At 55.1% G+C, this 52,264-nt stretch carries 34 protein-coding genes, 1 tRNA gene and 1 pseudogene; 11 read left to right on the top strand and 25 right to left on the bottom strand.

Features of this window, described 5'->3' with window-relative positions:
* The 10 genes and pseudogenes from GX466_08120 to GX466_08075 form a co-directional block, all read right to left on the bottom strand.
* The coding region (locus GX466_08120; protein ID NLH94160.1) for a phenylacetate--CoA ligase at nucleotides 1-245 on the bottom strand (245 nt) is incomplete at its 3' end.
* 11 nt (nucleotides 246-256) lie between these two features.
* Nucleotides 257-1,156: a CoA ester lyase gene (locus GX466_08115; GenBank protein ID NLH94159.1), complete on the bottom strand. Its 900-nt coding sequence runs from the start codon at nucleotides 1,154-1,156 to the stop codon at nucleotides 257-259.
* A gap of 1 nt (nucleotide 1,157) precedes the next feature.
* Nucleotides 1,158-1,619, bottom strand: coding sequence for a MaoC family dehydratase (locus tag GX466_08110; protein ID NLH94158.1), 462 nt, complete (start codon nucleotides 1,617-1,619; stop codon nucleotides 1,158-1,160).
* Nucleotides 1,616-2,485, bottom strand: coding sequence for a glucose-1-phosphate thymidylyltransferase RfbA (rfbA, locus tag GX466_08105; GenBank protein NLH94157.1), 870 nt, complete (start codon nucleotides 2,483-2,485; stop codon nucleotides 1,616-1,618). Before rfbA ends, GX466_08110 begins: the two co-directional genes overlap by 4 nt.
* A 107-nt stretch (nucleotides 2,486-2,592) precedes the next feature.
* Nucleotides 2,593-4,056 carry a hypothetical protein gene (locus tag GX466_08100; GenBank protein ID NLH94156.1) on the bottom strand — a complete coding sequence of 488 codons (1,464 nt, stop codon included), beginning with the start codon at nucleotides 4,054-4,056 and terminating at the stop codon, nucleotides 2,593-2,595.
* A gap of 228 nt (nucleotides 4,057-4,284) precedes the next feature.
* Nucleotides 4,285-5,667, bottom strand: coding sequence for a Glu-tRNA(Gln) amidotransferase subunit GatD (gene gatD, locus GX466_08095; protein NLH94155.1), 1,383 nt, complete (start codon nucleotides 5,665-5,667; stop codon nucleotides 4,285-4,287).
* 45 nt (nucleotides 5,668-5,712) lie between these two features.
* Nucleotides 5,713-6,078, bottom strand: a pseudogene (locus tag GX466_08090) (GxxExxY protein).
* Between the two features lie 43 nt (nucleotides 6,079-6,121).
* On the bottom strand, nucleotides 6,122-8,176 hold the full coding sequence (gene gatE, locus GX466_08085) for a Glu-tRNA(Gln) amidotransferase subunit GatE (protein NLH94154.1): 2,055 nt from the start codon (nucleotides 8,174-8,176) through the stop codon (nucleotides 6,122-6,124).
* Nucleotides 8,177-8,483: 307 nt separating this feature from the next.
* Nucleotides 8,484-10,406 (bottom strand): RNB domain-containing ribonuclease, encoded by a 1,923-nt coding sequence (locus GX466_08080; protein NLH94153.1) that lies wholly within the window; start codon nucleotides 10,404-10,406, stop codon nucleotides 8,484-8,486.
* A 15-nt stretch (nucleotides 10,407-10,421) separates the two neighbouring features.
* Nucleotides 10,422-10,497, bottom strand: a tRNA-Arg gene (locus GX466_08075).
* Between the two features lie 113 nt (nucleotides 10,498-10,610).
* Here GX466_08075 and GX466_08070 point away from each other — a divergent pair.
* Nucleotides 10,611-11,591, top strand: coding sequence for an aspartate-semialdehyde dehydrogenase (locus GX466_08070; protein ID NLH94152.1), 981 nt, complete (start codon nucleotides 10,611-10,613; stop codon nucleotides 11,589-11,591).
* Entirely contained in the window at nucleotides 11,588-12,691 is a 1,104-nt protein-coding gene (locus GX466_08065) for an amidohydrolase (protein NLH94151.1), read from the top strand. The genes GX466_08070 and GX466_08065 overlap by 4 nt, the downstream gene beginning before the upstream one ends.
* 395 nt (nucleotides 12,692-13,086) lie before the next feature.
* On the opposite strand, the gene GX466_08060 is transcribed toward GX466_08065, so the two are convergent.
* The 9 genes from GX466_08060 to GX466_08020 form a co-directional block, all read right to left on the bottom strand.
* Nucleotides 13,087-15,564: a hypothetical protein gene (locus GX466_08060; protein ID NLH94150.1), complete on the bottom strand. Its 2,478-nt coding sequence runs from the start codon at nucleotides 15,562-15,564 to the stop codon at nucleotides 13,087-13,089.
* Nucleotides 15,561-16,598, bottom strand: coding sequence for an undecaprenyl/decaprenyl-phosphate alpha-N-acetylglucosaminyl 1-phosphate transferase (locus tag GX466_08055; GenBank protein ID NLH94149.1), 1,038 nt, complete (start codon nucleotides 16,596-16,598; stop codon nucleotides 15,561-15,563). Before GX466_08055 ends, GX466_08060 begins: the two co-directional genes overlap by 4 nt.
* On the bottom strand, nucleotides 16,595-17,728 hold the full coding sequence (locus tag GX466_08050) for a glycosyltransferase family 4 protein (protein ID NLH94148.1): 1,134 nt from the start codon (nucleotides 17,726-17,728) through the stop codon (nucleotides 16,595-16,597). The genes GX466_08055 and GX466_08050 overlap by 4 nt, the downstream gene beginning before the upstream one ends.
* A complete protein-coding gene (locus GX466_08045) occupies nucleotides 17,725-19,392 on the bottom strand; it encodes a hypothetical protein (protein NLH94147.1) in 1,668 nt (555 codons plus the stop codon). The genes GX466_08050 and GX466_08045 overlap by 4 nt, the downstream gene beginning before the upstream one ends.
* A 382-nt stretch (nucleotides 19,393-19,774) precedes the next feature.
* Nucleotides 19,775-25,234, bottom strand: a complete 5,460-nt coding sequence (locus GX466_08040; GenBank protein ID NLH94146.1) for a T9SS type A sorting domain-containing protein — start codon at nucleotides 25,232-25,234, stop codon at nucleotides 19,775-19,777.
* A 64-nt stretch (nucleotides 25,235-25,298) separates the two neighbouring features.
* The gene (gene glnA / locus GX466_08035) at nucleotides 25,299-26,720 is read right to left on the bottom strand and encodes a type I glutamate--ammonia ligase (protein ID NLH94145.1); all 1,422 of its coding nucleotides are present in this window, start codon (nucleotides 26,718-26,720) and stop codon (nucleotides 25,299-25,301) included.
* A 31-nt stretch (nucleotides 26,721-26,751) separates the two neighbouring features.
* Entirely contained in the window at nucleotides 26,752-27,399 is a 648-nt protein-coding gene (locus tag GX466_08030) for a site-2 protease family protein (GenBank protein ID NLH94144.1), read from the bottom strand.
* Between the two features lies 1 nt (nucleotide 27,400).
* Entirely contained in the window at nucleotides 27,401-28,585 is a 1,185-nt protein-coding gene (locus GX466_08025; GenBank protein ID NLH94143.1) for a tyrosine--tRNA ligase, read from the bottom strand.
* 1,020 nt (nucleotides 28,586-29,605) lie between these two features.
* Nucleotides 29,606-30,955: a T9SS type A sorting domain-containing protein gene (locus GX466_08020; protein ID NLH94142.1), complete on the bottom strand. Its 1,350-nt coding sequence runs from the start codon at nucleotides 30,953-30,955 to the stop codon at nucleotides 29,606-29,608.
* A 350-nt stretch (nucleotides 30,956-31,305) separates the two neighbouring features.
* Between GX466_08020 and hutH the strand changes: the two genes are divergently transcribed.
* The 5 genes from hutH to GX466_07995 are packed head-to-tail and all read left to right on the top strand — an operon-like array spanning nucleotide 31,306 to nucleotide 38,150.
* Complete coding sequence (gene hutH, locus GX466_08015) at nucleotides 31,306-32,835, top strand: histidine ammonia-lyase (protein NLH94141.1); 1,530 nt, start codon at nucleotides 31,306-31,308, stop codon at nucleotides 32,833-32,835.
* Between the two features lie 31 nt (nucleotides 32,836-32,866).
* Nucleotides 32,867-35,452, top strand: coding sequence for a tetratricopeptide repeat protein (locus GX466_08010; protein NLH94140.1), 2,586 nt, complete (start codon nucleotides 32,867-32,869; stop codon nucleotides 35,450-35,452).
* Entirely contained in the window at nucleotides 35,436-36,089 is a 654-nt protein-coding gene (locus GX466_08005; protein NLH94139.1) for a hypothetical protein, read from the top strand. The genes GX466_08010 and GX466_08005 overlap by 17 nt, the downstream gene beginning before the upstream one ends.
* Nucleotides 36,090-36,093: 4 nt before the next feature.
* Complete coding sequence (truA, locus tag GX466_08000; protein NLH94138.1) at nucleotides 36,094-36,885, top strand: tRNA pseudouridine(38-40) synthase TruA; 792 nt, start codon at nucleotides 36,094-36,096, stop codon at nucleotides 36,883-36,885.
* A 2-nt stretch (nucleotides 36,886-36,887) separates the two neighbouring features.
* Nucleotides 36,888-38,150 carry a histidine--tRNA ligase gene (locus tag GX466_07995; GenBank protein NLH94137.1) on the top strand — a complete coding sequence of 421 codons (1,263 nt, stop codon included), beginning with the start codon at nucleotides 36,888-36,890 and terminating at the stop codon, nucleotides 38,148-38,150.
* Nucleotides 38,151-38,496: 346 nt separating this feature from the next.
* On the opposite strand, the gene GX466_07990 is transcribed toward GX466_07995, so the two are convergent.
* The 6 genes from GX466_07990 to GX466_07965 form a co-directional block, all read right to left on the bottom strand.
* A complete protein-coding gene (locus tag GX466_07990) occupies nucleotides 38,497-39,192 on the bottom strand; it encodes a CDP-alcohol phosphatidyltransferase (GenBank protein ID NLH94136.1) in 696 nt (231 codons plus the stop codon).
* Entirely contained in the window at nucleotides 39,189-39,671 is a 483-nt protein-coding gene (locus GX466_07985) for a GtrA family protein (protein NLH94135.1), read from the bottom strand. The genes GX466_07990 and GX466_07985 overlap by 4 nt, the downstream gene beginning before the upstream one ends.
* A 212-nt stretch (nucleotides 39,672-39,883) precedes the next feature.
* A complete protein-coding gene (locus GX466_07980) occupies nucleotides 39,884-41,236 on the bottom strand; it encodes a phosphomannomutase/phosphoglucomutase (protein NLH94134.1) in 1,353 nt (450 codons plus the stop codon).
* The gene (gene rdgB, locus GX466_07975) at nucleotides 41,229-41,843 is read right to left on the bottom strand and encodes an RdgB/HAM1 family non-canonical purine NTP pyrophosphatase (GenBank protein ID NLH94133.1); all 615 of its coding nucleotides are present in this window, start codon (nucleotides 41,841-41,843) and stop codon (nucleotides 41,229-41,231) included. Before rdgB ends, GX466_07980 begins: the two co-directional genes overlap by 8 nt.
* Before the next feature lie 4 nt (nucleotides 41,844-41,847).
* Nucleotides 41,848-42,369 (bottom strand): DUF1232 domain-containing protein, encoded by a 522-nt coding sequence (locus GX466_07970; protein NLH94132.1) that lies wholly within the window; start codon nucleotides 42,367-42,369, stop codon nucleotides 41,848-41,850.
* A 146-nt stretch (nucleotides 42,370-42,515) separates the two neighbouring features.
* On the bottom strand, nucleotides 42,516-45,236 hold the full coding sequence (locus GX466_07965; protein ID NLH94131.1) for a pyruvate, phosphate dikinase: 2,721 nt from the start codon (nucleotides 45,234-45,236) through the stop codon (nucleotides 42,516-42,518).
* Between the two features lie 403 nt (nucleotides 45,237-45,639).
* Between GX466_07965 and GX466_07960 the strand changes: the two genes are divergently transcribed.
* Genes GX466_07960 through GX466_07945 form a run of 4 tightly spaced genes read left to right on the top strand, consistent with a single transcriptional unit; the run spans nucleotide 45,640 to nucleotide 51,837 of the window.
* Nucleotides 45,640-48,261, top strand: a complete 2,622-nt coding sequence (locus GX466_07960; GenBank protein NLH94130.1) for a helix-hairpin-helix domain-containing protein — start codon at nucleotides 45,640-45,642, stop codon at nucleotides 48,259-48,261.
* A gap of 12 nt (nucleotides 48,262-48,273) precedes the next feature.
* Complete coding sequence (locus GX466_07955; protein ID NLH94129.1) at nucleotides 48,274-49,692, top strand: hypothetical protein; 1,419 nt, start codon at nucleotides 48,274-48,276, stop codon at nucleotides 49,690-49,692.
* A 4-nt stretch (nucleotides 49,693-49,696) separates the two neighbouring features.
* Nucleotides 49,697-51,355: a bifunctional metallophosphatase/5'-nucleotidase gene (locus tag GX466_07950; protein ID NLH94128.1), complete on the top strand. Its 1,659-nt coding sequence runs from the start codon at nucleotides 49,697-49,699 to the stop codon at nucleotides 51,353-51,355.
* Nucleotides 51,352-51,837 carry an NAD(P)H-dependent oxidoreductase gene (locus GX466_07945; GenBank protein NLH94127.1) on the top strand — a complete coding sequence of 162 codons (486 nt, stop codon included), beginning with the start codon at nucleotides 51,352-51,354 and terminating at the stop codon, nucleotides 51,835-51,837. Before GX466_07950 ends, GX466_07945 begins: the two co-directional genes overlap by 4 nt.
* The last annotated feature ends 427 nt before the right edge of the window (nucleotides 51,838-52,264 follow it).

Below are 52,264 nucleotides of genomic sequence, written 5' to 3'. Positions count from 1 at the left end.
TCCTTATCCAGCAAGGGGATCTTTTGCAGGTCTTCGATCCCCCTGAAGGTGGAAGTATCCAGCCCAATTTCGCGGAACAGCTCGCGATAGTACGGCACATATTTTCCGGCATAGACGACAATCTCTTTCAGCTTGGCATTCTGGTAGTCAAGTACCTGCTGGCGGTTCCAATGCTGACTCTTTTGATAAAACAGATACCGGCGGAGTATTTCCGGGGCTTGCGTAATGTGGTTTGGCAGCTTCATCGTTTTTCCATCTAGTGGCCAAGCTTTTTGCGCCTGGCCTCAATCAAATCATGCCGGTTAAGCACTTTCTTGGCAGCGATCACCATGGGCGGACCGATGAACTTTCCGTTTTTGACCGCCACCCCTTTCCCCTCTGCCTGGGATTCATCATAGAGGCGCAGCATGTCCACGGCATCGTCATATTCCTGTTGAGTGGGTGAAAAGTACTTATGCACCAGAGGCAACTCCTTGGGATGCAGCACCAGCATGCCCTCAAAGCCGAGGTTTTTGGCCAGGATGAGGTTTTGTTCCAGGTCTTCCAGATCGTGCACGTTGATGTGCACTGTATCAATGGGAATCACTTTATTAGCCCTGGCTGCCAAGGCAATCAGGGCCCGGGGCGTGAAAATGCTCTGCCCTTCAAGGTCATGGATTCCCTCCAGGTCGCTAACAAAATCTTCACAGCCGAAGGCTATGGCCACCACCCTTTTTGATGCTCGGCAAATGTCTTGGGCGTTTACAACCGCACCGGCAGTTTCTATCAAAGGGATGATTTTGAATGTTCCCACCGGGATTTTCTTTTCGTATTCAATGGTCTCCAGCAATTTATCGAAGAAATAAACGTCCTCGCCGGTGCGGGATTTCGGGTACATGAAGCCGTGGATGCCATCAATCGTCAGGGCTTGCACGTCTTTAAGCAGATGGCCGCTTTCGCGGTCGTTCACCCGGGGAAAAACGTAGTAATTCTTTAGCCGGCCGGAGCTTACCCATTCGAAAATGGTCTTGCGGGCAATGGGTTTGTTGGCTTCCGGCTGCACGGAATCCTCAAGGTCCAGCAGCAGCACGTCGGCTTCGCTCCTGGCGGCGCTAGTGAGCAACTTTTCATTGTGCCCGGGCACGAACATCAGGCTGCGCATGATGATATCTGTCATCTCAAGCTCCTTTTTTGGCGATCAGGACGTGGCGGCGGAACCTCAGCACCGGCTTGCCGTCCTGGTTGAAGGCTGTGGTTTCCACATAGATGATGCCGCGGTCGGGTTTTGAGGACGAAGGCCTGGCTTCCAGGACTTCTGTTTGGGCATAGATCGTGTCGTTGACAAACACCGGACCCAAATGATCCACCTTTTCGTATTCCAGGTTGGCAATCGCCTTGCCGCTGATATCCGGAACCGTCATCCCCACCACAATGCTAAAGACCAAAGTGCCCACAACCAAGATCTGCCCGTGTTGGCTCTTTTCAGCGAAGTCCCGGTTCGTGTGCAGGGGATGGTGGTTCATGGTCAGCAGGCTGAACAGGTTGTTGTCGCTTTCAAAAATCGTTTTACTGGCAGAATGTCTGATGATATCGCCAGCTTTGAAGTCCTCGAAATAATGGCCGATGGGGCTGGGTATCATTTCTCCTCCTCCAAAAGACGGATCAGGTATTCACCGTATCCGCTTTTTCTGATGGGCTCAGCCAGGCAACGTAACTGCGTTTTGTCTATGTAGCCCATTCTATATGCGATCTCTTCTATGCAACTGATCTTGAAGCCCTGGCGCTCTTCGATTATCTCCACGAACTGGGATGCCTGAAGCAATGACTCAAAAGTACCGGTGTCCAGCCAGGCTGTGCCGCGGCCAAACACTATAACTTCCAGCCTGCCTTGTTCCAGGTATGCCCTGTTCACATCCGTGATCTCATACTCGCCGCGGGCTGAAGGCTTGAGCTGAGCAGCTATTTCCAGCACGCTGTTGTCGTAGAAATAAAGTCCCGGCACCGCGTAATTGGATTTTGGCTGCTTTGGTTTTTCCTCCAGGCTGATGGCCCGGCGCTGTTCGTTGAATTCCACCACTCCGTATCTCTCTGGGTCACTTACAGGATACGCAGTAATGATCGCTCCCTGGGGATCAACGCATTTGCTAAGCCTGGATTGAAGGTCCGCGCCATAGAATATGTTGTCGCCCAAGATCAGGCAGACGTTGTCCTCGCCAACAAAATCGGCTCCGATAACAAAAGCTTGGGCCAGGCCGTTCGGCACCTTCTGAACTTTGTATTCAAAGCTCATCCCCAGTTGAGAGCCATCGCCCAAAAGCTTTTGAAATCCTGCCTGGTCTTCCGGAGTGGTGATGATCAGTACTTCCCTGATGCCAGCCAGCATCAGGGTGGAAAGGGGATAGTAGATCATCGGTTTGTCGTAAACCGGCATCAGCTGCTTGCTGATTGCAATCGTGAGAGGATGTAAGCGGGTGCCGGATCCTCCGGCAAGGATAATCCCTTTCATTTCAGACTCCTTTTCATACTAAACATCAATCGAATCATACATATCATTTTAAAACCTCTATATGTGAACTTGTCGTTGTCCATCAAATGATACTCATAACTTAATCACTAATTGAGTTGTATACCGCAATTGGCAACAGGCTGGTTCCTTTTGGGCAAGTATATCACTCTTTGATAGACTGGAGCATAGTCGAGGTTGTCAAATATTATCGCATCTATATCGGTGGCTTTCCAGTAGCTCAAGGTGGCGTCAAAATCTTTGGATTGAGTCATTAGGGGTAATACCTTGATCGCGTATCCCGTGCGCTGATAGAAGTTGTTGTTATTAATTGTTGGTTGGGTAACCCCTCCGTACCACGCACCGGATAAATCTATACTCACCGGATTCTCAAAGAAATTGTTGAACTGGATGGGGATTTGGGTTCCAGCGCAAATGATGGCGGTTTCATTCTGGTCAAAATTGTTGTTCTCGATTATGTGGTAAAAAGTACTAAACGAATAAATGGCATTGCTGTTGGAGATGAAGTAGTTGTTTTTGATCCTGATTGCCTGACCCTGGGTGCGCAAGCCATTCAAGCAGTTGTAAATGACGTTGTTCTCCAAGACGTGGTTGATTGTCGGGCTGTTTACCCCTTGGTCATAAAAAACGGCTTTGGAAGCCATGCTGTCAAACGAACAATTGAGAATGTTTGTCCGGGGTGCCCCGGCATAGATTCCATCATCGGAGAGCCGGAAATAGCTGTTCGAAACCGTGCAGTCATTGCCCAACAAAGATATTCCGGTAGTTGCGCCCCAACAAAACATGTTATGAAGGGACTGATTGTTAGAATATATCCTGATTGTGTTCCACCGGTAATACTCGTCTGATCGCGACCCGGTATCCAGAGGAGAAAAATGGGTATAACCGGAATCTATATCTGATGTGATCTCACCGAAAATGCTGATCTGCACATTTCGGGCAAGATTTATCCGCGAGTTGCCCAAGAAGGAGCAACTTCCGACTATGGAAACATCGTTCAGGGCTTTGTAGGTATGGTCTTGCTTGAATGTTATGGGCGAATCAATATAAGAGCCCAACGTAACCAGCGGGTACATCGTGAAATTCACAACGCTGGTTTCATAATTCTTTGCAACGTTGATACGGTATCTGAATACAGTCCCCCAGCCATCTTTGCTGCCAATCAGGTTATATGATCCGTAGGGAACTTCTTTGAAGACATAGTTACCTGCCGCGTCTGTCGTTGTAGAAAATACTGGTTCTGCGGCGGTAGGGTCGAAAGCAAGCTTCTGATCCAAGGTCACGCCAATTCCTGGATAAGCCCCGTTGAGCCTGACTAAGGTAGTGTCCAAGCCTGCGGTTTGATACAATGAAATCGTAACACCAGTGAAATCAATCGGATCAAGACCGGAATCGGCTGTGTCGTTCTCCAAAATTACTGAGCCCGAAATGGAACCTGTGTTTGGCTTGGTGCACGATTTACAGCTGGTCAGTCCCAACAAGGCAATCAACACCGTGATCAAAAACAGCCATTTTCTGTTCTTGCCAGTACATTCTGAGCTATAGGTTTTCATATCCACCTCGTAATTAACTGCGAATTGTTTGCTTAGGTGGCAATCATCCCTCTAAGCATTGGTCGAGCCATATAGACCTGCATGGTTCTGACTGGATTCTTGATCACAGTACCGATCCGCCTGCGAGCCAACAATGTTAGTAGCTTCCATGGCTTCTTTGAGATTCGGATTCATCAAAAACATCACCCTGTATAACTTGGAGTTTCCCATGCTCCATGAAACTGTGAGCTACTTGTGATAGTTCCTGATGAACTCCTCCACCTCCGGCAGCCCGCCCTGGAAGACGAGGTAGCCGTTGTATGGTTCGCCGGGGGTGATGTCTCCGGCGATGGGGGTCAGCATCAGTTCGCGCACTTTATCCGGGTTAGTGGACTGTCCCAAAGCCCAGCCCAGTTTGATGTAGGCGACTTCCGGCAACAGGTTTTCGCCCGGAACGATGCCCATGCTCATCAGGTCGCGGCCAGTATCGTAAACGAACATGTGCACAAAGCCCCAGAGGGTCTGCACGGTCATGTAGATATGCACGCCTTTGGCCACGGCGCGCTTGATGGCGGGATAGACGGGTTTGTTGACATGCCCCAGCCCGGTGCCGGCAATCACGATGCCCTTGTAGCCGTTATCGGTGAGGGCATCGATGATGTCCGGATGCATGTTTGGATAGTAATAGACGATGGACACCCGCTCTTCGAAAAAGGGCAGCACTTTTACTTTGTTGTCTGAGCGGCGCTTGTTGTAATCCCTTTTGATGGGGATTACGGCTTCCCTGGTCACGCGGGCAATGGGAACGTCGCCGATGGTGCGGAAGGTGCTGCGGTAGGAGGAGTGCATCTTGCGCACCCGGGTGCCCTGATGCAGTAAGCCGTATTCATCACTGGTGGGACCGAACATGCAGACCATCACCTCAGCTATGTCGGAATGCCCGGCAGTGAAGGCAGCGTGCATCAAATTCAGCGCAGCGTCGGAGGAGGGACGGTCGCTTGAGCGCTGGGAGCCCACCATCACCACGGGAATGGGCAGGTCTTGCAGCATATAGGAAAGCGCCGCCGCTGTGTGGTGCATGGTGTCGGTGCCGTGGCCGATGATGATGCCCTGGGTACCTTTCTCCACCTCCTTGCCTATGGAGACGGCCAGTTTCTTGTACTGTTCCGGACCCATGTTTTCAGAAAAGACGGCGAACAGCTTTTCAGTATCCAGATTGCAGATTTCCGCCAGTTCCGGAACCGCGCCATAGAGTTCGCCGGGCGAGAAAGCCGGAATCACTGCCCCGGTGCGATAATCGAGCCGGGAGGCAATGGTACCGCCAGTGCCGAGCAGCTTCACTTTGGGCAATCCCGGCGTGAAAGGAAACTCTTTTTCTGGAATCTTGTAATGCGCTTCTTTGTAGCCGGTCTCCTGCATGCCCAGAATGGTGTCCACATCGATGCCGACGTTGTATCCGGTGGCGAGTTTGATCACGATGTGGCTGTCGTCGTCATTCTCGCTGCGGGGCAGGATGATACCCTGGAAGGTGCCGCGGGTGGTCTCCACTGTGGTGTCGCCCCAAACTCTGGCTTGAAAGCTTTTCAGCACCTCGAGGGCGCGGCCTTTGTAGCCTTTGAATAAATCAAGCATCTATATATCTGTCCACAAGTTACACGAATTCACACAAATAAGTAATTACAATAAAATGCGTTCATGGGTCAGGCCTGTGACGCCAAAGTTAACTAAAAGCCCCAATTTCAGATGAGAAGCTTTAAGATAATTGAGAATTTGCGCCATATGTTCTTTGTTGATGTGGCTTAATGTCTTCAGCTCAACGATAATGCTCTTGTCAACTTTTTATGTTCGAGATAGAGCAAGCCCTTTGTAGAATACAACATATTCTTTTTCGCGTTCAAAAGGGATATTCCGATGCTTGAACTCAATTGCCAGAGCTTCTTGATAAACTGGTTCCAGAAAACCGCAACCCAAGGTTCTGTGAACTTCCCTACACGCGCCCAATATCTTGTAACACTCATCTTTATAAAGTATGTCCAGCTCCATATCGATCACGCTCAGCTCTTATGTTTATTAACATAAATTCGTGTCAATTCGTGCAATTCGTGGACAATTCTTTTTGGATGGCCAGATATAGCTCAGACAGGGGAATGTTACCCAAAGCCATTTTGCGGAGCCGGCCCATTATCCAGTGCTGGATAGCATCCGGCTTTTTCAGACCGCGCGTTTTTGCACGTGGCCACATGGCTTTGAGTAGCGGAATCTGTTCCAGGATTCCCGCTGCCGGGATTTCCTTGTAGCCAAGAACCTCCAGCACCGATGAAAATTGCATGTTCGGGTGCTCATACAGGACTTTCAGCATCTCGGGCAGGATATCCGGCTGCAGCTTGCGTTTTTTAACAAAGATCAGCAGGTCCTCCACCCTTTGGTGGTCGAAGGGCAGGGGATCGCGGCCTTGCATTCCTTTCAGCAGGTGCGCATAGAGCAGCCCCAAGCGCTTGGGCTCGATACCGTGCCTGGTGGAAAGCTCTTCCAGCACCGGCATCAGGTTGTTGCGCAGCAAATAGGTGTAAGCGTCGGCGGGAATGCCCCAGTCCGCCAGCTGCTGCAGCCTTGTCGAAAGATCCACAGGAAGGCCCTGTCGTGCGGATTCGATCATTTCTTCGTGGACCGGGATCGGCGCGGAATCTGTATCCGGATACATCCTGTCCGCGCCAGGCAGCACACGTTCAAAGAGCGTGATTCCGTCCGGCAGGGATTTGCGGGTCTCGTTGGGCACGCCGACAAATGCAAGCTGGCAACGTTCCTCAATGGTCTCCAGGGCAGTTTTGATATCTTCGTCCGGTGCCCAAAAAAGGAGTTGCGCGTCATTGTCCGATGCTTTCAGTTCGGCGCGGAGTCTGGACCAGTCTTTTGAATCCAGAGAAGCCTGGACTACGGGTTCTTCAGAAATCCGGTTCTCTTTTTTGCCCGAATCACTGCCCGTGCCTCGCCCTAATCCAGCTATCTCTTCAGAGTGGAACATGTTAGGCCGTTCCAGGCAGGCGATCACTTTCAGGCGGTCAGAGATCTCATCTGCGAAACAGCGTCCGGGTTGGTTAAAGAAGCTGAGGATGCCGGCAAAATGGGGCAGATTGACCGCGATCAGCTTCCAGCCAACGCTTCCGGACTTTTTAAGCAGAGGGATGTGGCGCCAGTCGGCCGGGTCCAGAAAAGTATGAGTCAGCTTCCATTTCGCCGGGTCGGCCACCCGTTTCAGCAGTTCCTCGCGGACAAGTAGCAGCGATTTCTGACGGAAAGCCTCGTTGTGCGTGAGTTTAGGGATCCAGGAGATGTGGGCCACACCCTTGATCTCGACCCTGGTGCCGCCCTCAATTGAAACATTCACATCTTCGCGGGCCGCGCCTATCCCGGTGCGCACAAGACCTGAGCTGCGGGCGATAAAGCGGATGTTCTGAGCCGCCTCAGCCGCTTCCCAGGGCGTTTCCATATCCGGATAGGTGACAGTTTCGATCAGCGGCATGCCAAGGCGGTCGGCAAAATAAACCCGGGTATGGCGAAAATCGGACACTTCGCGGCAACTATCTTCCTCCACGGAAAACTGGATCACTTTGATGGTTTTGTTGGAGATGGGAAATTCTCCCTCGATGCCGAGGATGGTAGTGCGCTGAAATCCAGTGGGGATACTGCCGTCAAGATACTGCTTGCGGGTGATGTGGAGTTCGCCTACGATCTTCATTTTCAGCAGCAGGGCGATCTTCATTGCCTGCTTAAGAGCCTGCCGGTTCAGCGGAAAAGGAGGGGTGTCGTCAACTTCGTAGGTGCAGGCGCTGTCGTTGTTGATGCGGTAGATTATCTTTTTCCGCGTCTTGAATTCCATCAGGGCGGTGCCGTCATACTCGCCCAATTCAGACAAAGTGGGCCTCATATGACGCACGATTTCGGCGTCAAAATCATCAAAATCGTGATACTTGCCTGCGGGGCAGCGGCAGAAGAGTTTCTGGGAGGTGTTCAGTTGCTGGTGAACTTCCAGACCGCAACGGAAACCAAGCTTCCGCCAGGTCGCTTGCACGGCGTCCGGAAGGCTGACCCAGCCGGTGTTTGCCCGGCTAAGCAGCCAATTTCGTTGGTGAGGGTTGTCCAATTAAGGTCCCTAATATGTAATGTGAGACGTCACTTTCCAGAGGTGTGCCTTTTTTGTCCAGCATTATTTCACACCCTTAACCAAGGCTGCAAAAAGCCTCAGGAAGCCGTTTTCCGCCAGCTTGAACCTAAGCCGCCAAGTCCCATTGAATTAGGCTCAATGAAAGGCTTGTATGATTTGGAACAAAGCAGATTATCAGGTTTCTCAGACTCTATATGTCTGAATGGGGTTGAACTTCATCACAAGGCTCCTGGAATCCAGGCCGGAAAGGTTTTATAATCGATTGAGACACCAGCCCCCGAGCTGCTCAGAGTATAATGTCTCCACGAACCAACAACTCCTTCATATCCACACTTGCCACCACCAGCTTAACCGACGCCCGCAGCGGCAAATCCTCCTCGCAACACAGCTCCAGCCGTTTTTCCCAGCGGCTGAGCTCCATCAGCCAGCCTTGTTTCACCCGGCGCAGCGGCACCGCATCAAGCGGCTCGCCAAGGTGTTTTTGCTCCAGCCAGCGCAGCAGCCAGTAGCGTTCGCTGCGATGGGCGACAGCCCGTAGCAGTTGCAGGCGTTTTTCGATGCTGAAGATCAGTTCCTCAAGGTCCTGGCGCGAAAAGCATTGCCCATTTCCCGCCAGCAGCGCTGAAAACTGAGCCTGGTTCACTATGTCAGTGAAGCGCCGGATGGGTGAAGTGGCGTGCAGATAAGCCTGGACGCCCACTCCGGGGTGGAATTTTGCCTCGGTGGAGAGATAGGCCTGGATACCGTAATTATCTGTATCATTGTCGTCTTCGGACCACTGGGTAACATTACGGTAGATCAAAGGCAGGCCACTTTGGCAGGCGCGCTCAGCCATCAGGCGGTTGTAGAGGATCATCAGCTCTTCGACTACGAACCGTGACAGGCTGAGATTATCCTCCCGCTGCATTACAACATCACCGCCAATAACCTTTAGATTCCAGCTGTAGCGAGGCTTACGTTCCTCGCTCTCCCCCACCCTGGCGTCGCGAAGTTTGCGGCAGAGTTCCAACAGCGGTGAGCGTTCCTGGCAGCGCAGCATATTGTCAAAGTTTTCATAGCTCAAATTCTTCTTTACCCGCAGCCAGCCGCGACGCCAGGAGCAGTCAACTACTCGTGCCTCACGGTCAAGCTCCACCCGCAGCGAAAGCACCGGCCTAGCCTCGCTTTCAAGCAGGCTGAAAGCACCGCCGGAAAGCTCCACAGGCAGCAGGGGAACGGTTTGAGAGGGCAGATAAAGCGAAGCCACGCGGTCTTGGGCTGCGCGCCAAAGCTCACCATGCAAAGGAATGCAAGCCGCCACGTCGCTGATGTGAATGCCCAAACTCCAGCCGGAAGCGGTTTCCTGCCAGTCGATGGCGTCGTCCAGATCACCGGAGTCCTCCGCGTCGATCGTGAAAGCTTCAAAACCCTCCGGTTCGGTTTGTTCCGGAGTTGCCGCCCCGGAAGCCAGTCCGGATGAGAAAGAAATAGGAATCCCGCTGGCTGCGGCAACTGGATCAGTGTCCGGTGTAATATCGCCCAAAGCCAGGCGCAAAGCGTGGACCGACCTTTCCAGGTTCCGTCCGCCAGCTCGTAGTATTCTGGCCAGGTCTTTCGGCTCTCCGGAGATAAGCAGTGCTCGAGATTCAGCAGCGAGCTGCCTCTCATCCTCAGCTCCAGTCCCAAACTCAGGTGCTTTTTTGTGCTGCATTCCAGATTCTGCAGTTTCTAGCCGTTCCAGAAAGTCAGCCACCGCGTCCAGATACCTTGTGCGGGCCGCCTCCTTCTCTTTTTTTTCCAGAAAAGCCGCGGTCTCTTCCTCGTCGCGTGCTCGCCACACACCTTTTTTCATCAGGTAGAGGTCATCACGCAGGCGAAGATGCTTGAAAAGGGCAAAACGGCAGAAATCGGAAAGGCAGCCGACAGCCTCGGAAGCCTGATCAAAGCTGAAGGGAGCCGGCAAACGGGCAAGTTGGGCCGGAACGCCTTCACTTTCCAGAAAACCCAGGGATTGTTCCATCATATCGATAAAAGTGGAAAGTGTGCGTGTTTCAGCAGGCAGGAAAGTATCCAAGGAAGCCAGCGCGATACGATCGGTTGGAAGCAGATACTCGGCGCCTTCAGTATCCAGAACCCGCAGGCGGTTGCCTTCCGCGGAGCCCACAATGCCCAGGCAGAGCTCGGCCTGATGGTAAAAAAAGACGATGGTACCCGCTGCGTAAGTGGCCATAAAATCCTTTATAAATGGCGCCCCAAGGATGATTCGAACATCCGACCAACGGTTTAGGAAACCGCTGCTCTATCCCCTGAGCTACTGGGGCGCGAATTCAGAGGTTAAATTTCAGGGAGGCCTGATTTTGTCAAGTTTTGCATTGACAAAAGCCCGGCCTCTGCGGAAAAGGGTTTTCAGATTTATCGCGATTGAGGACTTAGCATGAAATTAGCTGTTGTTGGCGCCACCGGAGAAGTGGGCCGCATGATGGTCACCTGTCTGGAGGAATTCGCCGTGCCGGTGGAATCCCTCACCTTGTTCGCCTCCGCTCGTTCTGCCGGAAGCACTCTCTACTACGCCGATACGGCTCTCTCTGTGCGTGAACTCACTTCAGCCATAATGCGCGAACCCTTTGATTACGTTCTCTTTTCCGCCGGAGCAGGTGTAGCCCGCGAATTCGCTCCCCTGGCGGCGGCAAGCGGTGCCGTGGTGATCGACAACTCCTCCGGGTTTCGCCAGGAAAAGGATGTCCCGCTGGTGGTGCCGGAAATCAACGGAAATCTTTTGAAAGGGTATCAGGGCATCGTGGCCAATCCAAACTGCACCACCATCCAGATGGTGCTGCCTCTGGCGGTGCTGGACCGGCTCTTCGGATTGCGCAAAGTTGTCGTTAGCACCTACCAGTCCGTATCCGGAAGCGGCCACAAGGGCGTTGCCACCCTCGAGTCACAGCGCGCCGGTGGATCAGAAAACGGCATCTACCCTAACCTCATCGACCTCAACGTGATCCCCCAGGTCGGCTCTTTTGCCGACAATGGCTACTCCCAGGAAGAGGAAAAGATCCATTTTGAAACCCGCAAGATACTAAACAACTGGAACCTGGAAGTCAGCGCCACCACCGTTCGCGTACCCGTGATCTATGGTCACTGCGAAAGCATCTACGCGGAATTCGCTTCTGAGGTCGATCTCTCCTTGGCCGCCAGGGAACTGGAAAAAGCAGAGTCCATCGCCTTTGAAGAAAACACCTATGTCACCCCGCGCGATCTGGGTAACTCTAACGACAGCCACATCTGCCGTCTGCGCCGCGGAACCGGCCCAAACTCCCTCTGCTTTTGGAATGTGGGGCACAACGTCCGTCTCGGTGCCGCCGCCAACGCCGTGCGCATCTTGCTCAAACACGCCCAACTGGCAGGCAGGATATGAGCTTCAACCTTGCCGCCATCCGCCGCGAACTGCACCGGACTCCAGAACTGGCTTTCCGGGAAGAAAAGACCAAACTCTTGATCCTGTCTTGGTTGAGGCAGATTTCTGGCATCAAAATCCACGAATTTTCAACCAATAACGGCATTCTGGTGGAATACAGCCACGGCGAAGGCCCTTACAGGCTGTTTCGCGCGGACATGGATGCCCTGCCGGTCTCTGAAAGCACCGGCTGCCCGTTTTCCTCCCAAAACCCCGGACTGATGCATGCCTGCGGCCACGATGTCCACATGACGGTGCTGCTGGGCCTGATCGAGCGGATGGCTGAACAAAACGTCCGGCGCAATCTGCTCTTTCTCTTTCAGCCGGCTGAAGAGGGTGAAGGCGGCGCGCAGAGCGTGATCGCCGAGGGCCTGATCCAGCGGTACAACGTGGAGGCCGCCTTCGCGCTGCACGTTGCCAGCGGATTGCCGGTGGGAACGGTCTCCAGCCGCCCCGGCGTATTCTTCGGCGTGCCCCAGGAATTCGATGTTCAGTTCTTTGGCAAAACCGCCCACGCTGCCTTTCCCGAAAAAGGGATCAACGCCCTGGACACCGGCCGCAACTTCCTGAGCCTGATGGAGAGAGACGTCTCCGACCTGGCCAAACAGCACCGGGTGATCTTCCATGTGGGAAAAGTTTCGGCCGGAACAATTCGCAACGTGGTGCCGAACCATTGTAAACTGGAGGGCACACATCGCAGCCTGGACAAGGAAGTGAGCCTGCGAATAAACGAACTCATCAGCAACAACGCTTCCCTGGCCACAAAGATGTATGGCGCTGAGTATCGGGTTGATTTTCTGGTCACTTACGATCCTGTGGTCAACTCCGCCGATTTGGTGGAAGAGTTGAAACAGGCCTGCGCGGAAACCGGAACGAAGTTCCAGGAAGCTGAGACGTCGCTCACCGGCGAGGATTTCGGTTTCTTCACCAGCCTCTACCCCGGCTTGCTCTTCTGGCTGGGCTCCGGATGTGCGGAACCTTTGCATTCCGACAAGTTTTTACCCGACGAAGCCTGCCTCGCCACCGGCGTTGATATTTTTGCCGCTTTAGCCCACCGCTAAAACATTTGGCTTTCTATCAATCCAAGTTGGTAATCCACCAGACTTGAAAGGGAGCCATAACTGTTTACCCACAGTGATGTCCTGCCTGTCTCACCCTTAGCGCCCGATTCCATCCCTCTCTCATGCCTCCCGCATAATTCTCGCATCAAATGCGGGTATCATGCGGGAGACGAATCCGGAATCCTATAGAAGGCCTTAACGGCCAGTAAGCTTCGCTAGGATAAACGCTGGCATCGGGCGCAGCATCGACGTCAGTAAAGGAAGAGCGCTTCTACGTATTCTCCTGTCGTCCATGCTCACTGCGTTCGCTGTACGCCAGGCTCCCGGTTTGAAAAAGAGCCTGAAATCATTGTCGTTTTACGCAGATCCAGGCTCGTGGTTCACATTGTGATAACTCACCTCAGCAGCGCGATCTTACCCGTCCTCCGGTTGCCTTTGGCGTCGCTAACCACCACGAAATATATGCCGTTCGCGCAGGCTTTGCCTTCGGCGTTGGCACCGTTCCACTCAAAGCGGGCGAATTTGTTTTCCTCCAGGATGCGCACCAGGGTTCCGGCGGAATCAAAGATACGGCACTGGTTGAGGCCGCGGGGCATGGTTTCCGTGGGATCGTTGCGTATGATCACAGAGCCGCGCTCGGCGGGACGGAAGGGATTGGGATAGATCACCAGGTTTTCCAGCCTGACTTCCGGTTTCTCGGAATAGCCGATTTTGAGGGTGTTCAGGCCGTCCGGGGTGCCGATCAGCAGGATTCCTTCCACGGGGTTGTAGCCGAGGGCTGTGATGTAGTTCGAAAGCAGGGGCGAGTTTTTCTGGAAATAATTGGTGAAGCGTTCCGTTTCCGGATCGTACATGCTGATGCCGTGCTCGAGGCTGCCGATCCAGACGCGGTTGAAGGGATCAAGGTAAATGGCGGTGGGAGTGGTGCGCACCGAGCCATAAAGCCTTTCCTCATCGACGTAGTAGAGGATTTCGTTTTCCCAGGCGCGGCTCTTTTTATTGAATTTGAAACGTTTGATCGAGGTGTCCCATTTATACCAGTCTTCCTCGTCCCACATGAACAGGCCTGAGCTGGCCGCGATCCAGTGCTGGATGCCCTCGTAAGGGCTGTTAACGCTTACAATGCCGTAAACTTCGCAATTGTTTAAATCCGGCGGATCGGGGATAAGCCAGTGCGGGCCATCGGTCTCGGGGATGGAATCATGGTTCCAGATCACCAGCCCCCGGTCGTTGTAGGTGCCGATAAAGTATTGGCTGCCACTATGATAGCAGTAGATGGAGCGTTGATGGGCGCTGTTCGGGATGATAAACTCGGCGATGAGGTTGTCATCCGGGTCCAGCACGCTGAAGCCGTCGTTATAGCAAGCCACGAACATGTTGCCGTGCCGGTCCTGGGATATATGCAGGTCCGTGTTGCCAAGCAGGCGCGCCGAACCGGGGATGGCACCGCCGTAACTGCCGAGTTCCGGGTCCCAAATATGGATTCCGTCGCGGTCCAGAAATTTCCAGGTTCCGCTTGCCTCGTCAAAGATGGAAACGCCGTATCTCCAACCTTCAGGGCTGGTGTCGTTCACGTCGTAGGTGCCAAACCATTTGCGGTTGTGGCTGTCCACAGCGCAGCAATAGATGTTGTCCGTGTGGATGGGACTGTTGGAAATGTTGAATGTTTGCCAGACGCCATCCTGATATTTGCTGGCGCCCAGGGTGCTTTTACGGATGGGTGTGGCGCTTAACCCGCCACTGCAGAACCAGGCGGCATGGTTGGCGTCGGTGGCGATGTTGGTGATTTTGGGAAAACCGATGGAATTGGGCAGGGTCTGATGCCAGGCAAGAGATTCGGGGAAAACGCCTTCCCGCTGCGAAAAAACGCCATTCCCCCAGCTGCAGAGATAGACCATGTCTTCGTAGGTGACTATCCTGCAGATGCTTTTGGTGCCCAAATAATTCTGTGCTTCAGTCCAGTGGTGCACGCCGCCGTTGCTGTCGATCCGGGTGAGCAGGACCTCGGTGTTTCTGGAGTAGCTGAGGAAATCCTCGTTCCAACTGCCATAGGACACCCACAGGGCACCCCGGCCGTCCAAAGCGGCGCTGGATATCTGTTCCAGGATCAATCCATCAGAATTGCTGTAGGTTTTCCAGGTGCCTGTCCAGGGGTCATCGGACCGCGTGTAAACTGCCAATTGGCCTGCCACGGTGAGATGTCCCGGCCGAACGGACAGTTTGCCCCTGATGCTGCCGCCGCCTGGATAATCGCCAAAACTGTGCCAGGCGGAATCCACGTCCAGGGAATCCAGATGCACGAAATTCAACCCATCCGCGCTGCTGATGTAGAGATAGTTGGTGGAGCCCAACTCCATGGCCTCGATGGAGTTGGATAGTAAGCCCGGCGTGGTTTGCGTGGTGTATTGGTGCAGCATCAGGGGAAAATTCACACCTTCCAGATAGTAATAGGAAGCCAGGCCGGCTTTGGTGGCCACCAGGATGTTGGCGCCGTGTTCCACGATCTTAACCACGTTGTTGGAAAGCAGGCCCAGAGAGGTGTTCAGTTGTTGGACGCCTTGGGGCATGATGATCGTGATGCCGCTGGCGGCGGTTCCCAGCCAGAGGCTCTGGTTAAAGGCAATGTATTCCAGGGTGCGCACGTCATTGGAGGCCAGTCCGTCCGCGGTGGTTAGGATTTCCTGCCCCGCGGGGATTTCTCCGTTCCCACCCCAGGAATGGACTACGCCGCCCCAGGTGGCAAAATAGGTGTCATATTCATATAACGGAACAAAATCGTAAACATGGCTGAGGTTGGTGATGGTTTGCCAGTTGGTGGCACTCAACGTCAGGCAAAGAGGCGCGAGCAGCGCAAGTAAAAGGATTCGTTTCATTTTTTTCTCCCATGCCGCATAAGGACGTAGGCCAAGATCACACCCAATACCAGCAAACCGAACAGTACCGAGAAGAGGATGCGCTTGGTGGAAAAGGAAAAGCCGATGGCGATGAGGCCAAAGAGCAGGGTGACAACATAAGCGGTGAGCGCGATGGCTTTTTGGGAAAGGCCCAGCCCCAGCATGGCATGATGCAGGTGGGCTTTGTCGGCTATGAAAATGTTGCCCAGGCGCAGACGGCGGAAAACAGCCAAGGCGGTGTCGATCAGAGGTATCGCCAGCACAGACAGCGGGATGATCAGCGTCATTGAGGTGATGCCTTTGTATTGCTGGGTCCCGGCGGTGGATATAGCGGCGATCACGAGGCCGTTGAACAGCGAGCCGGTATCGCCCAGAAAGATCTTGGCGGGATGGAAATTGAAGCGCAGGAAAGCCAGGTTTCCCGCCAGCAGAAAGGCTGAGAGCGCTGTGACCAAAAGGTTGTGTTCCTTCACGCCCACGCTCAGCAGCACAGCGCAAACGATCACGCAAATACCGCTGGCCAGGCCGTCGATGCCATCAATGAGGTTCACAGCGTTCATCACCACCAGATACCAGAGCAGGGTGACGGGGAAAGAAGCCCAGTATAAAACGATTTCCGCGCCAAAAGGATTGGTAAGAGAAACCACGCGGAAGCCAATGGCGTACATCACCACGCCGATCATCGTCTGGAATAATAGTTTCAGTCCGGCGCGGCTGTCGTGGTGGTCGTCCATAACGCCCAGAATCAGCGCTATCGCCTCCACCCCAGCCAGTTGCAGCATCATCCTGCCTGAGAGGTCCGGCAGCAAGGTCAATCCCAACACCAACTGCGCCAACATCATGGGCAGGGCAAAAGACAGCCCCCCTGCCTCGGGGATGGCCTGGGTGTGGATCTTGCGTTCGTTGGGCAGGGCAAGGATGCCGAAACGCTTGGAGAGCCTGATGTTTAGCGGCACCAGCAGATGCGTGAGCAGAAAAATCCCCAGGCTGAGAAAGACGGTGAGCAGCGTCATTTCCTGACCCCCGCGCCTTCCCGGTAAAGCTTCAGATAGCCGGCCACCATCTTTTCGTAAGAGCATATCCCGCTGATGGTTTGGGCCGCCGTTCGCCCTTTCTGGAAGGCATCGGCGCGGTCGCGGGAAACTTCCACAAGGCAGTTGATCAAAGCGGTCTGGTCATCCAGCGGGACCAGCCAGCCGCAATCCGGGCCAACCAATTCGCGGATGGAGGGAATATCCGAACCCAGGATGGGCAGGCCCGCGTGCATGGCTTCGATGATGCTGAAAGGCTGTGCCTCCCATCTGGAATAGAGAAGGAAGGCATCGAAAAGGGGCAGCCATTTGCCGATGTCTGCTTCCCAACCGGGAAGCAGAACCCGCGAATTGAGACCGTGCGAGCTCACAATCTGGCGGCAAAGCTGCAGGTATTCGCCATCGCCCAGCAGGATGAAGCGCAGACCGGGTTCCCGGGCGCAGGCCTGGCAAGCGGCCCCGGTGATGTTCACCACGTTCTTCTGGGTGGTGAAACGGAGGGTGGAGCCGATCACGAAATCCTGTTTGTCGGGATCAAACTTCCGGTCGGCGGCGACCTGGGCCAGTTTTTCCGCCTGGACGGGTGGCAGGGCGTTGTTGATTGTAAGGGCCTTCTCTTCAGGCAAAAGTCCCAGCGACAGGCAGTTTTCGCGGTCGGAGTGATTCACGAAAACCACTTTGTGCCCCAGCGAATTACCCACTTTTTCCAGTTGCCGGAAAAAGTATTGCTGGAAGGCGGGTTGGTTCTCCTGAAAGGCAGTGCCGTGTTCGGTGTGCAGGATTAGCGGGACATGGCAGAGTCTGGCCGCCAAACGTCCCAGCAGACCTGGTTTGGAGGCATTGGTGTGCACGATGTCGAAGCGGTGGCGACCCAGCAGAAGCAGCAATTCCGCCAGGGCGGTGGCGTCCAGAGGCGAGATGGGATGCCGCAGGAAGCGCAATGGAATGTGTTTGTAGCCCCTTTGGCGCACGGCATCGACCAGATCCCCGCCGGGGGCGCTTGCCACGTAAATCTCAAATTCGTCACGTGGCAAGCCGTCCAGAAGGTGCAGGCTGAAATTCTGAACACCTGAGAGCAGCGGCAGCAATTGCAGATGGAGCAGTTTGGTCACGGTTCCCGGTTCAGCCTAATAACCGCGATCGCCTCAGCCGGAACGCCGGTGAAGTAAACCATATTTCCTTCCACCCGGGCCGGCAGGCCGTCCACTTCGCGGATTTTGTCCTCGTTCAGCACCTGCAGGGCAAAATGTTCCATTTCATCCGGGAAATAGATGCTGATTTCATAATCGCTCTCTTCGATGGTCACCCGGTTGCGTTTGTCCCACCAGGCGGTGAGTTCTGCCGGAGTTGGGACCCAAACGCGGCCGGCCTTGAGAAGTGCCAGCGCGTAGGCGTAAAGCTTTTTCACATAGGGGATGTCGGCATAGGAGGCGAGGCTCAGGTCGAGGCCAAAAACGCCGCGGGTGCGGAGGGCGGCCTGGAAATACTTTTTAAGCAGATGCTTGGCCTGCTCGAGCTGCAGGGTTTTGTAGCGCCCCACGCGCAGATGGGCGTCGTGATAGACGGTGGGAAGCTCCCACCAGTTGGTTTTGAGGCCGCCGATCCAGGGCTGGTAAGGAACGCTGATCCCGCTCACGAAGCCAGGAGTGTCCCTGCGGGCAGTGCTTTGGCTGTGGGAGGGGCCCAGTTTGTTGTGCAGATCGCGCATGACGTCGCTGGAGCGGTAATGGAGCTGGCGGATGCCGATCTGGTCCTTGCGCAGTTGGTGCAGCATGATCTGCTTGCGGGAAACGAATTCGTCGCGGGTGGGTTTGTCCGGAGCGAGCAGCAAGCCGACGTCATGTCCTGTGCGGGTAAGCTGCTGAATCTCTTCCTGGAGGTCGGCGTCATCCAGGTTGTAATTGATGTATTCGTTCTTTTCCGGGGCTATGTAGAATACGCTGCGGAACCCGGCATCCTCCTCCAACTGGCGGTATTCCGCGAAATTCCAGTAGAGTTCCACATTGGTGAAGAGAAAGCGGAATTTGCTGCCGATGCTGTGCAAAAGCTGGCGCCAACTGAGGGAAAAAAGCATCGCGAGGTCGCTGCCCACGGAGAGGAACAATTCCGAGTAGTTCCATTTCTGCAGGTCGTCAACGCTGTGCGAAAGCAGGGCCGCGCCTTCCTGGGCTTGCGGCCAGTATTGCTTTTGAACAATGTGGATGCCCTTGGCGCGGGTGTGTTCCTTGATCATGCTGTCGATCAGCCAGAGCAGGTTGTCCACGTAGGGTGTGTCGCGATGGGGATTGAACTGGCTGGCCTCATCCGGAAAGCAGCCATCCGCGTCTCGGGTGGGATCGATCTGCGCTTCCAGGCCGGCCAGATGGAAGAAAAGGTTGCCCACAAGGTCGAAATTGATTTTGCCGGCGTGGACTTCGCTTTCCGAATAGTTTTCAGCGGGATAGGAAAAGCTGCGGGCACTGATCACCGGGGTCTGCGAGAGCAGCTTGATGGTTTTCAGGCTGCGGCGGAGTTTTTCCGGATTCATGTTTTTGGGATCGAAGAGGTCGGGCTCGCTCTGGATGAAGATGGTGATGAAATGGCGCGCTATCCCCTTCAGTTCTTCCACCGTGGGATCGGTGTAACCGTAGATGAAGAGGATGTCGTTGTCCTTCAGCTGGCCCGTGTCCGAAATGAAGCAATATCCGTATCCCAGGGTCTGAAATATGAAGCTGAAGGCGTACTTTATCTCGTGCTGATACCTCGCCAGCTTGTAATCTATGAAGATCGAGATCATGCGTAGCTTACCGCCAATTTCTTTTTAAAGCCAGAGATTCCTTTTTTTACTATGTGTCAAGCAAAATCGTCCGTTGCCACTTTTTTCGCATGAACTTGCCTCAGTTTTGTGCGCTTTGGCCACCACACTTGAAGCTGCTGATTTGTGGAATCAGGACGCAGGTTGAAAGGCAAAGACAGCAAAAAGGAAGGAACCGCATTCCTCGTTAGCCCCCGATACCAAGTTCCTAGTCTGCCTCCCGCATGATCCCCACATGAGATGCAGCCATCTTGAGGGAGGTTTGGGGTAGGCGAACAATAATCCCCTAAGAAAAACCCCGGCACCTGCCGGGGTTTTGATTCTTGTCCGCCGCCACGATTGGCAAAGACGGGATAACGTTTGCTTATTTGATCATCAGCATCTTGCGGGTGGAAACATAGTCTCCAGCCTCAAGCCGGTAGAAATAAACGCCTGAGGAAACGCTGCGGCCGGAGGAATCCAGTCCGTTCCAGATGACCCGGTGCTGTCCGGAGGCCATGTCTCCGTCCACAAGTTCCTTCACCAGCTGGCCTTTGACGTTGTACACGCTGAGTCTGGCTTTGCCCGGCCGCGCGAGGTCGAAGGAGATGGTGGTGCTGGGATTGAAGGGATTGGGGTAGTTGGAATTGAGGCGCGTAACCAGTTGCGGCGCGTTTTCGTCGCTGTTTTCCACCACATAGGGAAACTCGAAGGCAAGGGTGTCTGAGGGGCAGCCTTCAATGTTGAGGTAAACCGCGATGATCAGATACGCGTAATCTCCATCCAACGAGATCACGTCGGTGTAGCCAAGCCCGGTGGTTTGCTGGATCAGCTCGAAAGGACCGGTGTTGAACTTTTTGTACACGCGGTAATTCATCACCGGCAGAACGGGGTCTATGGGCGGTTCCCAGCTTAGCACAACTTCACCGGTGAGGTTGTCAACGTCGAAGGCGGCATTGGCTGGCTGGGGCAGGTTGATGAGGGTGAAATCGACTTGGTGCACCGGATCAGCGGGAGTGATCATAATGTTGTCGGCGCTCGCGGTTTGGTGGTAAGGCAAAGTGGCGTTCACGTCGAAAGTGCCGTTGGGCAGATACAGCCTGTAGGAACCGTCGGCAGCCGGATGGGTGGCAAAATGGTTGTTTGCCATCACCAGAGCTTCCGGGGCAGGGGTTGCCGAAGCGGGGATCACAGTGCCGTGCAGGTATCCCGTCTTCTGGTTCACGCCGCTGAGCTCGAAATCGTCTATGAACCAGCCGATGCTGCTTGTGCCGCCGTCGGAGCCCATGCGGAAACGGAAGCGGACCTGCTGACCGGCATACTGGCTGAGATCGAAAACAATCTGCTGCCAATTGGCTGCTGTTCCGGAAAAACCGGGTTCACCACCCAAGCCGGAAAGGCTCGTGTGCGTGTAACCGTTCAGCGGGGTGATCAAGTTCCAGGTCAGGCCATCGTTTGTGGAAATGCCAACGTTGCCGCCGTCATAGTAGTTCTCGAAACTGTAATAATGCTGCAAAGTGAGGGTCGCGCCATCATCCAGGGCATAGAGGGGCGTTACCAGAACGTAGTTCACCAGATCAGGATAGTTGCCGCTGAGTCCTGTTGACCACAGTTTGGTTCCGGAATACGGGGTTATCTGGGATGGGGTGCCCCAGGCCCAGCCTGTTTCGGAAATGAAACCGCCGGTGTTGGTCTCAAAATCGTTGAAGATGTTGGGCATGTTGTAGGGAACCATCAGATTCGAGTTAAGCGGTAAGCCATTCGAAATGGAGACATTGAACTGGAAGAGGATGTATTGCCCAAGTGAGGCAGTGTTCACAAACTGCAGCTCAAACACGAACTGCATCACGGCATTGGGCTCGATGAGCGGCAGGAAGATGATCGGATCGGCAATGACCACATCAGAACTGGATGTGGACAGCGTGGCCTGAATATCCCTGGATTGAACGGCCGCGTTGTTGTTGACGTTTACCACCAGTTTAACCGTTTCCAGCGGATCGATGATGCCGTTGAAATTGGTGTCGGCATCGTTGATCAGGAAGGATTCGAAAACCATCACGGAGGCGTCCACCCGCAGGCTGAAATTCCTCTCCCAAACTACTTCCCCACAGCTAACGGCAAGCGTGAAATTGACCACCGTGGCGTTGGGGCAATCCGGCGAAACCGTGAACACGAAAGGAGCTCGGTTGACCCCGAAGCCATCGCCAACGAGGGGGAAATATTCCGCCGCGGCGTGTGTGATGATTACGTGTTCGCAGGTGGTGGACAGGGTTGCCACCACATCTTCCGCTGTGAGGCTGCCGATGTTTTGCAGCTGCACACCCAGTCTGACGGTTTCGCCAGGCTCGCAGATACCGTTGCCGTTATCGTCGTCAACAAAGGTCTGGCTCAGCAGCAGATGCGGTTCGTAGTGATAGATGGGGACGTTCGTGATGTAGATGGCACGCCCGTTGCCCAAAGGGGACGCGGCTGTGGGATAGTTGTTCCCAAAGGAGTATTCCAGGCCAACCATGCCGGTGTGGTCTTCGATGCCGATGGTGCAATAGCAGCCGTGGCGGCCGGTGTTGGTGGAGGAATCCACGTTGTTGAAAGTGTGATACTGAATCTTGATGGGGCCGTCGCCCAAAGCAGTGGCATACACGCTTTGGTCGTAAAGGATCACCTGGAATGTTTCCACGCTGTTGCCGTTGGCCCCGTTTTTCATATTGTACCATTCGATCACGAAGTAGCGTTCGTCATGGTTGTACCAGGTATAGACCCCTCCCCCGGCGTGTGTGGCCAGGTCATCCCAGAATGGCGCAATCATGGGGTTGGGCCCCATGGCGCCGGGCAGGCGGTAGTTTCTGAATTCGGCATTCTCGGTTACGCCCATGGCAATGAAACCGTTGGAACAAACCGTTATCTGATCATACACGATGCCGTAAAACTGGAAGGGGAAAGGCAAATTCACCACCTCAAGGGCGTCGGCGCCAACCTGGTCTCCTTCGTCTCCGCTGGCGTAAGCGTCGGAAATTGCCAGAAGGGTGCCCACGCCACCCTCAGCAGGAGCGATGCCGATCCAATCGTACACGGGACAGTTTTCGTAAGTAATGTCCGTATCGTCATAGATCACATAGCCGTAGGAATCCGGCCCCAAAGGATCATGCACATCGACTTCTCCGACTGTAAGGGTGAAATCCAGCCACTGCTCAAAGCCGGCGTCGTTGTAAAGTTTCAACCGCATCGGGATCAGCATGCCCGGCAGCAGCATGGGCCGGCCGTAGATCTCGAACATATCTGTGGAGGGCGTAACCTGCACGTTTTGAATCAGGTCACCATACCAGGCGGTGTTATCGGTAACCGACAAAAGATCGTTGAGGCTGAAGAGCTTGCCCCAGATGTCGGTTACGCCTGTGGCTGTGGTGTTGCTTACAGTTACCGTGAAGCCCGCCGTCTCGCCTGGATCGAGAACCTGGTTGCCGCCATTGGTAACCAGGCTGGTGTTGTACATTATCCGGGCATTGTGGATGGGTATGAATTCCGAAATGTCATAGCTTTGGTTTTGGGAATCCGTAAGCAGCACGTGGATCCGGATCATGGCGCCGTCGGGGGCTCCCGGCGCGATCTGCAGAACCACGGGACTGGCGTTGAAGCCAAGCCCGCTGCCCGCGATCTCGCCATAGGTAACCAGCGAATCTACAAATGTTACCCAGGGACTGTTGGTGTGGACCTGCCCGCTTAGCCCTGAGATGGGGTTGGCGGAGGTGTTGGTAAGCCCAAAGAGGATCTCCAGTGTTTCACCGCCGTGGGCCAAACCGTCGTTGTTGCCAGAGGAAGCGCCGCTATTGTCATCGTCTATCACAATGCTGGCCGGCACCAGGGTGCCGCTGTTGTCCACGGTCAGAGTCTGCTGCAGGGGCTTGAAATCGTGCTTGGAAACGGTGAGCACACAATTGTTGGGGGTCATCGACTGCGGCAGGGTAAGGATAATGTTGCCCTCTGTGTCCGTATAGCCTCTGCTGATGATCGAGCTATTCTGGGTAAGGGTTACGGCTGCTCCCTCCACCGGAAGGTTGGTTCCGTCCAGCACATTCACATCCATCAGGCTGAGGCCCAGGGGAATGCTGGGAATGACCGTAACGTTGAAGTGACCTGGGATGCCGGTCCATGTTTCCATAGTGGGGTCACCCATCAGATTGCACCAGTGGGTGAAATTGGTCACGTTGCTCGGAGAAGCCACCCCGTAAGTTTGTGACATATAGAGTTTACCATTCAGCAGGGCTTCGCCGATTGTGCGCATCCCGTATTGGAAGATACCGCCGAAAATCCCTCCGTGCAGCACATTGTTAAAGTTGGTATGGGTGCTGGAGGTGCTCATCCCGATTCCGGTTACGGCGCCTTTGGGAACGGCCGGAGTGCCGTAACGGATAAACTGTTCCATTTCGGAAGTGCCGTTCCAATAGTTGTTCGAGCCGCAGGTGATGTTGATCGCGTGTAGCAGCCGGTAGGCGTTGAAAAGTGCCGATTCAGCGGGCGGTGAGAAGTCGATGTACCCGCGGTAGCTGTAAAAACCAACGCCCTGGTTGATGGCAGCGTTGATTTCGGAGGTTGAGGGTGAGCCGTTGTAGATTTCAGTGAAAGTGTAGTCCGGGTTAACAAACAGCGCTCTTTCCTTGATGTATTTGCTGATGTACATGGTGGATATGCCGGAGGGGGCGTTGTCCCCCACCAATAGCATCCGGTTCAGCCAGTCCGCCGTGTTCAGGTTGACGTCGCGCTCATAAAGGTAAATCTTGGCCAGCAGGTTATGCAGTTGGGAGAGGTTTTCCACCGAGATGCGGCCGATAAAGCAGTCGCCGAGGATGTCGTTGCCAGCCAGATGGGTGTAGGGATAATCCCCGCCGCCATTGCTGACCATGTAAGCCGGGATGGTATAGCTGCCGGAGGTATCGCCCAGCAGGATCACAAAGTCAGGCCTGGTGGCGGGGTTGTTGTAAGCGTTCTGAATGTAGTTCTTGATGGTGGTGGTGGTGGTGCCGGCCTCGTTGGATGCCGTGCTGGCTACATCGACGTCCGCGCCCTTCTGCTTCTTCCAGAGCACATACTCGTTCAGGGCCGTAACGAAGGCCGGGTCGGAGTTGTTGCCGTAGATAATCAGATAACGGGGCGGAACATTGCTGTACATAAGGTTTCGGTAATCGTCAAAGTTGAGGATCATCGATTCATAGATCTTGGCAAAGGATGGTGAAACCGAGGTCAGCTCGCCTTCCAGTTCATTGAGCCCCGGGGCGTTGGTATAACTGATCCGCAGATCGATCTGCTGGTTCACGGTCAGGGTCTTGGTTTGGGGATCGTAGCTGAAGGGATTCACCACCACATTCACAAGGCGGAAATCGCGCAGGATCATGGGATCGCTCCACTGCACGGTGCTGGTGGGATAAGAGGAACCCCCGGTGTAGAAGGCGGAATCGATCACAAAGGATTTGGGAGCTTCCTCATTCAAGCCCTGCTGCACCGGATACGCCAGAAACTGCTGTATCTGGCTCTGCTCCTGGCTTAGAACTCTAACTTCAACTCCGCCACGGCGGGGAATGGCCAGGTTCATGCTGAGTGTGGGCAATTCGGGCAGGCCGTCTTCCAGGGTGCTTCCGGAACCGGGAAGCCTGATCCGCTGGTAGTTCACGCCGCCGCCCTCAGTTTGTTCAATTTCAAACTCGGGCAAAGTGAACCGGATATCGGTATGGGTCGCGGCTTTATCCATTATGGCAAAGGCCTGGCCGGATTGTATGGGGGTCTGGTCGCTGGCTGCGGCAAACGCGAAGCTCACGGCAAGCCCTGCCAGCAGCAGGAGCAGGAAGTGTTTCATTAACTTACCTCATTAGGTGTGAATATGGTTTGCCTATGGATCAAGCAATATGTGTTCCAAAGCCTTAGAGATTGTAATACAGCAGCATTTCATGGGGATGAACCCTGCTCATAACCGCATGGTGTTCAGCCATTTTATGCTTGATGTGCGATTCGATCAGCTCTTCGTTGAAAACGTTGCCTTGCAGCAGGAAGTCGTGGTCCTTTTCCAGGCTTTCCATGGCCTCGGCCAGATTCGCGGGGATGGGGAGCAGTTTCGCTTTCTGCTTTTCGCTCCAGGCAAATACGTTGTCGTCGTAGGGCCCCAGTTTGTGCTTGGCGGGGTCGATCTTGTTGATGATGCCGTCCAGGCCCGCCAGCAGCAGGGCGCTCATGGCGAAGTAAGGGTTGCAGGTGGCGTCGCCGGTGCGAAATTCGAAACGCTTGGTATCCGGTGTGTTGGTATATTTGGGAATGCGGATGGCCGCGCTGCGGTTGGCCAGGCCGTAGAAGAGCTTCACCGGCGCTTCAAAGCCAGGCAGCAAGCGCTTGAAGCTGTTGGTGCTGGGATTGGTGAAGGCCACCAGCGCGCGCCCGTGCTTCAGGATGCCGCCGATGAACCAGATCGCTTCATCGGAGAGGTCCGCGTAGCCGCCTTTTTTGTAGAATATGTTCTTGCCGTTCTTGTGCAGCATCATGTGAAAGTGCATGCCGTTTCCGGCCTGGTTGTAAACGGGCTTGGGCATAAAGGTTGCCGTGAGGCCGTATTCCAGAGCGGTGCGGCGGATGATGTCCTTCATCACCATGGTGTCGTCGCAGATCTTGGGGAATTCCAGCAGTTCGGTCTCGATTTCCTGCTGAGAGCTAAGCCCCACCTCGTGGTGGTGGTAGCGCACCTTGATCCCCTGCTCCTCCATGCGGTCCACCATTTCCTGGCGGATTTCGTAGTAGCGGTCGAAAGGCGTATCCATGTGATAGCCTTTGCGTCCTTGCTGGGCCACTGCGTCATCGTCTTCAAAGTCGAAGGGCAGGGCGTCCTTGCATTCCGCGGAGGTTACGGTGTAGCCGCTGGAAAATTCGTCGCTGTTGTATTCCACGGTGTCGAAAAGGTGGAATTCCAGCTCCGGAATCCAAGTGCTGTGGTCCGCGATGCCGGTGGATTTCAGGTATTCATGCGCCCTCAGGGCTACGCTGCGGGGGTCCTTTTTCACGCCGATGCGGGTTTCAGCGTCGCAGATTGAGCAGATGAAGCGCAGGGTGGGGGTCTCGAAGAAAGGATCGATGTGCGCTGTGTCCGTATCCGGCATCAGCACCATGTCTCCCGATTCCACGGAGGTCATTCCCGGGATGGAGGAGCCATCGAAGGGCACTCCGAGCCGCAAAACCTCATCCAGCCCGCGGGCCGGAAAGGTGATGTGATACCAGCGTCCGTCCAGGCCGGTGTATTTCAGGTCGATGGCTTTGATGCCGTGCTTTTTGATGAGTTCGAGGATTTTGGTCTTTTCCATGTTTGTGTTCCTTATGTATGTATTTTAATAATCAGACAACGCCCAGCAGGCCCATCACCAGGTTGATGGGGGGCAGGATTAGCCTTCCGATGATGTTCAGCCCCAAAAGCTGGGATACTATCAGGATGCCGAAAAGCACGTACATGCCTGTCCTTTCCTGGGCCATCCAGCGCCAGTAGGAGTCGTCGGGCAGCAACATGCCCAAAACCTTGCTCCCGTCAAGCGGAGGGATGGGGATGAGGTTGAAAAAAGCCAGCAGCAGGTTGAAAAACACCACCATCTGAAAGATATGGGAAAGCAACTGGTTGCCGGGGCTCAGATGGTAAAGCAGGGCGAAAACTATCGCGATAAGGATGTTTGAAACAGGTCCTGCCATCGCCGAAAGCCCAATCCCCTGTTTCATGTTTCTGTAGTTGTAAGGGTTCAGCGGCACGGGCTTGGCGTAGCCCCAGATCACGCCGACAGTGTAATACATTATCAGGGGAAGGATTACAGTGCCGAACCAATCGATATGCTTGAAGGGATTCAGGCTCAGCCGGCCGGCCCGTTTGGCCGTGTCGTCGCCCAGCCAGTAGGATACCACGGCGTGGCTGACTTCATGGATGATGATGGAGTAAAAAACGATCAGGATAACGATGCCGTTCAGAACGGTGCGTATCAATCCAATTGACGGGGTCATATCAGGCCTTCCTGAGCCGCATAAACTTGCGTTTGCCGGCCCGCAGCACCATGCCGTCGGCGACGGTGATTTCGGCGTCGGTCGAATCGGCTTTGACACCGTCGATGCTCACCCCGCCGCCCAGGATGAGGCGTTTGGCCTCGCCTCCGCTGGCGCATAAGCCGCTGTCGGTGAGCAGCTTGACCAGGCGGACCACGGGCTCGCCAACTTCAAACTCCGGCATCTCCTCCGGAAGCTCGCGTTTGGAAAAGAGCCGTTCAAAGTTTTCCTGAGCGCTCAGCGCGGCTTCCTCCCCGTGGTAAAAACCGACTATCTCGCGCGCCAGCCTTTTCTTCAGCAACATGGGATTGCTTCCCCTGGCCAGTTCGCCGGTCACCTCGGCCAGCGTTTCCTCGTCGGCGTTCGCGGCATACTTGAAATAGTTCAGGATGAGGCTGTCCGGAATGGACATCACCTTTCCGTATTTATCATCGGGACTGTCAAATACCGCGATGTAGTTATTCAGGGATTTGCCCATCTTGTTCACGCCGTCGGTGCCGGTGAGGATGGGTGAGAGCACCGCCACCTGCTGCTCCTGGCCAAAGTGGCGCTGCATGTCGCGTCCGCAGAGGATGTTGAATTTCTGCTCGGTGGCGCCCAGCTCGACGTCGCTGTTGATGGCCACGGAGTCGTAGCCCTGCAGGACGGGATACATGATTTCGTGCATGCCCAGGGCCAGGCCGGCTTCAAACCTCGTCCTGAAAGTATCGTGGGCCATGAACTGGGCCAGCGTGAATTTTCCCATCATTTTCAGGATTTCCGCCATGCCCATGGAGCTGAACCATTCGCTCTGCCAGCGGACTTCCGTCTGTTCGGGCTTTAGGACGGTGTAAAGCTGCTCCATGTATTTTTCGCTGTTGGCCAGGATTTCCTCGTGCGTGAGCGGCGGCCTCGATTCGTCGCGGCCGGTGGGGTCGCCGATCTGGGCTGTGAAATCGCCGATGATGATCACCCCTGTGTGGCCAAGGTCCTGAAAATCACGCATCTTGCGGATCGGCACCAGATGCCCCAGATGGACGTCGTAACCGGTGGGGTCGATCCCGAATTTGATCCGCAACGGCTGGCCGGTCTTATCGCTTTTTTCGAGTTTGGCCAGCAGGTCTTCCAGCGGAATGATCTCATCCACTGCTCTTTTTATCACTTTCAGTTCTTGTTCAAAACGCATTTCTTTCCTTATGTTTATACGCAAATTGTGCCTTTGGGACCAGAAAAGACAGGGGGTGTATTTGTCAAGCCTTTCCGCCGGGATGCCCATGATGGCTTGTTTCCCGGCCATGGACCGCGAAGAGGGAAGCTTCCGCAGTTTGTTGCCCAGGCAATTTCTCAGCCATTTCGGATACATCGCAGTGCTTATACTTTGCTGTAGCCGATGCCCGTTCCTCGCTCGACTCCAGCCATCCATCCCCGGCGTACAGCAAACGCGGTGAGCATGGACGACAGGATGTATTGTAAGAATCATTCATTGCCTCAGTCGATGCTGCAAACCATCAGAAAACCCTGATGAAAGCAGCGGGCTTCGCCGTTTACCCCATCCCACTCACATCCCGTTCACTTCCCGCTGAGTTCCCGCCTTTCAAACGGGAAGTCAACGGGAAGTAAGTGAGAGGCTAATTGGATAGGGCAAAGGAGGAGTCAGGCTGGAATTGATAGTGGGCGGGAAAACAGGGGTTTGTCCAGGATTTTCGCGGATATGAACACGGATGTAACAGAGTGATTTTCATACGGATTAGCGGATCGGACGGATTAACGGATTGAATTGGGGGACTTGTTTTAGCGGGTGGGAAATAACGGCCGTGATTCCGAATAATTCACAAGCCCAAAAACCCTGTGTGAATTATTAACGCGCTGGCTGGCAATGAGATAGATCGAATAATTCACAAATATAGCTCTCTATTACATACGGCTCTAACCTGATGACCGGAGGGAGAGGCAATGCAGGATAATTATATATAAGAGATATAGATAGAATATATATGATATATTATAGTTTTATATTTTATTATATTATATAAATACATCTATCCCCTTACCAGCATACCCTGCCCCTCATGCCGTTTTCCGGGTATATAAGAGAGGGATATTTGTGAATTATTCGGGTTAACATGTTGGGGAACAATGAGATAATAATTCACACAGGGTTTTTGGGCTTGTGAATTATTAAGGCTCCTTATTTGAACATCACCAGCCTGGCAGCGGCGATTCTGCGTTTCCCCTGTTCCAGGCTGATCAGGTAAATGCCATTGGGCATACGGTCCAGAGCTTCGTTTGGAAGCTCAAAGCTTTGCTCCCGGTGACGCCCATCGATCTTGCCGGAATACACCTTTTGCCCCTTGATATTGATTATGCTGTATCCCAAATCGCCCACCAGGTCACTTTTAACTGAAACCATTACACTGTTGGCTGCGGGTTGCGGATAACAGATGATGGATGCTGTTGGGGCAGGCGCGACAGGGTCGTTATTGGCTACTACATTGCCATCAGGATCAGTTTTTACTAGGACAAGAGTACCATGATGCATGCAAAACAGGATGCTGCCATCGGGCATAACCAAAAGGTTCTTTGAGCCTGTCCCAAAATATATCGCTCCCAAAGTGTCATACGATCTACTCCATTGAATCACTCCATTAGGACTGTAGCTGTGGAGAATCGGACCTGTGCTTGGTCTGCCACCGGTATATACAATGTTGCCGTTGGGAAGAATGTCGATTGCACCATGTAGGTCAGTATCAAAGCCAGGAGTATTAGCAGCTACCAGGTCCAGTGTATGCTCGATAATATCTACTTTCCAAAGCTTATATAAACCAAGCAAATAAATGCTGCCATCTTCAGATACAGTACAGTCATAGAACCCGGTATTGTTTATTGAGTCATAGTAAGTCCAGAGAGTATCCCCTACTGCATTGATTTCCGTAAAAACTCTACTCGAAAGAGAAATCCATCCATCTCCAAAAGGCTCAACTGAACGCGCTTGACCCATTGCCCAAAAAGGATCGCTCTGCCAGATCACATTGAACTGGAAATCGGTTTTAAGTACCACAGCTTGGCCATTGACTTTACCCGCAAAGACCAAGCCATCTTCAACATATTGCATGTCGTATAAGGATACCGTATAATTATGATAGTAGCCCAGCCAATTTAATTCGTTGTCGAAGATATATAGGGTAGAATATCCTGATTGAGTGCGAAGGCAATAGTATCTGTCTATACCATTGGAGACTATACTGTTAAATGCGAAGTTTCCTCCCCCCGTTCTTCTCCAAACAATTTCGCCATATTCGTCGAGTTTCCAGAATACATTGTCAGCGTATGCCGGTATATCTCCATATGCAAACTCAACATATCCTTGGAGTAAATATCCTCCATCAATTGCAGGGATAACATTACAAACTTCTGAACTCGCACTATCATAGAGACCCGAACAAAGATCATCAAAGAGATAGTAGCGTATCCATGTCTGACCTGTTAGCAGACCAATAGACATAAGTAACAGCAACGTAAACCACAAACGTTTTTTCATCGATCCTCCCCATTGATACAGGGCTTTACGCGCGTTCTTCTTTAATGAACTCAAGCTAAATGCGTATCGCGAGCCTTTTGTTCAACTATGACCGTTCATCCTAACTGGTTGTATTTTAAATGAATCGCTATCCTGTGTCAAGAACTATTTTCCCCGGCATTCCCTGATGGATTCCCAAAAAACGATTCCAAAAAGTTGCAGGGGAAGCGTCAGACCGGGAGTTTGTGAAGCATGGCAGGCTGACTGGCACAAGGGGTTTGACAAAAAAGGGGCGGAAAAAAACTTTGTGCAAACATCGGTTGGCGGAGGCCAACAGCCAAAGTGCCGCCAGCCGTCAAAAGAGGACCCCAATGCAGACAATAGCAATCGACGGAAACAGCCTGAGCCTGGAACAGGTTGAGGCAATAGCAACAAAGCGGACGCCCATAGCATTAACCGACGCCTGCCTGGCCAAAGTGAAGAAATGCCGCGAATACGTGGACAAGGTTATCGCGAGGGGAGATGTGGTTTACGGGCTCACCACCGGTTTCGGCAAATTCAGCACGGTCACCGTGCCCCCGGAACACACAGCGGAACTTCAAGTTAACCTGATCCGCAGCCATGCCACCAGTGTTGGCCCGGTTTATTCCATTGCCCAGACGCGCGCCATCATGCTGCTGCGCGTGAACGTTTTGGCCAAGGGGCATTCCGGCATCCGCGTGCAAACTTTGCAAACCCTGGTGGAAATGCTCAACCGGGGCGTTCATCCGTTGATCCCGATGCGGGGTTCAGTTGGAGCCAGCGGCGACCTTTCACCCCTTTCCCATCTGGCTTTGCCGCTCATCGGGGAAGGCGAGGCGGAATTCCAGGGCCAGATAATGAGCGGAGCGGAGGCCATGCGCAAAGCCGGACTGGAACCTGTGAAACTGGCTGCCAAAGAGGGACTCGCGCTTAACAACGGCACCCAGGTGATGGCCGCTTTGGGAGTCTTGAACCTGCTGGAGGCCGAGAGGTTGTGCAAATATGCCGACCTCAGCGCCGCTGCCAGCATTGACGCTTTGCGGGGCACGCCGCGGGCTTTTGATCCGCTGGTCCATGCTTTGCGCCCCCACCCCGGCCAGGCAGACAGCGCGGCCAATCTGCGCAACCTGCTGGCCAACAGCCCCTTGCGCGCTTCACACAAGAACTGCGGCAACGTTCAGGATGCCTACAGCCTGCGCTGCACGCCACAGGTGCATGGCGCCACGCGTGACGCTTTGGCCTACGCGCGCGGGGTTTTGACCGTCGAGATCAATTCCGCCACCGACAATCCGCTGATTTTCCCCGACGAAGAGAAGGTGATATCCGGAGGCAACTTCCACGGCCAACCTCTTGCCCTGGCTCTGGATACGCTGGCCATCGCGATCGCCGAACTGGCCTCCATCGCGGAGCGGAGGGTGGAACAAATGCTCAATCCCGCCCTCAACCGTGGGCTGAATGCTTTTCTGGCCAAGCGTCCGGGTATCGATTCCGGCTTCATGATAGTGCAGCTTACCGCCGCCTCGCTGGTCTCGGAAAACAAGGTTCTGGCCCATCCCGCCTGCGTTGACAGCATCCCCACCTCCGCGAACCAGGAAGACCACGTGTCCATGGGCTCCATTTCCGCCAACAAGCTGACGCAGGTGGTGGAGAACGTGCGCGGCGTTCTGGCCATCGAGCTCATGATCGCCTGCCAGGCCCTTGATATGAGGGGCATTTCCAGTTCGCCGGTGCTGGAGCGGGTGAAGGCCCTGCTGCGCCAAAGCGTGCCCCGGCTTGAGGAAGACCGGATCGCTTATCCGGACGTCAACTCGGCGATAGATTTGCTGGCGTCGGGAGCCGTCCTGAGCGAAGTGGCCGCCGCGGGTGTAGATTTGTATTGACAAATAATCGCCACCGCGCCCGGATGCGATTATGAGAAAAATAGTTCCGCTGCTCTTGCTGGCCCTTGCTTTGGCCTCCTGCATCCAGGTGAACACGCTTTACAACGCGCGCAAGTATTTCGCCGCCGCCCAGGCCAGGCCTCTGAACGCCAACGGCCGGCCCAACAACCAGGCCGTGGAGGAATACACCAAAACGATCCAGAAATGCGGCATCATTCTCAGCAACCCAACCCGGGACAGCCGGACCGACGATGCCCTCTACCTGATGGCCAGGGCCCTCTACTATAAAGGCAACAGCTCGTTCCAGGCCAAGGACCAGTTCGAATCCCTGATCAAAGGTTTTCCTGAAAGCCCCTTCTTCGGCGAGGCGCATATCTATCTGGCAAAGGTTTTGCGCGACATCAACCGCATGGACGACGCGGTTAAGGTATTGCAGGAATTCATCCTGGACCCCCGACACAAGAAACTGCACCCCCGCGCCTTGCTGACCCTGGCAGACTTCAACATCGCCGACAAGGATTATCTGGAAGCCCAGTACTGGCTTGGCAGGATCATCACGGACTATCCCAAATCCAGCGAATACCGCGAGGCTTTCTTCATCTATGGCCAAAACTACTTCATCCAGAAAGACTACCGGGCAGCGCTGGAGGAATTTCAAAAGATAGCCAGAGACCGCCGCATCCCCCAGCCGATGAAGCTGGAAGCGCGTTACTACGTGGCTTTGAACCAGTTTATGCTCGGCGAGCATGAGCAAAGCGACAAGACCCTGCGCAAACTGCTCAAAGACGAACTCCGGCCGGAGAAGGTTTCCCAGGCCAGGGTGCTGCAAGCCAGGCTGATGCTGGCCCGCGGCGAAGGGGAAAAAGGCCTGGCGGAGATAGAGGATATCATGAAGGTCTATCCCCGCACGCAGAGTTCAGCCGAGGCGCAATACCATTTGGGCGAATATTATTTCTACGAGCTGCGTGACCTGGACAAAGCCGGCACGGCCTACAATAAGGTGCGAACTGAATTCTCCAACTCGGAACTAGCCGAACCCGGGCAGCAAAAAGCCACGGCGGTCACTCAGCTCAAAACCAAGCCGGGCTTCGATCCCACCAACAACCTGCAGCAGTTTGTGGACTACCACATCACCGCCGCGGAAAACTACTTCAGCGTTTTCTCCCTGCCGGATTCCGCGCTGCTGATGTATCAGCGGATAATCGATTCCAGGGACAGCCTGCAAACCCTGCGGGACAGCCTGGCAGTGAAACTGGATGCCAAACAAAGCCTTGCTGACTCTTTGGGACAGGCTTTGGCAGCCTTGCCGGAACCGGTTCTGCCGGACAGGACGGAGGTCGAGGCTGACAGTTTGACAGTCGTTGCCGATGCCCCAATGGTTGCTGACAGCCTGTCGATTCCCGGTCTGGAGATGGAACTGAATGTCAGCGCCGACAGCCTGGGCACCGCGGATACTATGACCTTTGCTGAAACGGAGGCTGACAGCCTGAGGATAGAGGAGTTCGAGCCCGGCCGGGAAGCATTGCCTGACAGCCTGGGCCTTCCGGATATGGATCCGGAATTGTATGCTGAAGCGGACAGCCTGGGCTTGCCGGAACTCGATCTGGAGGTGCCTGCTGAAGCCGACAGCCTGGCAGAAATTGACGAACCGGAAAAGGCTCCCGACCAGGAGGAACAGCGCAGGCAGCTTCAGCAGCGGTTATCGGCAGCGGAAACGGATTTGAACCAGACCCGGGACCGCTTGGAAGCTATGGATGCCCTTTTTGTCCGTTACGACAGGGAACTGACACCCATGGCCCTCTTTTCCCAGGCCAACATCCACAGCAGAACCGGCCCCGACCGTCCGAGCATGGAAGAAATATACTCAGATATGCTAACCCGCTTTCCCAACAATAAATACACCAACGCCATGGATGACCTGCTGGCCGGCGAAACGGTGCGCCTCATCGATCCCGACGAGGAAGCCCAGGAGCTTCTTCTGGACAGGGCTTTCGGCATGGCTGAATCTGAGCCGGACTCCATGCTGGTGATCCTGAACGAACTGGCCGCCTCGGATTACCTGCCGATCAGCCTGAAGGCCAACTACCGCCTGGGCTGGTTCCACACTTTCGAAGTGCCGGACACCACTGCCGCCAAACCCTATCTGGACAAAGTGTTGGAGCTTGAGCGCACCGGGGAATACGGCTCCATGACCTCCCGTTTTTACGATGGCAGGAATTTCAAGCTGCGAAGCGGTGACGAACTGCCGGATTCCCTGGCAGTGGCGGACAGCCTGCAGGCTCTGGCTGATTCGACGGCGGTTGCCGATTCGCTGAAACCGGCGGACGGGCAGGAGCAGGAGCCGGAACCGCAAGCCGAGCCGGAGATAAAGCCCCAGGAGGATTCTCCGGACCTGGATAAGGAAGAATCCCCGGATTCGGATGAAGCGGAGGGCGGAGAAGTGAAGCCGGAAACCTTGCCGGAGGAGTCCACACCCGAAAAACCCAAGCCGGAAGAGCCTTTGCCGGACCAGCCGGCCCCGGATGGGGAATCGCCGGAGGAACCGCCCCAGGATGATGGCCAGCCCGGGGATGACGGCGGTTCCCAGACCCTGACACCGGATGGGCCCGCAGAGTAACAACCAGGCTTCTGCCCTCAGCGGGCAAAACCTCTGGCTGTGGCTGCTGATCCTGGTGCTGGCCCTGTTTGCCGCTCTGGACGCGTCCTGGCGGCAGCTTGGCATGCTGATGGCCCTCTACTGCCTATTCATGCTGCTCGACCTTTCCCTCTATCCCAAGCTCCTCCGGGGACTGCGCCTCACCCTGCCTTTTCTGGCGGCCTATTGGGTCTTTGGCACCATCTTCAAAGCTGAATTTCCCGATATGCTGCTCTTCAGCCTGAAGCTGATCTTCTTCATCGAGGCCACCGTCTATTGTTTCGGCAACCTGCATCTCAGCCTGGTTCTGCGCGACACCTCATGGCTGCGCAAGCGCAAGTGGGGCATGAGGTTGCTGCGCTTCATCCTGGCCACTGCTCTCTACATCAGGGCCTATACAAGGCATTTCGACCGGCACAAGCTCAAAGGGCATAGCAGCATCGGCACGGTTCTGGACAGCATGATCGCCGCCGCGACCAGGGTTTACCGGGATTCGGATGTGATCGAGGCTCATTTGGCCTGGTTGCTGAAAGCCCCTGTGGCCGAATCCGGCAGGCCCGCGTCCAACCTCATCGCCCTCAGCCTGATGACCCTGATGGTGCTTATCAGTTCGGTGTGAGAATATGGCCCGCTTTTTGATGCGCCTGATGTATGACGGGACCGGCTTCCGCGGCTGGCAGGTCCAGTGCGCGGGACGCAGCATCCAGGGTGACCTCATCTCCGCTTTTCACCAGATCGGAGTTCGCCATCCCGGAGTCACCGGAGCGGGCCGCACTGACGCTGGTGTCCATGCCCTAGCCCATTTCGCCCATTTCGACTACCGCGGCAAAATGAGCCCGCGCCAGCTCATGCTTGCCCTGAACAACAAACTTGGGCAGGACTTGATGATAACAGGCATCTGGGCGGTGGCGGATGATTTTCACGCCCGCTACCAGGCCATGGCCCGCAGCTACGTCTATCTGCTGGCCCGGCTGCAAACCCCGCTGAACCGCCTGCACACGGGTTTCATGCCCCGCCGCGACATCGGGGTGCCCAGCCTTTCCCGGCTGGCAGAAGTGCTGATCGGCTCCCACGACTTTTCCTCTCTCAGCCGCGACAATCCTTTGGTGCCCAACCACATCTGTGACATCCAAAGGCTTGAAATCTCCGAGGAGCGGGGCATTATCCGCTTTGACCTCACCGCGGACAGATTCTTGCACAACATGGTGCGCCGCATCGTTGGCACCCTGGTCAATCTGGATCACGGCGGCCTGGGCCCCGACGTTCTGCAAGCCATCCTGGACGAGGCCAACCCGCGCCAGAAACTGGTTACAACCGCTCCCGCCCAGGGTTTGTACCTCACCGGCGTGCGCTATCCGAATTTACAGCTTGACGAATCCGCGCCCACTGACGAATTGCTTTATTTCTTGAGGTGATCATGCAATATAAGAGACCCCGTGGAACCTACGACATTCTGCCGGAGCAAAGCTATAAGTGGCACAAAGTTACCGCCGCTTTTAGAGAGCTTGCCGCCGCCTTTGGCTATGAGGAGATAAGCACTCCTGCCTTCGAGCAGGCCGCGCTGTTCGAACGCTCATCCGGAGAGAGTTCCGACGTTGTTAGAAAAGAAATGTACCGCTTTACGGACCAGAAAGGCCGCGAGTTCGCGCTGCGTCCTGAAGGAACCGCTCCGGTGGCCAGGGCTTACCTGGAAAACCGCCTGGACATCGGCTCCGCGGCGCGCAAGCTGTATTACATCGGACCCATGTTCCGTTACGACCGCCCCCAGGCAGGGCGTTACCGCCAGCACCAGCAATACGGCGTCGAGTTCATCGGCAGCAATCATCCCTATTATGACGCTGAAGTGATCTCCATCCTCTGGCTCTACCTCAGCGGCATGGGCCTCACCAACCTGCGGCTGGAACTGAACAGCGTGGGCTGTGCCGACTGCTCCAGAGAATATGACAAAGCGCTGCAGGCATACTTCCGTCCCCATTTGGCGGAACTCTGTCCGGACTGCCAGGTGCGGATAGACCTCAAACCCCGCCGCTTGCTGGATTGCAAGGTGATGACCTGCAAAGAGATAGCCAAGGACGCACCTTCCCAACTGGACTATCTGGACGAGCCCTGCAGGGTCCACTTCGCCGACACCCAGAACCATTTGGAACTGATGAAGATACCATTTACCATCAATCCCCGCATCGTTCGCGGTCTGGATTATTACACCAACACTGCCTTCGAGATCGTTTCAATGGGCCTGGGCGCGCAGAATTCCCTGGCCGGGGGCGGACGCTACAATGGCCTGCTGGAACAAATCGGCGGCAAAAGCATACCCGCCATCGGTTTCGCCGGTGGCTTCGAACGCCTGCTGCTGGCTCTGGAAGAGGAAAACGTGTCCTTGGGAAAAGCTCCTGTTCCCGATGTTTTTGTGATTCCGATGGGTGCCGCGGCATTCGAGTTCATTTTGCTTTATCTGAATGAGTTACGCAAGGCTGGCGTTTTTGCCGAGCTGGATCCAGACAAGCATTCCTTCAAAGCGCAACTGAAAGCCGCCGACAACCGCCAGGCGCGCTATGCCCTGATCGTCGGCGAAACCGAACTCGCCCAAAAAAGCGCCGTTCTCAAGGACCTGAACAGCGGCGAGCAAAAAGAATATCCCCTAGAGCCGCTCTCCGAGCTCATCGACGCCATCCGGCGCTGACCCCCTTTTCCGCAAAACCGGTTTATTAGGCTCTATATCTAATCGGGCAGATAATGCCCTGGAACGGCCTGACGTCCAGCAAACTCAGTGTGCATGGACGACAGGAATATTTGCTGCCGTCGATGCTCGTTCCTCGCTCGACGCCAGCATTTAGCATGGGAGAAGCGATATGGTCTGGCCGTTAAGGCCCTTCCCTGTGGCCCGGATGCGCCTCCCGCATTATGCCCGCATTCGATGCGAGGATCGGGCGGGAGGCATTAAAGAGGGATAGAATCGGGCGTTAAGGACGCGGATGGCAGGATACAATGGCGGTGAAGCCCAGAATCTTTCCGAGGATTGTCCGTCCTTATTCCTGTTTGCATTCGTCCCGCTTTTTGGCCCGGTCGAGTTTATCCAGCTTGAGAGCCGTTTTGATGAAGCTTACGATGAATATGACCACAAACGCCAGGCTGAAAACCAATCCTCCCAGGTCCATGATGGTCAGGTGGTTGCCCCGGTATTCCAGCACTTGACCGTCCCAGAAGAACATGACGGTATTGAAGAGGATGATGGCCAGCCTGATCTCGGTGGGGCCGAACTTCATGTAGGAGATGCGGAATTCGCCTTGAGTGTAGGCGGAAACGTGCACATAGACATTCATCAGCAGATAGCCGATGGCTATCATCATCGCGATGTCGAAGCGCATCAGGGGTGACAGGCCGAAAGACAGGCAGATTATCACCGTGGTCAGGGCGTCGGCCAGATGGTCCACAAAGTAGCCATAACGCTCCCGCTCGATATGCCTAACCCGGGCCAGGGTGCCGTCCAGGCTGTCGCCAAACCAGTTCAGCACGAAGCCGAAACTGGCCAGAAACAGCCAGTAGCGTGATTGCGCACTCAGCAGATAGGCAGCCGCGCTGATAAGCGTGCCCACAAACGCCAAAACCGTGAGATGGTCGGGAAGAACCTTCTCCGGAAGGGCGTTGGCCAGCTTGCATAGAATTTTTCTTTCCAGGGGACCGGTGAATGTGTCTATCACCCTCTCAGCTTTTTTATCGTTCATGCTTTCTCCCTTATATCCTTGATTACAGTATCGGAGGTCTTTTTGTGTTTAAATTTGGGGAACACCAGATATTCGTTGGCCAGCAGCTTGAAGACCGGCCCCAAAATCTGTCCCGCGATGTTGGCAACCATGTAATGGACGCCTAGGAAATGGGTCAGCAGCCATAAAATGCCCAGATTTATCACGAAATCTATGGAAGCGGTGACGATGTTATAGCGCAGCAGCAAGAGGAAATAACTCTTAGGGGACCTGCTGACGCGGTCTTTCCAGGTGATGAAGTAATGCCCTGTGAAATTGTGGATGATGGCCACTTCGATCGCGATGGCGCCCGCGAACATCAGCGGTATCTTCAACACGCCATGCGTAAGCCACAGAACGGCAAGGTTTACCAGCGTCCCCACCCAGGCGATCAGATGGAAGCTGATCAGCTTTCTCAGGTTGATCCTCTTCAATCCCGTAATGAGTTTGGCTGTTTTCATCAATAATTCCTTGCGCGTTGCGTGTAACCTTTATATCGGGTATTTCACTAAATAACTTTCAGTAGGTCGTCTGATAATTCCAAGCTTGTTTTCTGTAAAGGAATTTCTTTGGGCACTATCAAATGTGATGTCCAATTCGTCACGGAAAATGGACTGAATGACAAGAAACCCGGAACCGCGTGGCTCCGGGTTGTAGTAGCTTTATGCCTGCGTCAGATATACTTGTTGATTTTCCCTTCGATCAGGGCCTGAATTTCGCGCATGCGGTCCTCGGATTCGGCCTCGTAACGGGTTACCAGGACAGGAGTTGTGTTGGAGGCGCGAACCAGTCCCCAGCCGTCATCGAAGGTGATACGCGCGCCGTCGATGTCGTTAACGTCGTAACCCTCAGCCTTGAATTCCTCACAGACCCTGGCCACCACCTCAAATTTCCGCTCGTCGGCGCATTTGATGTGCATTTCGGGAGTGTTGTGCATTTTGGGTTGGTCGGCCAGGTAAGAGCCTACGGGGGCGTCGGTTTTGGAAACGATTTCGATCAGGCGGCAGCTCACATAGATGGCGTCATCAAAGCCCAGATAGCGGTCTCCCAGAAAGACGTGGCCGCTCATTTCGCCGGCGAAATCCACCCCGATTTCCTTCATCTTCATCTTGATGTTGGCGTGACCGGTTTTATACATCATGGGCACGCCTCCGCGGGCGCGGATGTCGTCGAAGAGGTTCTTGGAGCATTTCACGTCGGCGATGATGGTCTTGCCCTGGTTGGTTTTCAGGTAGTCGCGGGCCAGGATGTTGAGGATCTGGTCGCCGAAGAGCATTTTGCCTTTTTCGTCCACAACGCCGATGCGGTCCGCGTCGCCGTCCAGGCCGATGCCCAGTTCGTATTCAGCCGCCACGACGGCACGGGCAAGGTCCTCCATGTTCTTGGCCACGGTGGGGTCCGGATGGTGGTTGGGGAAAGTGCCGTCGGGATCGCAATACATTTCAATGAGTTCACAGCCGAGGCGGCCAAGGATTTCCGGCAGGTAGGGGCCGCCCATACCGTTGCCGCCGTCGATCACGACCTTCACCGGCCGTTCCAGATGGATGTTGGCGGTGATGTAATCAATGTAAGTGTCATTGACCGAATCGTCTTTCACATAGCTGCCCTCGCCGCTGGCAAAATCCCCGGCCTGGATGATCTTCAACACCTTCTGCAGTTCCTCCGCGTAAACGGAACCCAGGCCCAGATTGAGTTTGCAGCCGTTGTATTGGGAGGGGTTGTGGCTGGCGGTGACCATGGCTCCGCCATCGGTTTTCAGTTTCCAGATGGCGAAATAGAGCACGGGAGTAGCCACGATGCCGATGTCGGTGATGTGGCAGCCGGTTTCCAGGGCTCCCTTTATAAATGCTTCCTTCAGTTTGGGTGTGGTAAGCCGGGCGTCTCCGCCCAGAGCGATGGTCCGAAGGCCTTTCTGGCGCAGATAGCTGCCAAAGCCTTTGCCGATCAAATAGTATGATTCTTCGTTCAGTTCTTCGTCAACAATGCCGCGAATGTCGTATTGGCGGAATACTTGGGGTTTAATCATGATTAACCTCTTTATCTGATTCAATAATGTCTTTCAGGATGGGCAGCATGTCTGCCAAAGCCCTGGCCCGGTGGGAAAGCGCGTTCTTTTCTGCGTCGGTCATCTCGGCGTAGCTGCGCGGTCCCGGATCGGGAATGAAGATGGAATCGTAGCCAAAGCCGTTGGCTCCGCGTTCCTCTGTGGAAATGCTGCCCGACATCACGCCTTCCGTGAAGGCGACCACTCCGTCCGGAGCTGCCAGAACGGCAATGGTGCGGAACTCCGCGCCGCGGTCATTCGTTCCTTGAAGCAGGCTCAACACCTTGTCCCGGTTGTCTTTGTAGCTGCAATGCTCTCCTGCGAAACGGGCGGCGTGGATTCCCGGCTCTCCGTTCAGGGCATCGATGAACAGGCCGGTATCATCCGCCAAACAGAGCAAGCCGGTATGCCTTGCGGCTTCCAGGGCTTTCTTGGCGGCGTTTCCGCGCAGGGTGTCCTGGTCCTCATCGGTGGGCGGAAGGTCCGGAATATCCAACAGGGACAACAAGTTAACAGCCGTTCCGGACAGCAGTTCGCGCAGCTCGGTGACCTTGTCCGGATTCCGGGAGGCGATCAGCAGTTTCCGCATGCGCCTACTTGATCTTGAGCCACTTCTTGATGCGGGACAGGACGTTTTTGTCCAAAAACCTCTCTGCCGTGGCGGTGATCTTCTGCATCAGGTGCAAGACGTCGCCCTCGCCGCTCCAGTTATCTTCCAGCACTTTCTGGTCGATGTCGTTGAGCAGCATGTTCAGCCCCATCACCACCAGCACCAGGTCATCCACGGAACCCAGGACGGGAATGAAATCCGGAATGATGTCCAGGGGCATCATCACGTATGCCACGATCCCGCCCAGCATCAGTTTGCGCTTGGTGGGCACGCGTTTGTCGAGCGCCACGCGGCATACCAGGATGAAGAAATCCGGCAGCAAAAAGAGGTATTCGGCCAGTTTGTTGCCGGTTTTGCCCGTCTTTTCGCTCGTCCAGTCCTTGGCTTTTTTGCGCAGTTTCTCGTAAAACTTCAGCTTGTCATCGTCCAAATCCACGATGCGTTCGTCCAGCTTTTCCCGCTCGGAATCGGAAATATCCTGTCCTTCAAAATAATCGTCGTTCATGTTCACCTCACAATTCCATAAAATCGATCCTCTCCAAAACGGTCAACCACTTTTTTGCCCGTTCACCTAACGCTCACTTAGTAGAGGCAAAAAAGAACGCCGGAGAGCTGAGTCTCCGGCGCTGTATCTATTTTGCTGTTATCGTGTTAGCGAATGGCTGCCATCGCCGCTGCCAGACGGGCGATGGGCACACGGTAGGGTGAGCAGCTCACGTAGTCCATGCCCACGCGGTGGCAGAATTCCACGCTGTTTGGCTCGCCGCCGTGTTCGCCGCAGATACCAACTTTCAGGTTGGGCCTGGTCTGGCGTCCGCGGTCGGTGCCGATCTTCACCAACTGACCCACGCCTTCCTGGTCCAGGATCTGGAAGGGGTCGTGTTTCAGGATGTTTTTGCGGATGTAGATCGGCAGGAAGACCCCGGCGTCGTCGCGTGAATAGCCAAAGGTCATCTGGGTGAGGTCGTTGGTGCCGAAGCTGAAGAATTCAGCGTTTTCGGCGACCTTGTCCGCCATGAGGGCTGCGCGCGGAATCTCGATCATCGTTCCCACCAGGTATTCAACCCTGGCGCCTTTCTCCGCGAAGACCTTTTCGGCCGTGGCGCGGATTATCTGTTCCTGCAGCCTGAATTCAACGTCGGTGCCGATCAGCGGGACCATGATCTCCGGCATCACTTTCACGCCCTTGGCCTGAACGTTCAGAGCGGCTTCAATGATGGCGCGGGCCTGCATTTCGGTGATTTCGGGATAGGTGTTGCCAAGGCGGCAGCCGCGGTGGCCCAGCATGGGGTTCATCTCTTGCAGAGCGTTCACGCGGGTTTTCACCGTCTCCAGGCTGAGGCCCAGTTCGTCGGCCATTATCTTTTGTTGCGCTTCCTCGTGGGGCACAAATTCGTGCAGGGGCGGGTCCAGCAGACGGATGGTCACGGGGAGTCCGTCCATGGCGGTGAAGATGCCTTCAAAGTCACCGCGTTGCATGGGCAGAAGCTTGCCCAAAGCCTTTCTGCGTCCGGCTTCGTCGGTAGCGAGGATCATCTCGCGCATGGCTTTGATGCGGTCGCCTTCAAAGAACATGTGTTCGGTGCGGCAGAGACCGATGCCCTTGGCTCCGAAGCTGCGGGCCACAGTGGCATCCTTGGGTGTGTCGGCGTTCGTGCGCACATACATTCTGGTGTATTTTTCCGCCAGGGCCATGATCTCGGCGAAATCGCCGCTGAGTTCCGGGTCCACGGTTTCGATCTTGCCTTCAAAAACCTGGCCTGTACTGCCGTTGAGGGAAATCCAGTCGCCTTCCTTGAGGGTCTTTCCGTCCGCGCTCATGGTGCGGGTCTTGGTGTCGATATTGATTGCTCCTGCTCCCGAAACGCAGCATTTTCCCATCCCGCGGGCAACCACAGCGGCGTGGGAGGTCATGCCTCCGCGGGCTGTGAGAATGCCTTTGGCGACGTTCATGCCGCGCAGGTCTTCCGGAGAGGTTTCCAGACGGCAGAGGATGACCTGTTTGCCCTGGGCGGCCCAGGCTTCGGCGTCCTCGGCGAAAAAGACGATCTGTCCGCTCGCGGCGCCCGGAGAGGCGGGCAGGCCTTTGGCGATTTCGGTGGCTTTGGCCAGGCCGGCTCGGGAGAAGACGGGGTGCAAAAGCTCGTCCAGCTTGTTGGGTTCCATGCGCAACAAGGCTGTCTTTTCGTCAATCTTGCCTTCGCGCACGAGGTCCATTGCCACTTTCACCATGGCAAAACCGGTGCGTTTGCCGTTGCGGGTCTGCAGCATCCAGAGCTTGCCTTCCTGGATGGTGAATTCGACGTCCTGCATATCCTTGGTGTGGTCCTCAAGCTTCTTCTGGGTAGCGAAAAGCTCCTGATAGACCCCGGGCATCGCCTCTTCCAGGGAGGGATATTTAGCGGCGCGTTCGGCTTCGGAAACCCCGGCCAGTTCGGCCCAGCGCTGCGAGCCTATCTTCGTGATCTGCTGCGGGGTGCGGATTCCCGCCACCACGTCTTCGCCCTGGGCGTTGATGAGGTATTCGCCGTTGAAAAGGTTCTCGCCGGTGGCGGCGTCGCGGGTGAAGGCCACGCCGGTGGCGCTGGTTTCGCCCATGTTGCCGAAAACCATGGCCTGAACGTTCACAGCGGTGCCCCAGTCGTCCGGGATGCCGTTAAGCTGGCGGTAGAAGACGGCGCGGTCGTTGTTCCAGCTATTGAACACGGCGAAAATCGAGCCCCAAAGCTGTTCCCAGGGGTCATCCGGAAAATCGTGGCCGGTGTTGTCTTTCACTGCTTTCTTGAAGCGGGCCACCAGTTCTTTCAAATCAGCCGCGCTGAGTTCGAGGTCCTGTTTCACGCCCTTTTCTTTTTTCATCTCGTCGATGAGCACTTCAAAGGGGTCGTGTTCTTCTTTGCTGGCAGGTTTGAGGCCCAGAACCACGTCTCCGTACATCTGCACGAAGCGGCGGTAACTGTCCCAGGCGAAACGTTCGTTGCCGGTCTTTTTGATGATGCCGTTCACGGCGTTGTCATTCATTCCGAGGTTCAGGATGGTGTCCATCATGCCGGGCATGGAAGCCCTGCCGCCGCTGCGGACGGAGAGCAGAAGGGGATTTTCGTTGGAGCCGAAACTCATGTGCATCAGGCCTTCGACATACTTCACGGCGCTTTGCACCTCGGCCAGAAGCAGTTCCCGCATCCTGGCTTCACCCAGTTGGGTATATTCATTGCAGGCGTCAGTTGTGATGGTGAATCCGGGGGGCACAGGCACGCCGATTAGATTCATCTCGGCGAGGTTGGCGCCTTTTCCTCCCAGCAGATTCTTCATATCCGCCTTGCCTTCGGCACTTCCGTTACCGAATAGGTAAACACGTTTGGTATCAGGCATTTATCCTCCAGTGATGGTTAGTTTGCTTGTTTCCTGACCAATTTTAAAGTGGGGTCTTTTTGTCAATCATTAATCCTGCCTCGCGAGAGCGGAGCCCACTGATCGGCCGTTAAGGCCCTTTCTTTGATTTCTGACTCGCCTCCCGCACGATGCCCGCATTCGATGCGGGGATTGAGCGAGGGGCGTGGGATGGGAAAGGGCTCGAGGGTTAAGGGCCTGACCGATGGGGCATGATAAGGGGTTGGAATTCATGGTTCTTTCAAATTGAGTGGATTTCCTGTTGTTTCAAGCCGAGGCGGTTCTGGCAGAAAAAATAGCTTTACAGATTGGCAGGCATTCAAAGAATGTGTTTTCGAGAAGAAATATCGAGTTCAATGAGTATAACGCATAGTAAGGAAAAGCGATGAAAAAGTTATTTGTCTTGCTCTTTGCCCTGCTTTGTCTGGGGCAGATTGCCGCCAAAGTGGATCTTAACACCGCCAACTTCGAAGAACTTCTGCAACTGCCGATAACGGAACGGCAAGCCCGGGACATTCTGGACTACCGCACCTACATCTCCGTTTTCAGCGACATTTACCAGCTGCGGGAGATTCCTTCCATCGACCAGCCCACCCTGCTGCGCATCAAAAACCTGGCAGTGGTTTCGCTGTACATAGAGGAGGACGAAGTGGCGGCCAGGCGGGACGAGATCCGCGACCTGCTGGAGCGCCTGGACAGCAACGAAGGGGCATCCGAAGGCATGTCCGACGTTTGGGAAGACTATCTGATGACGCCCCAAAACGTGAACAAGATGCACTTCGACGACTTCATCAGCCTGCCCAACGTTTCCGCCGTCGATGCGGTCGGCATCCTCACCCGAACAGCCAAAGGCGACACGATCGCGGACACACGCGACCTGCGCAATTCGCCGGGGCTCAGCTATTACGGCTACACCAACCTCCGCAGCTACGTCTATTACAAGGAACCGCCGGTGAAAAACCGCTTCATGTGGGACGCCAAGCTGCAGTATTACACCCGCTACCTGGAGGAAGGCGCCTACGACATGTATCACGAGAGCTTCCTGCGTAGCGATTACGGCAATTCCAGCGTGACGGTTCCCCACCGCAAGGACCTTTCCTACTGGGGCTACTTCAACATGGAGGAACTCAACCCCGACGTCCTCGTGAAGCTGCGCGCCCGCTACGGCAACAACTACAAGGTGGGCTGGATGTATTACAGCCCCAAGGGTGAAACCCCCGTCAGGGACAAGGACCCGGCCGAGATCGTGGCCGATTCCAAATTCTACGCGGGCTACGAAAACACCGATTTGCCGCTGCTGGACAACACGCGCCTGAAACTCTACCTGGGCCATTACCGCGCCACCTTCGGGGAGGGCCTGGTGATGGAAAACACGGATTATTACAGCGCCCGCAAGACCGGCTACGGCTTCAGCAAACGCATCCTGGGCCTCACTCCCGACCTTTCCAGAACCCAGGAATACGCCCTGCGCGGCGCCGCCCTCGAGATCACAAACCCCTGGTTCGGCGTTTCCGGCTGGGTTTCGCAGGACAACAAGGACGCGGTGGCCTATGTGGACCGGGACGGCAAAGTAATCCAGGAAGGCGGCAAGAACAAGCTTTTCAGCTATGTGATACCTACCACGCGCTTTGGCACGGAGGAACTGCTCGAAGCCGAGGCCTATTTCAACAATGAACTCCAGAGCGGCTCGCCCTACGCCACGGATTACATCAACCTCGCCTACCGCAAGGACGTCCTGCGCGAAACCCTCTGGGGAACGCACGTGCAGGTGAATCCCTTCCTGGGCACAAAGCTGGGTTTCACCACCTACACAGCGCTTTACGACGACGCCCACTTCGTGGTGCCGGGATGGAACGACCTCAGGATGCTACTGGTGAGGGATTCTTACTACTATCCCAAATTCAAAATGATGGACGCCGAAATTGCCGGCCTCTACAGCACCCTGACGGACACCTACTCACGCAACTACCGCCGGGTGCTGGGTTTCGACGCCCAGACCACCATCAGCAACGTTTCCGTGCAGGGTGAATACGCGGAACTGAGTGTGGACGGCTCGGATTTCAAGCTGGGCGACGATCCCAAGGCCTACCTGGTGAGCGCCTACACCCAGTTCGACAACCTCTATTTCCTAAGCCTCTTCCGCCACTACGACATCGGTTTCGACAACCCCTACAGCAATTCCTTCTCCGAGCACGAACGCTTCGACGACACCATCCTGGAAAAGAACGTTTACACGCTCACTAACCCCACCCTTTCAGACATCTATCTGAACGCGTCCCAATCCCAGCCGGAATCAGGAATATACTTCGAAACCCGGTATAAATTTCACCGCTTCTTCACCATCGGACGCAGCTACCTGGACATCTGGGAACGCCTCACCGACGGCCGCCGCTCCGTGCGCCTGCAAACGGAACTGGAGTTCCGGCCCCTTTACCAGATCGCCCTGCGCGCGCGCTTCAAAACCCAGACCAACCGCTATGACGACTATGCCGAACGCGGTGTTTCCAAGACCGACGAATACACCTTCAGCGTGCGCACCTTCCTTTCCAACCGCGACTTCCTGGAGTTCGAATACCGCTACAACACGGTTCTGAGCCCTCCCTACACCTCACTCACCAATCCGGCCCTGCCGGGAAACAACACCATGGCGGCTGCCCAAACCCTGATGACCGGCGATTACGTTGGTGTAAACTACACCCACAACTTCAACGCCAACCTGAAGCTGCAGGGCTCACTCATCTACTGGTTCGGGCATGGCATTTCGCACTGGGATTGGGAAGACATGGAAATCGACTTCATGGGCGAAAAGGGCATGAAAGCCTGGGTGGCCCTGCATTCCAGAATCTCACGCAATATGTATCTTTCTCTGAAATTCAGAAATAAAACCTATCAGACGCAGGAACTGAGCATCCGCCAGTATAACGTGCCTGTGCAAGGTGAAAACCTGTATCAGCGGGTGGAACACAAGGAAAACACCATCCGCCTCAGCCTTGAATACCGCTACTAAAGTGGAGGAATAATGATAAAAAAACATATAATCATCACGCTGGCAATGCTTATTTCCCTGGCCGGGCTGAGCGCCTGGTCGATTTCGGACAGCTATTTCGGCAACCGCTTCGGGACGCTCGACGCCCGCAGCAAAGCCATGGGCGGAACCGGACTGTTCGAGGACCTGCGCCCCGCCGGAATCACAGTCAACCCGGCCAACCTCACCCTGATGGACAAATGTGCGGGCATCACCGCCGGAGCGTTCGTCAACCGCAATGAAGACAACCGCGCCGTGCCGCTCTATAACTCCTTCGACAACTACATCGACGACTCTGTCTATGCCTCCAACATCAATTTCTACGACGACTACTCCGGCGCCGCCTTCGCCGCCCTCAAACTGGGCTGGGCAAGATTCGGGCTGGGAGCCTATTACAAGCCCTACCTGAGTTTCGACGGCAACTACGACGAGCAGATACGCAACAACCGCAACACCGACAACGACGGCTATCCGGAAATGGTGGCCGTAAACAAGCTCGCCAACGAAGGGCGCCTGGACCAGGCTTCCGCCGTGGCCAGCATGGGATTCCGGCTGGGCGAGGTCTTCGACATCAACCTGGGTTTTGATTTCGGCAAGCTCTTCGGCGATGTTTCCAATGAGAGGAGCATCCGCTGGAGCCAGTGGGCGATCAATACCATCGTGGACGCGGTCGGAGAAGACGTTTTGCCGGATTATACCTACACTGAGAATACCGAACTGGACGGATACAGGATGAAAGCCGGCATCGGAATCCGTATCAACGAAAACTTCGGCATCGGCAGCACCTACGCCTTGAAATCAACGCTGAAACGCACAGGGGATTGGTGCTCCATGATGGAAACGCTTCCCGACGAGAATGGCGGAGTAATGCTTGGCAGAATCGACGAAGACTATATCCTGCCCTCCGAGATCAGTCTGGGCCTGAACTATCAGCCGCGCAACATGCTCATGCGCACCCGGTTCAACCTGGAAACTCAGTGGGTGAAGTTCTCCGATATCTCCACCCATTATGAGGACTGCCTCAATTTCTCGGCCGGGGTTGAGCATCACATCACGAACCGCCTGCCCCTGCGTCTGGGCTTCAGCTCGGAAAACAGCTATCTCCGCTTTGTGGAGCCGGACGGGGCCATCATCGCCAGAAAGATAATCACCCCCACCGTCACCGGCGGCAGCAGCATTATCCTCGCGGACAACCTGAGCCTCGACATCGGCATCGGCTATTCCTGGCGCGAATATGAGGCTCTGGACCTCTTCAAGGATTCCTTTTACAATGACAAACATTACACCGGCAACAACACCTATCTGCTCTGGCCGAACCAGTACATCGTGCTCTCCGACCGCGGCTGGGAAAACCCGGACAAGGTGCGTGAAAGCAATGTCAGCCTGAGCGCCAGCCTCAGCGTATCCTGGTAAGCTTATGAAAAAGATGATCCTGCTAACGGCGCTGAGCCTCATCCTCACGGTTGGGCTGCTCGCCGAAGACCTCCGGCTGGATATCGTTTTTTCCAACGACGTCCATGGAGGCATTGACCGTTCAGAGGCAACCTTCATGAACCCGGATTTCCCGCCCCAACTGGGCGGAGGGGCTTCCGCAGCCACCCTCATCAAGCATATCCGCTCCCTCTCCGGGACCAAGCGTGACATGCTGCTGTTCGACGCCGGCGACTTCTTCCAGGGGCGCCCGGTGGGCACCGTGACCAAAGGCCGCGCCGTGATCGAATACATGAACGCCATCGGCTACGACGCCATGACCATCGGCAACCACGAATTCGACATCATGAATGACGAACTGATGGAAACCCTGGACTACGCTAATTTCCCCATCCTTTCCTGCAACATCATCGACCGCCGCACCGGCGACCTGCCCTGGTATGTGGTGCCTTACCGCATCATCAGCCGACTCGGCCTGCGGATAGGAGTGATCGGCTTCACCACCACGGATACGGAAAAGATGAGCTTCCCCGAGCACATCAAAAACATCGAGTTCTTGGATGAAAAGGACACGGTGGCCAAATATGTGAAACTCGTGCGGGAGCAGGAACGGGCAGATATCGTTATCGTTCTGGGCCATGCCGGCCTGCCCTATGAGGTTGAGGCGACCTACCTTTCCCGTTATGACGCGGCGGGAAATCCCCTGCAGCAGGAACGCTACGCCGCCTGGGGTTGGGACGCCCAGGAAATCGCCCGCGAAGTTCCCGGCATCGATCTCTTCGTCGGCGGCCACATCCATAAAGGCTGGCCCGCACCCTGGATCGATCCCCACACCCACACCATGGTGGTGCAGGGCTATGCCTACGGCTCAAATCTCGGCTGGATAACGCTTACCGTCGATCCGGCCACCAGGAGCGTGAGCGGCTACGAACTGCCCGCCCTGCGCGAAGGGATGATGATAACCCTGTTTGAGGACCAGTTCATCCCGGACCGGGAAATCTCCGCCACCATCGAGGCCGAGGTCGCCAAAGCCGAGGAAGGCATGGACGAGATCATCGGCATCGCCGGTGTCCACCTCAACCGCACAAACGTGGACGCCCAAAGCCTGATGGGAAACACCATCGTGGACGCCATGCGCAATGAAGTCAACGCGGATTTCGCCTTTCTGAACCTCGGCGGAGTGCGCGCCGACATCAAAAACGGACCCGTCACATACCGGGACATCTTTCAGGTGATGCCTTTCGACAATATGGTTGTCAGTTTCCGCTGCACCGGCGAATTCCTGCGCCGCATCATCGAAACCCGCGTGGAGGGAGGGCGCCACGGTTTGGTGGTCTCCGGCGTCAATGTGGTGTATTCCAAAAAACGCCCCAATTTCGACCGCGTCACTTCGCTCAAGATCGGCGGCCAGCCCTGGGACAGGAACAAGATCTACACCTGCACCACCACGGACTTCCTGATGCAGGGAAATGCCGGCCTGACGTTGCTGACCCAAGTGCCCCAGGAAGACATCGTCTTCCACCAGATCAACCTGCGTGACGCCATCGTGAACTACTTCCGACAAAAAAGCCCCATCCGCACCAAAATCGACGACCGCTGGAAACGCGATGACAACGCCAAACCCACCAAGGAGATGCTGCAATGAATGTTCAACTCGTGATTTGTTCCCATTCCGGCAACACCCAAAAACTGGGGGAGCTGGTGAAAGCCAAACTGACGGAAGCCGGACACCGGGTCGATCTGACCAGGCTGGCTTGCGATCCGCCCCTGGACCAGAGCAAGCCCACGGAAGCCAAAAACATCCGGATCACCAACCTGCCTGATGTTGCTTCGGCGGATATCGTTCTGATCGGCGGCCCCGTCTGGGCTTTCCGGCCCTATCCGATGCTGCTGAAGGCGATGGCGGACCTGAGCCCCCAACTCAGGGGAAAGCGGGTCATGCCTTTCGTGACCCACTCTTTTCCCTGGGCCTGGCTGACGGGCAACTCCTCCCTGAAAACCCTGCGCGAACTGGCTTCCCGGGCCGGAGCCCAGGTGCTGCCGGGAGTGGTGCTGTCCGGCGCCTCCAGCCCTAAAATCGCTAAATACGAGGAGGCCGCCAACAGGATCTGCGCTCAAGTCAACTAACCGTTGGCGTCGGGCGTTGATATACTTGTATGGGCGGTTGCCGAACTGCCTTTTCCTCTTTCCAGTCCGTCTGATCCACAGATAAAAAGGTTGGTGTGGAGGAGTGGTCGGAAAAACGGGACCGTGTTATGGACACTTGGGCATACTTCCCCAGCCGATTATTATACTTTCAGGAGAATTATAGGCTATCCAAGTATGCGAAAACGAGTGCTGTTTCATACTCGTCCCAATTTGAGGACGCTTCTCTACTATGAGCTTCTTAAGAGTTCTGAAGGATTTGTAAGCCGTTATACCAAATCGCTTTCATTAATCTAATTTAAGCCATTTGAAATAGGTCAATTTTGAGACCATGTCTCTGTTGCTATCCAAGTATGAGAAACTATCAATAAGAGCTTTTTGAACATCATCAAGTGACGCGTAGGCAGTA

Source organism: Candidatus Cloacimonadota bacterium (assembly GCA_012516855.1).
Lineage (GTDB): Bacteria > Cloacimonadota > Cloacimonadia > Cloacimonadales > Cloacimonadaceae > Syntrophosphaera.
The sequence above is the reverse complement of the archived record's forward strand: the minus strand, read 5'-3'. Positions and strand labels throughout refer to the sequence as shown.

What these genes read in the sequence shown, in the direction of transcription:
- GX466_08115 (NLH94159.1), bottom strand. Translation starts at nt 1,156, where the DNA reads ATGACAGATATCATCATGCGCAGCCTGATGTTCGTGCCCGGGCACAAT.
- GX466_08110 (NLH94158.1), bottom strand. Translation starts at nt 1,619, where the DNA reads ATGATACCCAGCCCCATCGGCCATTATTTCGAGGACTTCAAAGCTGGC.
- rfbA (NLH94157.1), bottom strand. Translation starts at nt 2,485, where the DNA reads ATGAAAGGGATTATCCTTGCCGGAGGATCCGGCACCCGCTTACATCCT.
- GX466_08100 (NLH94156.1), bottom strand. Translation starts at nt 4,056, where the DNA reads ATGAAAACCTATAGCTCAGAATGTACTGGCAAGAACAGAAAATGGCTG.
- gatD (NLH94155.1), bottom strand. Translation starts at nt 5,667, where the DNA reads ATGCTTGATTTATTCAAAGGCTACAAAGGCCGCGCCCTCGAGGTGCTG.
- GX466_08080 (NLH94153.1), bottom strand. Translation starts at nt 10,406, where the DNA reads ATGGCCACTTACGCAGCGGGTACCATCGTCTTTTTTTACCATCAGGCC.
- GX466_08070 (NLH94152.1), top strand. Translation starts at nt 10,611, where the DNA reads ATGAAATTAGCTGTTGTTGGCGCCACCGGAGAAGTGGGCCGCATGATG.
- GX466_08065 (NLH94151.1), top strand. Translation starts at nt 11,588, where the DNA reads ATGAGCTTCAACCTTGCCGCCATCCGCCGCGAACTGCACCGGACTCCA.
- GX466_08060 (NLH94150.1), bottom strand. Translation starts at nt 15,564, where the DNA reads ATGAAACGAATCCTTTTACTTGCGCTGCTCGCGCCTCTTTGCCTGACG.
- GX466_08055 (NLH94149.1), bottom strand. Translation starts at nt 16,598, where the DNA reads ATGACGCTGCTCACCGTCTTTCTCAGCCTGGGGATTTTTCTGCTCACG.
- GX466_08045 (NLH94147.1), bottom strand. Translation starts at nt 19,392, where the DNA reads ATGATCTCGATCTTCATAGATTACAAGCTGGCGAGGTATCAGCACGAG.
- GX466_08040 (NLH94146.1), bottom strand. Translation starts at nt 25,234, where the DNA reads ATGAAACACTTCCTGCTCCTGCTGCTGGCAGGGCTTGCCGTGAGCTTC.
- glnA (NLH94145.1), bottom strand. Translation starts at nt 26,720, where the DNA reads ATGGAAAAGACCAAAATCCTCGAACTCATCAAAAAGCACGGCATCAAA.
- GX466_08030 (NLH94144.1), bottom strand. Translation starts at nt 27,399, where the DNA reads ATGACCCCGTCAATTGGATTGATACGCACCGTTCTGAACGGCATCGTT.
- GX466_08020 (NLH94142.1), bottom strand. Translation starts at nt 30,955, where the DNA reads ATGAAAAAACGTTTGTGGTTTACGTTGCTGTTACTTATGTCTATTGGT.
- hutH (NLH94141.1), top strand. Translation starts at nt 31,306, where the DNA reads ATGCAGACAATAGCAATCGACGGAAACAGCCTGAGCCTGGAACAGGTT.
- GX466_08010 (NLH94140.1), top strand. Translation starts at nt 32,867, where the DNA reads ATGAGAAAAATAGTTCCGCTGCTCTTGCTGGCCCTTGCTTTGGCCTCC.
- GX466_08005 (NLH94139.1), top strand. Translation starts at nt 35,436, where the DNA reads ATGGGCCCGCAGAGTAACAACCAGGCTTCTGCCCTCAGCGGGCAAAAC.
- truA (NLH94138.1), top strand. Translation starts at nt 36,094, where the DNA reads ATGGCCCGCTTTTTGATGCGCCTGATGTATGACGGGACCGGCTTCCGC.
- GX466_07995 (NLH94137.1), top strand. Translation starts at nt 36,888, where the DNA reads ATGCAATATAAGAGACCCCGTGGAACCTACGACATTCTGCCGGAGCAA.
- GX466_07990 (NLH94136.1), bottom strand. Translation starts at nt 39,192, where the DNA reads ATGAACGATAAAAAAGCTGAGAGGGTGATAGACACATTCACCGGTCCC.
- GX466_07985 (NLH94135.1), bottom strand. Translation starts at nt 39,671, where the DNA reads ATGAAAACAGCCAAACTCATTACGGGATTGAAGAGGATCAACCTGAGA.
- GX466_07980 (NLH94134.1), bottom strand. Translation starts at nt 41,236, where the DNA reads ATGATTAAACCCCAAGTATTCCGCCAATACGACATTCGCGGCATTGTT.
- rdgB (NLH94133.1), bottom strand. Translation starts at nt 41,843, where the DNA reads ATGCGGAAACTGCTGATCGCCTCCCGGAATCCGGACAAGGTCACCGAG.
- GX466_07970 (NLH94132.1), bottom strand. Translation starts at nt 42,369, where the DNA reads ATGAACGACGATTATTTTGAAGGACAGGATATTTCCGATTCCGAGCGG.
- GX466_07965 (NLH94131.1), bottom strand. Translation starts at nt 45,236, where the DNA reads ATGCCTGATACCAAACGTGTTTACCTATTCGGTAACGGAAGTGCCGAA.
- GX466_07960 (NLH94130.1), top strand. Translation starts at nt 45,640, where the DNA reads ATGAAAAAGTTATTTGTCTTGCTCTTTGCCCTGCTTTGTCTGGGGCAG.
- GX466_07955 (NLH94129.1), top strand. Translation starts at nt 48,274, where the DNA reads ATGATAAAAAAACATATAATCATCACGCTGGCAATGCTTATTTCCCTG.
- GX466_07950 (NLH94128.1), top strand. Translation starts at nt 49,697, where the DNA reads ATGAAAAAGATGATCCTGCTAACGGCGCTGAGCCTCATCCTCACGGTT.
- GX466_07945 (NLH94127.1), top strand. Translation starts at nt 51,352, where the DNA reads ATGAATGTTCAACTCGTGATTTGTTCCCATTCCGGCAACACCCAAAAA.